Source organism: Mycoplasma pogonae (assembly GCF_054170725.1).
In genome coordinates, this window is the sequence record NZ_JBSWZS010000011.1 from 1 (window position 1) to 50603 (window position 50603).

General features: G+C 26.8%; 42 protein-coding genes. 3 read left to right on the forward strand and 39 right to left on the reverse strand.

What is annotated here, in order from left to right; genetic code table 4:
* Positions 1-505: 505 nt before the first annotated feature.
* Together ACW95P_RS03815 and ACW95P_RS03820 are read right to left on the reverse strand one after the other, a co-directional pair.
* Positions 506-2629: a hypothetical protein gene (locus ACW95P_RS03815; RefSeq protein WP_457961912.1), complete on the reverse strand. Its 2124-nt coding sequence runs from the start codon at positions 2627-2629 to the stop codon at positions 506-508.
* Between the two features lie 1692 nt (positions 2630-4321).
* A complete protein-coding gene (locus tag ACW95P_RS03820; protein ID WP_457961913.1) occupies positions 4322-4444 on the reverse strand; it encodes a hypothetical protein in 123 nt (40 codons plus the stop codon).
* A 548-nt stretch (positions 4445-4992) separates the two neighbouring features.
* Between ACW95P_RS03820 and ACW95P_RS03825 the strand changes: the two genes are divergently transcribed.
* Entirely contained in the window at positions 4993-6198 is a 1206-nt protein-coding gene (locus ACW95P_RS03825; RefSeq protein ID WP_457961914.1) for a restriction endonuclease subunit S, read from the forward strand.
* Here the strand turns inward: ACW95P_RS03825 and ACW95P_RS03830 are convergent.
* The 19 genes from ACW95P_RS03830 to glyA all read right to left on the reverse strand — a co-directional run bounded on the left by ACW95P_RS03830 (position 6184) and on the right by glyA (position 29516).
* Positions 6184-7209 (reverse strand): restriction endonuclease subunit S, encoded by a 1026-nt coding sequence (locus ACW95P_RS03830; RefSeq protein WP_457961915.1) that lies wholly within the window; start codon positions 7207-7209, stop codon positions 6184-6186. The two genes, ACW95P_RS03825 and ACW95P_RS03830, sit on opposite strands and share 15 nt — an antisense overlap.
* On the reverse strand, positions 7209-8774 hold the full coding sequence (locus ACW95P_RS03835) for a type I restriction-modification system subunit M (RefSeq protein ID WP_457961916.1): 1566 nt from the start codon (positions 8772-8774) through the stop codon (positions 7209-7211). The genes ACW95P_RS03830 and ACW95P_RS03835 overlap by 1 nt, the downstream gene beginning before the upstream one ends.
* A complete protein-coding gene (locus ACW95P_RS03840) occupies positions 8764-11928 on the reverse strand; it encodes a type I restriction endonuclease subunit R (protein WP_457961917.1) in 3165 nt (1054 codons plus the stop codon). The genes ACW95P_RS03835 and ACW95P_RS03840 overlap by 11 nt, the downstream gene beginning before the upstream one ends.
* Before the next feature lie 727 nt (positions 11929-12655).
* Positions 12656-13012 (reverse strand): FoF1 ATP synthase subunit delta/epsilon, encoded by a 357-nt coding sequence (locus ACW95P_RS03845; protein ID WP_457961918.1) that lies wholly within the window; start codon positions 13010-13012, stop codon positions 12656-12658.
* A gap of 11 nt (positions 13013-13023) precedes the next feature.
* Positions 13024-14445 (reverse strand): F0F1 ATP synthase subunit beta, encoded by a 1422-nt coding sequence (gene atpD, locus ACW95P_RS03850; RefSeq protein ID WP_457961919.1) that lies wholly within the window; start codon positions 14443-14445, stop codon positions 13024-13026.
* Positions 14446-14447: 2 nt separating this feature from the next.
* Positions 14448-15299, reverse strand: a complete 852-nt coding sequence (gene atpG, locus ACW95P_RS03855) for an ATP synthase F1 subunit gamma (protein WP_457961920.1) — start codon at positions 15297-15299, stop codon at positions 14448-14450.
* A 6-nt stretch (positions 15300-15305) separates the two neighbouring features.
* Positions 15306-16880 (reverse strand): F0F1 ATP synthase subunit alpha, encoded by a 1575-nt coding sequence (gene atpA, locus ACW95P_RS03860; RefSeq protein ID WP_457961921.1) that lies wholly within the window; start codon positions 16878-16880, stop codon positions 15306-15308.
* Position 16881: 1 nt separating this feature from the next.
* A complete protein-coding gene (locus tag ACW95P_RS03865) occupies positions 16882-17424 on the reverse strand; it encodes a F0F1 ATP synthase subunit delta (RefSeq protein WP_457961922.1) in 543 nt (180 codons plus the stop codon).
* Positions 17417-18025 (reverse strand): F0F1 ATP synthase subunit B, encoded by a 609-nt coding sequence (gene atpF, locus ACW95P_RS03870; protein ID WP_457961923.1) that lies wholly within the window; start codon positions 18023-18025, stop codon positions 17417-17419. Before atpF ends, ACW95P_RS03865 begins: the two co-directional genes overlap by 8 nt.
* A gap of 24 nt (positions 18026-18049) precedes the next feature.
* Entirely contained in the window at positions 18050-18367 is a 318-nt protein-coding gene (gene atpE / locus ACW95P_RS03875) for an ATP synthase F0 subunit C (RefSeq protein WP_457961924.1), read from the reverse strand.
* Positions 18368-18443: 76 nt separating this feature from the next.
* Positions 18444-19202: a F0F1 ATP synthase subunit A gene (locus ACW95P_RS03880; protein ID WP_457961925.1), complete on the reverse strand. Its 759-nt coding sequence runs from the start codon at positions 19200-19202 to the stop codon at positions 18444-18446.
* Positions 19196-19615: a hypothetical protein gene (locus ACW95P_RS03885; protein WP_457961926.1), complete on the reverse strand. Its 420-nt coding sequence runs from the start codon at positions 19613-19615 to the stop codon at positions 19196-19198. Before ACW95P_RS03885 ends, ACW95P_RS03880 begins: the two co-directional genes overlap by 7 nt.
* A gap of 257 nt (positions 19616-19872) precedes the next feature.
* Entirely contained in the window at positions 19873-21996 is a 2124-nt protein-coding gene (locus tag ACW95P_RS03890) for an ATP-dependent Clp protease ATP-binding subunit (RefSeq protein WP_457961927.1), read from the reverse strand.
* A gap of 96 nt (positions 21997-22092) precedes the next feature.
* Positions 22093-25383: a DEAD/DEAH box helicase gene (locus tag ACW95P_RS03895; protein ID WP_457961928.1), complete on the reverse strand. Its 3291-nt coding sequence runs from the start codon at positions 25381-25383 to the stop codon at positions 22093-22095.
* 1 nt (position 25384) lies between these two features.
* Positions 25385-25789 (reverse strand): CinA family protein, encoded by a 405-nt coding sequence (locus tag ACW95P_RS03900; RefSeq protein WP_457961929.1) that lies wholly within the window; start codon positions 25787-25789, stop codon positions 25385-25387.
* Position 25790: 1 nt separating this feature from the next.
* The gene (locus ACW95P_RS03905) at positions 25791-26618 is read right to left on the reverse strand and encodes an ABC transporter permease (protein WP_457961930.1); all 828 of its coding nucleotides are present in this window, start codon (positions 26616-26618) and stop codon (positions 25791-25793) included.
* Positions 26618-27388, reverse strand: a complete 771-nt coding sequence (locus ACW95P_RS03910; RefSeq protein WP_457961931.1) for an ABC transporter ATP-binding protein — start codon at positions 27386-27388, stop codon at positions 26618-26620. The genes ACW95P_RS03905 and ACW95P_RS03910 overlap by 1 nt, the downstream gene beginning before the upstream one ends.
* Positions 27389-27391: 3 nt before the next feature.
* Positions 27392-28237, reverse strand: coding sequence for an Hsp33 family molecular chaperone HslO (locus ACW95P_RS03915; protein WP_457961932.1), 846 nt, complete (start codon positions 28235-28237; stop codon positions 27392-27394).
* Between the two features lie 22 nt (positions 28238-28259).
* Positions 28260-29516: a serine hydroxymethyltransferase gene (glyA, locus tag ACW95P_RS03920; RefSeq protein ID WP_457961933.1), complete on the reverse strand. Its 1257-nt coding sequence runs from the start codon at positions 29514-29516 to the stop codon at positions 28260-28262.
* A gap of 397 nt (positions 29517-29913) precedes the next feature.
* Between glyA and ACW95P_RS03925 the strand changes: the two genes are divergently transcribed.
* Positions 29914-31233 (forward strand): DDE-type integrase/transposase/recombinase, encoded by a 1320-nt coding sequence (locus ACW95P_RS03925; protein WP_457961934.1) that lies wholly within the window; start codon positions 29914-29916, stop codon positions 31231-31233.
* 375 nt (positions 31234-31608) lie between these two features.
* Here the strand turns inward: ACW95P_RS03925 and ACW95P_RS03930 are convergent, their stop codons facing one another.
* From ACW95P_RS03930 to ACW95P_RS04010, 17 genes are all read right to left on the reverse strand, one after another.
* Positions 31609-32034 (reverse strand): hypothetical protein, encoded by a 426-nt coding sequence (locus ACW95P_RS03930; protein ID WP_457961935.1) that lies wholly within the window; start codon positions 32032-32034, stop codon positions 31609-31611.
* Entirely contained in the window at positions 32028-32375 is a 348-nt protein-coding gene (locus ACW95P_RS03935) for a hypothetical protein (protein ID WP_457961937.1), read from the reverse strand. Before ACW95P_RS03935 ends, ACW95P_RS03930 begins: the two co-directional genes overlap by 7 nt.
* A gap of 105 nt (positions 32376-32480) precedes the next feature.
* Complete coding sequence (locus ACW95P_RS03940) at positions 32481-33659, reverse strand: hypothetical protein (protein ID WP_457961938.1); 1179 nt, start codon at positions 33657-33659, stop codon at positions 32481-32483.
* A 424-nt stretch (positions 33660-34083) separates the two neighbouring features.
* Positions 34084-34884, reverse strand: a complete 801-nt coding sequence (locus ACW95P_RS03945; protein WP_457961940.1) for a hypothetical protein — start codon at positions 34882-34884, stop codon at positions 34084-34086.
* 401 nt (positions 34885-35285) lie between these two features.
* A complete protein-coding gene (rnr, locus tag ACW95P_RS03950) occupies positions 35286-37481 on the reverse strand; it encodes a ribonuclease R (protein WP_457961942.1) in 2196 nt (731 codons plus the stop codon).
* Positions 37482-37539: 58 nt separating this feature from the next.
* Positions 37540-37773 carry a preprotein translocase subunit SecG gene (gene secG / locus ACW95P_RS03955; protein ID WP_457961943.1) on the reverse strand — a complete coding sequence of 78 codons (234 nt, stop codon included), beginning with the start codon at positions 37771-37773 and terminating at the stop codon, positions 37540-37542.
* 147 nt (positions 37774-37920) lie between these two features.
* Positions 37921-39771: a transketolase gene (locus tag ACW95P_RS03960; protein WP_457961944.1), complete on the reverse strand. Its 1851-nt coding sequence runs from the start codon at positions 39769-39771 to the stop codon at positions 37921-37923.
* Positions 39764-40072 (reverse strand): MMB_0454 family protein, encoded by a 309-nt coding sequence (locus ACW95P_RS03965; protein WP_457961945.1) that lies wholly within the window; start codon positions 40070-40072, stop codon positions 39764-39766. Before ACW95P_RS03965 ends, ACW95P_RS03960 begins: the two co-directional genes overlap by 8 nt.
* A complete protein-coding gene (gene efp / locus ACW95P_RS03970) occupies positions 40072-40629 on the reverse strand; it encodes an elongation factor P (RefSeq protein WP_457961947.1) in 558 nt (185 codons plus the stop codon). The genes ACW95P_RS03965 and efp overlap by 1 nt, the downstream gene beginning before the upstream one ends.
* 249 nt (positions 40630-40878) lie before the next feature.
* Complete coding sequence (locus tag ACW95P_RS03975; protein WP_457961948.1) at positions 40879-41370, reverse strand: MPN499 family protein; 492 nt, start codon at positions 41368-41370, stop codon at positions 40879-40881.
* Positions 41370-42113, reverse strand: coding sequence for an L-ribulose-5-phosphate 4-epimerase (locus tag ACW95P_RS03980; RefSeq protein ID WP_457961949.1), 744 nt, complete (start codon positions 42111-42113; stop codon positions 41370-41372). Before ACW95P_RS03980 ends, ACW95P_RS03975 begins: the two co-directional genes overlap by 1 nt.
* A 1-nt stretch (position 42114) precedes the next feature.
* Entirely contained in the window at positions 42115-42978 is an 864-nt protein-coding gene (locus tag ACW95P_RS03985; RefSeq protein ID WP_457961950.1) for an L-ribulose-5-phosphate 3-epimerase, read from the reverse strand.
* Entirely contained in the window at positions 42956-43612 is a 657-nt protein-coding gene (locus ACW95P_RS03990) for a 3-keto-L-gulonate-6-phosphate decarboxylase UlaD (protein ID WP_457961952.1), read from the reverse strand. The genes ACW95P_RS03985 and ACW95P_RS03990 overlap by 23 nt, the downstream gene beginning before the upstream one ends.
* A gap of 25 nt (positions 43613-43637) precedes the next feature.
* Positions 43638-44117, reverse strand: a complete 480-nt coding sequence (locus ACW95P_RS03995) for a PTS sugar transporter subunit IIA (protein WP_457961953.1) — start codon at positions 44115-44117, stop codon at positions 43638-43640.
* Between the two features lie 3 nt (positions 44118-44120).
* Positions 44121-44402: a PTS sugar transporter subunit IIB gene (locus ACW95P_RS04000; protein ID WP_457961955.1), complete on the reverse strand. Its 282-nt coding sequence runs from the start codon at positions 44400-44402 to the stop codon at positions 44121-44123.
* A 43-nt stretch (positions 44403-44445) separates the two neighbouring features.
* Positions 44446-46284: a PTS ascorbate transporter subunit IIC gene (locus ACW95P_RS04005; RefSeq protein WP_457961957.1), complete on the reverse strand. Its 1839-nt coding sequence runs from the start codon at positions 46282-46284 to the stop codon at positions 44446-44448.
* Between the two features lie 26 nt (positions 46285-46310).
* Positions 46311-47363: a phospho-furanose lactonase gene (locus tag ACW95P_RS04010; RefSeq protein ID WP_457961958.1), complete on the reverse strand. Its 1053-nt coding sequence runs from the start codon at positions 47361-47363 to the stop codon at positions 46311-46313.
* A gap of 1045 nt (positions 47364-48408) precedes the next feature.
* Here ACW95P_RS04010 and ACW95P_RS04015 point away from each other — a divergent pair.
* On the forward strand, positions 48409-48543 hold the full coding sequence (locus ACW95P_RS04015) for an IS3 family transposase (RefSeq protein ID WP_457961959.1): 135 nt from the start codon (positions 48409-48411) through the stop codon (positions 48541-48543).
* Positions 48544-48735: 192 nt separating this feature from the next.
* Here ACW95P_RS04015 and ACW95P_RS04020 read toward each other — a convergent pair.
* A partial coding sequence (locus ACW95P_RS04020) for a hypothetical protein (protein ID WP_457961960.1) occupies positions 48736-50603 on the reverse strand: 1868 nt, incomplete at its 5' end.

The window sequence follows — 50603 nt, forward strand, 5'->3', positions numbered from 1 at the left end:
AATTTGCTTATATCCCAGCACTTAGAAACATAAATGCAAATCATGTTTATTTATTCGTAGTAATTCATCACAAAACTAAAAAATTCTTTCTTGAAATTTAAATGAAATTAACAATACTAAATTTATTTTAGAGCACCACAAAGAAATTAATTATTTTACAAATGGAGGAATCATTCACTTAGATCATGGAGTCCAATATTCTTCATTTGCTTTTTAAGAAATGACTAGAAGTAAAAATGCAAAATTATCAATGTCAAGAATTGATAATTCATTAGAAAATCCACAAGTTGATTTTTTTTTTTTTTTTGTATAAAATCTGAATAATTAAATTTTACTGATATTTCCAAAATTACTTTTAAAGAATTAAAACATATATTAATTGATATAACAATGAAAGAATTCAATCAATTTTAAATTAAAAAACCCCTCAGGGATCCTGAGGGTCTCAAACCATTTAAAAGGTTCATTTTTTTGTCCTAGTTTGTTTGGGTTTATATTTTTTAAATTATTGTCTTGCTTCTTCTTTTACTTCGGGTTGAACTGTAAATTCCCCTTTATTAACTTTTACTGTCACTGTCCGTTTGACATTTTTAAATAAATCTTTTACAGCTTCTTGTGTATATGATTCAACATCTGATAAATCGATTGTTGTAATTGTGTGTGAATAATTAAATATTCTTACTAATGTATCGATATCTTCTTTTGTTGAACGCGATGATTTTTTAGCTAAAACTAGTTTTTCAGGTTGTTTTTCAGGGTCTTTACCATACATTGCTGACCCATGTTCTGAAATTTTATCAGTATTATCAACTTTTAAATCAGAAAGATCAATTTGTAGTATTTTGTTTTCTGTTGAAGCGAATGTCACTAATTTAAATTTTAATGGTTGTTTTTCATCTCTTTGAGGAAAAACAATGTTATTTAAATCTTTTAGTTCTGTTTTTGATAAATCTCAGTTAACGATGTATCCGCCACTACCAAATTCACCTTGGAATTCTCTTCTGTTTTTATCTTTAATATATACTAATTTAAAAATGTTTTCCAATAGTGCTTTATCAGTTGATGCAGCAACAGTGAATTTAGTATATACAACACTTGATCCATAACTAAATGCACCTTGCTTTACTTTAACAAAAACTTGTGGGTCTACAGTTGTTAAAATTTCTGATTTAGGAATTGGATTACCATTTTGGTAAGGGCCAACAACATTTAATTCACCTAATGGCGCTTCGGAAGTAAAGTTAGTATTTTCTAATAAAGCATTTAATGCTTTAGGATCATCTGAACGATAGAATAATGTCAATGACTTAACTTCTTTTGGTAATGCTTTTACAATTGTTGCAGTAGCTTCCAATTTTTCTTTAGTAATATCTCTAATAGCAACAGCAAATTCTTTGTCTTGATCTGTTACTTGTGATTTAGCTACTTCCATAACAGTATTGATATCTAAATCAGTCGGATCTTTAATTTCAACTAAATGACGTGTTTCTGTTTTTTCACCAACTGTTTTTGTGTAAGTTCTTAATACAACTTTGTTTTTATCTTGATCTTTTAATGTTTGAACAGATTGATTTCATTTATCTTCAGCAGCAGCTGAATTTCCATTAAAGTTTAAATTATATAAGTCATCTTGTCCAAGTTGTGAACTTGAAGCCGATGAAATGTAACGACCAGCATTTTTTAATGCTTGATTATAAACATGTGTATTCACAAAAGCAGGTCTTAATGCTCAACTAAAGGCTGAAGTTGGTAACATCCCTTGTTTTAATCAAGAAATTTCTTGATTTGTTAAGTTTTCAACAGTTCTTTCGCCAGCTACTTTTTTCCATTCTTCTCAACGAGCTTTTTCAACTCCTGTTGCTTTTTTAATAGTTGCTTCTAAATCTTTATTCATTGTATCAACGGCCGCTTGTTTATCAGCATCTTGAATGTTTAAAAACTCTTCTCCATTGCTAACTAAACTGTTAACAGCAACATATTTAAAGTCTTCTGAATTAATTTTTACACCTGATTTTAATTTTTTAAATTTAGTGTTAGCTTTAATTAATGCAATCATTGTTTCAGTTGACTCTTGGGCACCTGGGTTGAAGGTGTTATCACTAACATGTCCGTTTCTTTCTACTTTTTGGCGTGTATATGTTCCGTAACCTCCTAAATTTTCATTAATTTTTTTAGATGTATCTTTAGTTGCGTCTAAAGAATTTACTTCTTCAACTTCTAAGTTTGTAGCCATTAAATTTGATGATGTAGATTTTAAGTATTTATCTAAATCTTTATTAGCACTTGATTTTAATTCTTTTAATAAATCACTATCTGTTTTTTTGACAACAACAGCTGTTGTCTTTTCAGTTTTACTTTCTTCTTTTGGAGTAGTTTCAGAACTAGGAGAAACTAACTCAACCACTTCATTTCCAGCCGTTCTTACTTCACCTGGATTAGCTTCAGTAGCTTCAACAGGAGCTGCAGCAAGTAAATTTTCATAACTCAAACTTCTTAATGTTTCACTAGAATAATTTCATGCTGTTTTTTCGGTTGTTTTTCATGGTTGAAAAACAAAAATAGTTGCAGCTGTTGAAACAACTGCGATACCGCCTAATAAACCAATTCATTTTAAAGATTTTTCCTTCATTCTGTTATACCTCTTTTCATTTTTAATACACAAAAATAATATTCTTTATTAAAATAATTAGTACTATTTATTTAAAACTTTTGAAAAAAAACGTTTTAAAAGCCATATTTTTTAAAATTTTTTGCAAAATAGTTTAATTTAATATTTATTTAATTAGTAAGCAAAAAACAAAACTTTAATGTTTATTTTTCAAACAAAATTCCTATTCAGGTTTTGAAACAAAAGCTAATGTAATTTTGTTGATAAAACCGAAAAGTTTATACAGGATTTTTGGATAAATAAATATTTAGATGAACTAAAAAATTATGAAATTAAAAATTTAAGATACTAAAAAAGTAAAAACAATTATAAATCAGACAATATTAATTTTATTGTTGCATTTTTTGGGTTTGGTTTTTTGATTGTATATAGTATAGTTAAAAGTTAATATTATTCCCCACCTTTTTACTCTTTATTTAGTTTAATGAATGGGCGCGAAACAACATAAGAACCACCCACTCTATTGCCAGGGCACAGCGCGCTTGGGCTGATAGGTGGCGTGGTCTCTTCTTAATATATATTAATTTAATATAGGAGATTACTTGATCTACTATTTTTTTTGGAAATTTTGTGAAAAATTTGTTTTTTAATTTTTTTAAATAAATATTAACTTTTAAGTTATTAAGCAATAAACTCAGAAATAGGTCTACTATTTTTGTTTTATTTCATTTTATTTATGAAATGGTTTCAATGTTTATAAACACAATATGCTTGGCATCAAGTAATCAAAACCTAGAGGTCAAGCATGTAATAAGAATAATAACAATTCAATATTTTGAAATGAAATTTCAGATTGGGAAGAAAAATTTGTAGTGTCTCATAAAACAAAAAAAAAAAAAAAACATTCTTTAATAAATATGATAAAAACTACTTTGTAAATGATAAATACTTGTTAATTTACAATATAAATTCATCTAATCAATTAAAAACTGGTGATGAAATAATGTATTTTAAAAATGGCGAAAAAAATGCGGATAATTAAGGTTATTTTAAATGCTTATGTTCAAAAGAAAAAAGATTCTAATGACGCAGATTCTAAATATTTAAATAAAGAAATGCTTATTTTTGAGTTAGATAATTAAGACGCTTTAACAAAAGACAAAAATGGAGTAAAAAAATCCCTAATTTGGATTTTATAAGAATATAGATTTAATTTGCTTGTTTTTGTTTAAAATGAACCTAGAAAAAAATGATCCTTTTAAATAGTGTGAGCCTCTCAGGAATGTTGAGGGGTTTTTCAATTTAAAATTGATTGAATTCTTTCATTGTTATATCAATTAATATATGTTTTAATTCTTTAAAAGTAATTTTGGAAATATCAATAAAATTTAATTATTCAGATTTTATACAAAAAAAAAAAAAAATCAACTTGTGGATTGTCTAATGAATTACCAATTCTTAACATTGATAATTTTTCATTTTTACTTCTAGTAATTTCTTGAAAAACAAATGAAGAATATTGAAATCCATGATCTAAGTGAATGATTCCTCCATTTGTAAAATAATTAATTTCTTTGTGGTGCTCTAAAATAAATTTAATATTGTTAATTTCATTTAAATTTCAAGAAAGAATTTTTTAGTTTTGTGATGAATTACTACGAATAAATAAACATGATTTGCATTTATGTTTCTAAGTGCTGGGATATAAGCAAATTATGTTGTAATAATATTTTTGCTTGCAGTGTCGTGATAATCACGTTCTATAAAATCAAAAAATTTTACATTAGTATTTTTAATTTCTCTAGTTTTTTTTTTTTTTTGATGAAGTTTCCGCATTCCTGATTTAGATATTTGAAAAATTTAATTTCACATTTGTTTAGCGCCTAAAGATTGAGCCACTTCATTTTTATTTTTTTTAGTCTCTTTTTTTCAATTACTTCATTATACCTTTTAAAAAAATAAACTTTTCTAGTCTTCTCATTCATTATAAATTTTTCATAATTTTGCATCAGAAAGCGGCTTTGGTTTTCTAGCTACACAATTATTTTTATTTAATAATTTCCCTATTTTTGATTGTAATATTTTTATATCATTAGAAATTTAAAACTTATAATATTTTTTCGTTTCTTTAGTATTTTTTATGTTGAATTTATTGTAATATCATTTTCAAAAAGTAGGAAGAGAACCATAACTTTTATCATACATTTCAAAAGCTTCTAATCATTCTAATGATTTTTTAAATGTCTTGCCATAATAAAAAGTGAATCTCCATGTTTTGCCCTCCCCAATATTGGGGAGGGTTTAATCTTTTGTGTTTCACTTTTTTTGTCCTAGTTTAGGTTAAGTTTATAAATGTTATTTTGTAAAAATAAAAAAGTTCATAAATGGCTATTTATAAACTTGGGGATATTTGTAAAATTGTTAGTGGAAATGTCAGCAAAATAAAAAAACTTTCAAATTATAGAGATAATAGCGGTAATATTGATTGACTTTTGATAAAAAATATTAAAAATTACGAAATAATTCCTCCTTTTGTAAAATATTCAATAGATCCAGAAAAATATAAACTAACAAAATTAAATAAAAATTCTATAGCATTTTCAATGTATGCATCTATTGGTGAACTTGCTATAAATTATGATTACAATAACTTATACATAAATCAGTCTTTTGTAATGTTAGAACCAAAAGTGAATTTATTAAATTTAAAATATCTTTTTTATTTTTTAATATCTTCTAAAAAAAATATTTTAAAAATGGGCAGCGGAACCACTCAAAAAAATATAAATTTATCAATTGTTAAAAATATTTTAATTGATATACCTTCATTAGAGGAGCAAAATAAAATAATTGAAATTATTAAACCAATAGAAAATTTATTCTTAAAATACAATCAATTAGTTAATATTTCATCATATGAACAAGCTAAAAGAGATATAAATAAAATAATTGAAATTATTAAACCTATAGAAAAAATAAATAAAAAAATACAAAAAATACATCAACTAATTATTAAATTACTCAAATTAATGTATTTTTTGAATATCAAAAATTCAAAAATTTTCATAAGCCAATTTATTGATATGTATTCTAGTAAACTTCATAGCCAATTAAAATATTTTGCAACTAAATCTATTTCAGAAATGAAAATAAATTATGATGATTCATATAATTTTGAAAATATAAATGATTTATCAAGCCAATTTACTAGAGCCAATTTAACACCTTTAAAAAATTCTTTTTTAATTTCTAAATTAGATTCTGAAAATAAAGTGATATATGTTAATGAAAAAATGTCTGATTATGTTTTTTCTACAGGTTTTTTTAATATTTTTCCTAAAAACAAAAATAATACAGATTATCTTTTATCTTTTTTCTTGTCTGAAGATTTTGCTAGGCAAAAATCATTTTTATCTTCAGGTTCAGTAATGAGTGGTTTAAATAATGATTCTATTAAAAAAATTTTAATTTCCAATAATCCCAATATTCAATCTTCTAATTTATCAAATGCATTAGTTAATTTAGATTTATTAAATTATAAAATTAATAAAATTATTAGCTTATTTATAAAGAAATTAGTTATTAATTAAAGTTTTTATTTTTAAATATAATATTTCTTGTGCTACTTTTACTAGCTTTTTTAATTTTATTTCCATTAAAAAACATTGTTCTAAATAATTGTCATATTTAAAATCAAATAATATTAAATAAGGTATAGATCTACTAGCATGCAATATATTTGTTCCAAATGAATTGTTTTTTATTATATTCTGATTTTTTTTATGTTTTAATGAATAATAAATTCGTGAGTTTGAGACTGTATCTGATTGACATTTATAAGCATATCCGTTATGACCATGTATAAAATTAGTCACTATTCCCGGAGTTCCGTCCATAGAAACTAAAACATCTCCATAGTTTACATTTGGTACATTTTCTTCATCAACATAAGTATTTATATTGTTATTTAATGCTGAAATATTTATAAAAGGAACTCTAGTTTCTTTTTTTAGTAAACCATCTTTTTTTAGTTTTTGACCTTTTAACAAACTAATATTATCTATAAATTTTCCTTCTTTAATAGTAAGTACGGAAAGCCTTTTTCCTAAGTTTTCTAATTTAACTAATAGTTTAGTTATTTTATTTACAATGTTTTCTAGAGGTTTAATAATTTCAATTATTTTATTTTGCTCATCCAAGGGAGGAATTTTTATTTCAAAATTATTAACATCTTGTAAATTAAGTAAAGGTATAGTCGAACCTTTTACATATTTTAATTTATTATTTTGCTCATTTTTTTTAAGATAAAAATAAAGGTATTTATTTTTTACTATTTTTTCATTATTAATAATCAGGTAGCTAAGATGTGTTGTTGTAAACTTATTTTTTTGAAAAAAAATAGTACCTGCATTAGCTCCCCTTGTTGTTATTGTTATATATTCACCATCATACTTATATGTATTAATATATCCTATTATTCCATTTTTTGTGGTAGCTGATGAAATTATTGGATATTTTCCAAAATTATTTTTTATGTATTCAGTAGAATATACTTTTCCTGTTTCGATTTTGCAAATATTACCAAGTTTATAAATAGCCATTATCGAACACCTTTTTTATTTTTTTGTAAAAATTTGTCTATTGTTTTTTCTACTTCAGGAATTTCATTAACAATTTCAACAAAAAGAGATTTTATTTCATTGGATAATTCTGTAATTTCCGCATACAATTCTTCCTCATTTATTTTTTCTTCTAAATTTTCAATATATCTTCCCGGCACTAATACAAAATCATTTTCTTCCACTTCTTTTTTGGATACTGTTTTAGCAAATTCTTTTTCATTAACATTTCCAGTTTCAACAAATTGATCATAAACATGTTTTATTTTCTCGATATCTAAATTAGTTAACTCTTTTAAACTTTTTTTAATTAATGTTCCCATTTTAGAGGCGTCAATTAATAAAATATTATCTGTTTTTTTGTTATTGTTGAAAAATCAAATAGTTGCAGGTATCCCTGTTGTATAGAAAAGTTTATCAGGCAAGCTTATGATTGCTTCTAACTTATTATCTTTGATAAGATTTTTCTTAATTTCTTTTTCTTCTTTTTTAGAACTAGATACAGCTCCATTAGCTAAAACAACAGCCGCTTTTCCTTTTTCCCCTAATTTATAAACGATGTGAGAAATTCATCCAAAGTTTGCATTCCCTTTTGGAGGCACACCTCATTTTCATCTTTTATCATTTATTAATTGCTCTTGAGATCATTCTTTTACATTAAATGGCGGATTAGCTAAAATATAATCAAAATCTTTTTTTGTTACATGCAAATCATTTGTGAAAGTATCAGCTGAATAATCCCCTAATTTTACAGCTTCAAAATTTACTCCATTAAGTAGTAAATTTATTTTAGCAATTTTCCAAGTATTGTTTTGATATTCTTGTCCATAAAAATTTACACCAATTGTGGATTTATTATTTTCTTCTAAAAATTGTTTACATTGTAAAAGCATACCACCTGTACCACAGCAAGGATCATAAATATCTGAATTTTCTTTTGGTTCTATAATTCTTACCATTAAATCTACTACAGATTTAGGTGTGTAAAATTCTCCGCCTTTTTGTCCTTGTTTTCTAAAAAATTCACCAAGAAAATATTCATAAGTTCTACCTAAAATATCTTCTCCATATTTACTTGTTTCTACATTAGAAAAAACAGATATAACTTTACCTAATTTGTTTTGGTCTAAATCTTCTCTACTATAGTTTTTTTCAAAAAGTCCGTTTAGTGATCTATTTTCATTTTCTATTAACGTAAAAGCTTCGCTAATTTTTTGTCCTATTGAGCTATCTGTTGCAAAATTTGATACATAATCTCAATTAGCTTTTTCAGGAACAAAGAAATAAGCGCCATATTCACTTAGCAAATCCATATTTTCTTTAATGAATTCTAGGTCTATATTTTCTAAATTTAATTCTTTATCATTTTTTATTTTTTTAACAGCATTGTTAAAGTCATCACTAATTTTTTTAAGACACATTATCCCTATTATTATTAGCATGTATTGCTCTGAAGAAATATTACCTCTTAGTGCATCAGCTGCACTTCATAATTCTTTTTCTAAATCTTGGATTTTTAATAATTTTTCACTATTGTTATTGCTCACTATAAAGTCCTTTTCTACTGTTGATAATTTTATCCAATTCTTTCTTTATATCATCTACACTTTTAACAGCTTCTTTAGGTGGGAAATTATTTCTTAATAAAATTCTTTTTATTTTCCCACCAATCATAGTTCTTTTGGCTTCGAATTCAAATCATCTTTCATTGATATGTTCTTTTATTTCTATAAATATTTCACGAACAATTTTTTCAATCTGTTCATTAGTAAATTTACCGTTTGTAAATTCTTCTGATCTTATTGTTTGAAAAATTAAATTCATTTCTGGAGAAAAACCAGGAATGAATTGCTGTTTTTCTTTGTTATTAACCTCGATTACAAAAGCTTTTATTTCACGAATAAATTCTTCATATGTAATTTGTTGTGTTTGATATTTAATTAAAATTTCTTTTAGTCTTTCTGATAAACGTTTTTTCTCTTTTTCAATAATGTTTGAATTTAATGATATTGCTTTTTGAATTAATTCATTAGCTTGTGAAGCAGCATAATTTTTAAATTTTTCATTTTCTTTAATATCATTAACAACATTCATGAGTTGATCAAAAGTAACTACTTTTTGACTATCATTGTAAACTTCTTTTTTCTCAAAAATAAAAGCATTTTTAGCTGTTTCTTTTAACTCTTTTGATTTAGAGGTAAAATCAAATTTTTCAAAAACATCTCTTGTAATGATTTGAACAACCATTTTTAATAAAAAAACTTTATTTTTATCCCTGGTGTTAACTATATTAACTATTGCGGGATATATTTTGATAATGTTTTTGTACTCTAAAATTAATTCATCTATAAAACTATTTTGTACATCTTGTTCTTTTACATAGTTTAAGCATTCAAACATTTCTAAAGCCGTTTCATATAAATTATCATTATTTATTTGAATGTTTTTAAAATATTTTTGATAAATTTCATTCATCATTTGATCAAAAAGATTTTTAAGATTAGAAATATCAGAATATTGCATTGCATTATCAATATTTTCAATTGTGTCATTTGTGTATTTTTTTAAAGCCTCGGCAATGTTTGGCAAAATTCCAATATAATCAACTATTAATGCAGAATTTTTAATTTTGCTTTCATCTTCAAATCTTCTATTTACCCTAGTGATTGCTTGCATTAAATTTTGATTTTTTAATGGTTTATCAATGTACATTAAATCAAGTGATGGAACATCATATCCAGTAAGTAACATATCTACAACAAAAATAATTTTAACTTCTGAATCTGGTTTTTTAAAATTTTCAATAATTGTTTTTTGCTCTTTTTTATTTATTACTAAATCTTTTAATTTAATGTTTTCATCATTTTTATTTCCTGTAATAATTAATTTAACAACATTTTCTCATTCCGGTTTTTTCTCTAATACCAATTTATAATATTTAAACGCCATTTCTCTGGAAAAACAAACAAACATTGCTTTTCCTTTTAAAATGTCTTTTCTTTCAGAATAATGTTTAATAAAATTATCAATTACAGTGTTGGCTCTCTCGTTAGATTCTAAAAACTTTAAGTTTGATAATGTTTTATTAGATAAAATAGATTGAGCTAATTCAGTAGCTTGCCCATCCAATGAATTTTTAATTTCTTTTTTAGCTTCTTCATATTTTTCATCTAACTCATCCAAAACTTCTTCATTTAATGTTGTTCCTAAATTCACTCCTTGATAATTAATAGGGACTACAAAACCATCTTCTGTTGCTTCATTCATTTGATAAATTGAAACATAATCTCCAAAAATTTTTCTTGTGTCTTTTTCATAATCTAATAATGGAGTTCCTGTTAAACCCAAAAACTTAGCATTAGGAAAAGATTTTTTTAATATTTGTGAATTAGATAATTTTTCATAAAAAATGTCTTTTTTAAAATCATAAATAGTTCTAACATCTTGATTGTGAGAACGATGAGCTTCATCAGCAATAATTAAAATGTCTTTTCTATCTGATAGAAAGTCGTGTTTTAAATCTCTAAATTTTTGAATTGTTGTTACAAAAACCCCATTTTGCTTAATATCTTTCAATTTATAATTTAAATCCTCTATTGATTCAATAAGAAAAATATTTTGATTTAAATAATACTTATCAGATTTATCTAAAACATTTTTAATTTGCTCAGCTAAATCTATCCTATCTACAACAACAACAAAAGACATTTTTTTAAAATAATTAGCTAAATTTTTGATAAGAAAAACAATTAAAAAAGATTTACCAGTGCCTTGAGTATGTCAAATGGTGCCGGCCTTATTATTTACAGAAGAAATATTGGACAAATCATTTTGAACCAATTTCTCAAAAACATTTTTAGTTGCATAAAACTGATGGAAACTCGCTATAATTTTTTCTTTTTTTATGCCATTTGTAAAAATTGTAAAATTTTTTAATAAATCTAAGATAACATTTTTCGAAAAAAGTGAATTAATAGTATTTAAAAACTTTTCCTCAAACATATCTTTAGTTTTTTCTTTTTTATCATTCATGTTTTTCCAAACACTAAAAAATTCAAACCCAGAATTTAAAGCTCCAACTTTTGAAAAGTAAAAATTAGAAATGAAATTAAATACATTATATGTAAATAATGAATTAATATATTTTCAATACCCTTCAATTTGATTATAAGCACCTTTAATAAGATCATCACCTAATTTTTTAGGAGTTTTTAATTCGCAAACAATAACTGGTATTCCGTTAATGAAAACTAAAACATCTGGTATTTGTCTTTTAGAATCAACCCCTGGGTTTAAACTAAAAAAATGAACTTGATTTGTAACAATAAAATCATTGTTTTTTAAATTATCAAAATCTATAACATTAATGTGAATATATTCAATCACTTTTCCTTTTGATACTTCGATTTGAATTCCTTGAGTTAAATATTGAAAGCCTTTGAAATTTTTATCCATTAATTCAGAATTATTATTCACTAAATCAATTATTTTTTTAACCGCTTTAGGAACAAACTCTTCTTTTCCTGGATTAACTTGAATAAGTTTATCAAATAATATTTTTTCCAAAACAAAAATATCAATTCGGTTGTTTCTTAATCTATCTATTTCTTCAGAACTTATAAATTTATAACCTAAATTTTTAAGATTTTCTAAAAAATAATGCTCAAATTCAGCTTCATTCATATTATTAAAATTATGCATTTATAACCTCTTTTTTATGATTTAAAATTGTTCAATAATTTTTTTATTAAACAATTTTACGCTATTTAATTTTACTATATGAATATTAATAACTAAATGAAAAATATAAAAATTAAGCTTTAAATTCCTGAAAAATTACTTAAAAAATAGTTATTATAAACCTGGACAAAAATTAATTTATATATAGCGCGTCTAAAAGTTGAATAAAACAAATATATAGTGTAATTTTTATTTTAAAACTAACAGTAAATCTGACAGTTTTGAAATGATTAATATTTTTTTTCTTCTATTTATAGATGGATTAAAAATATTAATTTTGTAAAAAAAATTTTTTAAAAATATTTTTGAGTTTAAATTTAGTATTTTTAACTATCAATGAATAAAATCAAAATTTTAAAATTTTGTATAGGTGGCTTTTATAATGAATAAAATGAAAAATTAGCAGATTATTTGTAAGTAATAAATTTTTCGATTTATTTTAAAAATTAATCACAAACAACACTGAAATTAAAATGCAAATATATAAAAATTTATAAAAGCTAAGAATGCCATCAAATGACTTTATACTTTTAAAATGTTTTTATAACTAAATCTTGATTTTGATGCATTTTTATATTAATGTCAAAATATATACACTACTTGAAGCAGAAATAAAAATATAAAAAGCAGCTTGTAAAACTGCTTTTAAAAATAGTTTTGTAGCTATAAAAATAAATTTAATATTAAATTATTTTTTGTTACGATTTTTAAGTTTTTTCTTAATTTCAATTTCTGTTTGTGATAGGCGATCACTTTTTAAATTATTAAAATCAGTTTGTTCAGCCGGTTGATCAACAGCATCGGTGATAATTTTAATATTTTTTTTATCAGCATAAACAATCCCAGAATTAATTCATAATTGGCGATGATTAGTTTTATTTGTAAAATTAATTTTAATATATGAAGGCAAAATGGAGCTAACAAAACTTAGACGATTTGGTTGAATTCCAATTTCGCCCGCAACTGTTCTTAAAGTTACGATTTCAACATCTTCTTCAAGATAAACACCAAGTGGTGTAATGATTTTTAGTTTTGTAGTTGACATTTGACACCTTATTAATTATTATTTAAAATTTTCTCAGCTTTAGCAACAGCATCTTCAATTGTTCCAACATATAAAAATGCTTCTTCTGGTAAATGATCATATTGACCATCTAAAATTGCTTTAAAACTTCGAATTGTATCTTTTAAGGTAATGAATTTACCTTCAATTCCAGAAAATTTTTCAGCAACATGAAATGGCTGTGATAAAAAGTTTCGAATTCTTCGCGCACGAGCAACAATTTTTTTATCAGTTTCACTTAATTCATCCATTCCCAAAATTGCGATAATATCTTGTAATTCCTTAAATCGTTGTAATGTTTCTTGAACATCTAGCGCTACTTTATAATGTTCTTCCCCGATTACAAGTGGGTCTAGTAATCGTGATGATGATGCAAGAGGATTCACAGCTGGATAAATTCCTAAAGCTGCAATGTCACGATCTAAAACAGTTTTGGCATCAAGGTGATTAAAAGTAGTAGCTGGCGCTGGGTCGGTTAAATCATCCGCGGGCACATAAACAGCTTGAACTGATGTAATTGAACCTTTATAAGTTGAAGTAATCCGCTCTTGTAATTGTCCCATTTCAGTTGCTAATGTTGGTTGATAACCAACGGCTGAAGGCATTCTTCCTAGTAGCGCTGAAACTTCACTACCAGCTTGTGTAAACCGGAAAATGTTATCAATAAATAACAAGACATCTTGATGCAATTCATCACGAAAATATTCAGCCATTGTTAATGCTGATAAAGCAACACGCATACGCGCTCCAGGGGGTTCATTCATTTGTCCAAAAATTAATGCTGTTTTATCTAAAACTCCAGAAGCTTTCATTTCATAGTACAAATCATTTCCTTCGCGTGAACGCTCACCAACTCCTGCAAAAACTGAAAGTCCACCATGTTGTTTTGCGACGTTGTTAATTAATTCCTGTACTAAAACAGTTTTTCCAACTCCAGCTCCACCGAATAAACCAATTTTCCCTCCCTTAACATATGGTATTAATAAATCAATTACTTTAATTCCGGTTTCTAAAATTTCGCCAGAAGAATTTTGGTCTTCATAAGAAGGTACAGGGGCATGAATTGGATTGCGTTGCACATCAGCAGGAATTGAATCTTTGCCATCAATTGGTTCTCCTAAAACATTAAACATTCTTGATAGCACTGCTTTACCAACAGGAACTGAAATAGGTTTTCCAGTGTCATAAACTTTAGTTCCCCGCACTAATCCATAAGTCATTCCCATAGCAATAGTACGCACAGTATCGTTTCCAATATGCTGCATTACTTCTAAAACAAATTTTTTATCTTTAAAAGTGAATTCTAGGGCATTTAATAATTTTGGCAAATGCCCTTCAGGGAATCGCACATCAATTACAGGTCCTAAAATTTCAGTAATAACTCCATAATTTTGCTCTGCAGTTTTTTTAGTCATGTTTATTTCCTTTCTTCCCCTAGTGAACCCGAAACAATTTCATTAATTTCTTGAGTAATATTTGACTGACGCGATTTATTAAATAATAATTTTAAATAATGGTTAATTTCATCAGCATTATTTGTTGCATTTTTCATTGCATTCATTCGTGACGACATTTCTGAAACTTTAGCTGCGGCAAAATATTTTAAAATCTGCGAATTCAAGAATAGTGGCAAAATGTATTCTAAAACTACCGCTTTATTTGGCTCAAATTCCATATTTTTGTCAATAAAAGTATTTGCTGGTTTTTCTAATAATGGAAAAACTTGTTGCATAACACTTTCTGAACTAATGCTATTAATTTCTTTAGTATAAAAAATTTGAATAGCTGAAAAATTTTGTTCTTCCCAAGTTTTTAAAATTGTTTTTTCGATGTTTTTAACAAGTTTAATATCAACATCATAAGAAACGTGTAAATATGTTTTTAGAATATCAGCCTCAGCAATATCATCCCGTAATAATGACATGCCTTTAGTACCAACAATAATAACTTTATCACCTTGTTGATAATGTTTTTTTACTAATTTAGCTGTATTGTTATTATAAGCTCCACATAAACCTAAATCACTAGTAAAAATAACTAATAATTTAGGATTCTGGGGATAAAAATGAAATGGTAATTCATTTTGATCTAATTGATAATAAATAGTTGTAAAAGTATCTTCGATCGAAGTTACATATTCACTAATTTTTTGTAAAAATTGTTTTGATTTCCGATGTTTTGCTGAAGAAACCAATTCCATAGCTTTAGTAATTTTTCTTGTCGTTTCAACTGTTGTAATTCGACTTTTAATTTTTTGTAATGAGGGCATTGTAGCTTAACTTCTTAATTTCGGAATTGGATGATATTGTGAAGCGTCATAGTTAGGGATAGTTTTAACAAACTCATTAACAAATTCGTGTACCAAATCATAAGTTTGTCTATAAGTTTCTTCGGAAAAAGCTTTTGTATTTGCTAAATCTTTTTCAATCGCCATACCTCTTAGATCGGTATTGAAAAATTTAATTAATTCATTTTTAAAAGTTGTAATGTAATCTTTAGGAATTGGGTTAATCATTTTTTCTTTAATTGCAAACAATACCACTTCTTGATCTTGTTGATTCATTGGTGAATACTGTTTTTGTTTTAGAAGTTGATAAACTTTTTCACCATGATCCAAAATTTGTTTAGTTGTTTCTTCTAAATCTGAACCAAATTGTGCAAAAGCTTGCATTTCATTATATTGTGATAATTCTAATTTTAATGATGAAACAACTTTTTTCATTGCTTTTGTTTGAGCTGCAGAACCAACACGCGATACAGAAAGCCCAATATCAACCGCAGGCCTTTGTCCAGAATTAAATAATGATTCTTTAGTAAAAATTTGACCATCAGTAATAGAAATAACATTTGTTGGAATATAAGCAGAAATATCGCCGGCTTGAGTTTCAATGATTGGCAATGCAGTAATTGAACCACCACCATGCTCATCGCTTAATTTAGCAGCACGCTCTAATAAGTAAGAATGTTGAAAGAAAATATCACCTGGATATGCTTCACGTCCTGGAGGGCGTCTTAATAGCAAAGAAAGTGTTCGATAAGCTACAGCATGTTTTGATAAGTCATCATAAATTACTAAAACATCTTTACCTTGATACATTCATTCTTCAGCAATAGTTACTCCTGTATAAGGAGCAATATATTGCAATGGCGATAGTTCACTAGCTCCAGCAACAACTATTGTAGTGTAATTCATTGCTCCAAATTCTTCTAGCTTATTTACAACTTGAGAAACAGTTGAGTTTTTTTGTCCAATTGCAACATAAACACATAAAACATTTTTACCTTTTTGGTTTAAGATAGTATCAATTGCAATTGCTGTTTTACCTGTTTGTCGATCACCAATAATTAATTCTCTTTGTCCTCTTCCAATTGGAATCATTGAATCAATTACTAAAATTCCTGTTTCTAATGGTTGATTCACTTCTTGACGCGACATAACATCAGGTGCAGGGGTAAAAACTTCGCGTTCTGTAAAGTTAGTGATTGCTGTTTTGCCATCAATTGGATTACCTAAGGCATTAACTACTCGGCCAATTAATTCATCACCAACTTTAATCGAAATAACTTCATTAGTACGATAAACCATTGTTCCTTCTTTAACTGAAGTTTCTGATCCTAAAATAACAACCCCAACAATTTCTTCTTCTAAACTAAAAGCCAATCCTGTAGCTTCAGAGTTTTCAAAGCGCAGCAATTCTCCAAATTGAACTTGATCTAAACCATAAACAACAGCAACTCCGTCACCAACAGAAATAACTTCACCAATTTCAGCATTTTCTGATTTTAGGTCATAATTTTTAATTTGTTTTTTAATAATAGAAGCAATATCTTCAGCTTTTAATGTTGCCATGCTAATTATCTCCTCTTAAAATTTTTTCACCAATTTGTTTTAAACGGGAATTGATGCTGTCTTCATAGACAAAATCATTAATTTTGATTTTAATTCCAGCAATTAATTTTGGATCAATTTTATTTTTTAAAATTACTTTTTGGCCAAATTTTTGTGTCATTTTTTCTTCCAAAGCATTCATAACTTTTAAATCAAGTTGATTAGTTGAATAAACTACGCCATGCAAAATATTTTCACTTTCATAATAAATATTGATAAAAGTTTCTAAAATCGCCTCTAAATGATGACTAAAGTTTTTGTCTACTAAAAGTTTTAGAAAATTTAAAAATAATGAGTCAACACTTTGAGTAAAAACATTGTTTAAAAAAATATGCTTTTCTGCACTATCGATTCGACGATTTTTCAAAAATTTTAGTAAATCATCATTAGTTTGTAAAACTTTTTTCACTAGTATTGCATTATTGTAAAAAGTTGTAATCTTAGCAGTTTCAACACCTAAATCAAACAACGCTTTTGCAAATGAGTTAATTTCTAAACTAATCACTTTGCTTCTCTTTATTAATTAATTTATCAATAATTTGAGCTTCTTCATCTTTATTGATTTTTTCTTCTAAAACTTTTTGAGCCATTTCCATTGCAACATCAACAATTTGTTTTTTGGCATTTTCATTAAATTTTTGTTCTTGTAATTTAATTGCCTTATTCGCATTTTCTAAAATGCGATTAGACTCTTTTTTAGCATTTTCAGCATATTCTAAAGCAATTTTTTCTGATTCCAAGCGCGCATTTTGAATAATGTTATTAGCTTTAATTCGTGTTTCAGTTAATTCAGTATTTTTTTGTTGTTCTAACTCAAGCGCTTGTTGTCGCGCCGCTACTGAACTATCGATATTTTCTTGGATAAAAGCTTTACGCCGCGCAATCATTTCACGCACTGGTTTTTGTACATAATGATAAAGAATGATTGTTAAAATAATTAATGAAATAATTGTTGCTAACATTACATAAACATTAGGAAATAGCCGACTAAACAAATCAGTCATATCTTTTCCTAATTCAGACTGATTTGTTGCAGCTGGTGTTACATTTTGGTTAGTTTGGGTGGTTGTATCGTTTAACAACTGAATAATGTGGTATTTTTCCATGTTTGAATTTCCGATATCTAGATTCTAACCAACAAAAATTAAAATAAGAGCAATAACAAAACCATAAATCGCTGAAGTTTCAGCAATCGCTAGTCCAATAATTAAATTTGTACGAATAACTTTTTCAGCTTCCGGATTACGTCCGATTGCTGATACCGCTTTACCGACAGCAATCCCTTGTCCAACCCCAACAGTTGAAGCAGCGATCATCGCCAATCCAGCTCCAACAGCCATTAATCCTTTTCCGATCGAAATTCCGCCACTAACTTGTGTTGCAGCTTGTGTTGTAGTATTAGTTGTTCCTTCTGTTAGTGTTACTAGTGTAGATAATAAATTAGCCATAATATAAATAAACTCCTCTAAATAGAAATAATGTAAGACATTTAATTAAATTAAAATTTTAAAAAATTTTGTATTGTTAATTTTTAGTTTTCTTAAAAAATAATTTGCGTAATTTGTGATTTTTAATTTTTTCAACCACTTCATGACCTTCACTCTCATTTGCTTCAGCGCCTCAAAAAATTGAAGTCAATAAAAAGAAAATAAAACACTGAATTAAGGTTCCAAAAATATCGAAGTAAAACCGAAGTGGAATAGTTGCAATAGCTCCTAATAAATTAATTTGATTAAAAATTGGAAGTGGAATCATTTGTCAAATCACTCCAGTGAAACTATTAACTAATAAAATTAAAACTGAACCACCAATAATGTTTCCGAAAATCCTGAACGATAGCGACAATAGCAATGCTTGAACCCCAACAATTTCTAGTGGGTTTTTAACAAATTTCATCAATCATTTAATTTTGTTATATAAAAACCCAATAAAGTAAATCCCGATTCAAGTAATTAAAGCCAAGGTTAAAGGAATTGAATAAGAGACAGCTACTGGTTCTAACCCAATTAGTGAAACTAAATTTCCGAAAATTAAAAATGTTAACAAAGTAAATAAATAAGGAGCAAACTTATTTGTTTTTCCATTTCCTGTTTCTTGAACAATTTTATCAACCACTGAAACATATTGCTCAGCAATTAAGGCAACTGTATTTGGAACTTCATGCGCTTTAACTTTAACAACTTTGAAATATACTACAATTGCCAAAATAGAAATTAAAATTGTAATGAAAACTAGTGTAAAAAGTTGTGGTTGAGCCCAATTGCCAATAAATTTTTCTAACATTTTTTTGCCTTCCTCTTTATTAACGTTGCCATCAAAATTGCAATCATTGGTAAAACAATTACAATTAAAAAACTAAAAATACTAATCGGTGCTTGATAAGCTAAGCTTCAATTCGTGCCACTTCAATAATTAACATATAAAAGTAAAACTATTAAACCACCAATCGCAAAGACATTTATATACATTTTAAAAACAAAAAACAAAATCACTAATGATTTTTTATTTTCACTTTTAAAAAGCTTTTTTTGGTTAAAAAAATATAAGGTTGATAATAAAAAAATTATATTTGGAACTAGTCCTCATAATCAACCATATATATATTTTTCACTTTTAATTATAAGTAGTAAACAAATAACTAAACCAAATAAAAAAAGTCCTGATCAGGTTAGCATTATTTTTCTACTTAAAAACATATTTTTTCCTAACTATGACATAAGCTTTTGAATTAATCAAATTAAATTATGTCCTTATTATTTTATTCCTTTTTTGAAAAAACAAAACAAAAAATTTTATTTTTTATAAGCTCTATTTTTGCTTGTAAAAAGTACTAATAGCAGCTTTTAAGCTTTTAAAATAAGTACTAAATTTAATTGATCAAAAACTAAGAAAATAATAAAAACCAAAACAAGTTTTTAATTTCTTGTTTTGGTTTTTAGGATTTTGTAATAATTTAAATTACGCTAATCACAATTTTGGAATCTTGATAATCCATTTTTAATGCTGTAAGATCATTTAAATCATGTGAAATTAAGTAATTTGCTAATTCTGAACCGATATTTTTTTGAACAAAACGTTTAATTGGACGAGCTCCAAATTCTGGTTCATATGATTTTTCAATTACATGATCAATTAATGATTTAGTAACTTCTAGTTTAATATTGTAATTTTGTTTTAATGATTTTGCTAATTTTTTAATTTCAAATTCTGCAATTTCATGCACAACATCTTTACCTAATTTATTAAAGGCTATAATTTCATCAATTCGATTAATAAATTCTGGTCTAAAGTAATTCACTAATAATTTTGTAATGTTTTTATCATCTAATTTGCCATTCAAAATGTCTTCTGAACCAACATTTGAAGTCATAATAATAATGGTATTTTTAAAGTTTACTGAACGACCACGTGAATCTGTCAATGTTCCAGTATCCAAAATTTGTAATAAAATATTTAAAACATCCAGGTGAGCTTTTTCTATTTCATCAAATAATACAATTGAATATGGTTTACGACGAATTTTTTCAGTCAATTGCCCACCTTGTTCATATCCTACATAACCTGGGGGTGAACCAATTAATTTAGCAACTGAATGTTTTTCCATGTATTCTGACATATCTAAACGAATCATTTCTTTGTCGGAGTCAAATAAGTTACTTGCCAATGAACGTGATAATTCAGTTTTACCAACTCCAGTTGGTCCTAAAAATAAGAATGAACCAATTGGGCGATCCGGATCATTAATATTAGCTTTTGAACGTAAAATAACATTTGCAACTAAATGAGCTGCTTTCGCTTGACCTTTAACACGAGCATTTAAATTAGCCTCTAACTCCAATAATTTTTCTTTTTGTGTTTGTACTAATTTTTGTAATGGAATTTTAGTTCATTTCGAGATAACCTTAGCAATATCTTCCGGGGTAATGGTTTCTCTAATAATGGAATTGCTTTGATTTTGTTGCTCAAAAGCAGCAATTTTTTTCTCTAATTCAGGAATTTTTGAATATGCAATTTCTGAAGCTTCTTTGTAACGTCCTTCATTTTGAAACACAACTAATTTATGATTTAAACTACTTAAATCTTGCTTCATTTTCGCAAGTTCATTAATAACATTTTTTTCTTGATCTCATTTAGTTTTAATTTCTTTTGCAGCTGCTTGAAGTTCATTTAATTCAGTTTCAATTTCAACAACTCTAGTTTTACTTTCGGGGTCTTTCAAAGATTTTTTAGCAGCTTTTTCAACTTCTAGTTGAGTAATTTTTTGGTATGCTTTTTCCAAATTTTCCGGCAGATAATTCATTTCAGTTTTGGTTGATGCTGCTGCTTCATCTAATAAGTCAATTGCTTTATCTGGTAAAAAACGATCTGAAATATAACGGTTTGATAATTTTGCAGCCGCTACCAATGCTTCATCATAAATTTTTACTTTATGAAACTCTTCAAAACGTTTTTTAATTCCCCGTAAAATGGTAATTGTATCATCAACTGAAGGTTCTTTAACAAAAATCTTTTGCATTCTCCGTTCTAGAGCGGGGTCGCTTTCGATGTATTTTTTATATTCATCTAAAGTAGTTGAACCAATTAATTTAATTTGCCCCCGTGCCATAGCAGGTTTGATGATGTTGGCAGCGTCCATTGCTCCACCACCATTTTTACCCGCACCAATTAGCATATGAATTTCATCAATAAAAACAATAATTTTGCCATTAGCTTCATCAATTACTTTCATTAATTTTTTTAATCGATCTTCAAACTGCCCTTGGTATGAAGCTCCAGCAATTAATGAAGGTAAATCCACTTCATAAATTTCTTTATCTTTCAAATCTTCAGGCACACTTCCTTCAACAATTTTTTGCGCCAATCCCTCAACAATAGCTGTTTTACCTACTCCGGGTTCTCCAACTAAAACGGGATTATTTTTATTTTTTCTTGAAAGAATATGAATGATTCTTCTAATTTCATCATCACGACCAATAACTGGATCTAATTTGTTATTTTTCGCAAGATCAGTAAGATTTCTTCCATATGTTTTTAAAGGGTTTTTTTCTTCTTGATTTGGTGTATAACTCATTTCCATAAATTGCCTCCTTGTAAATGATTTATTAAATCAACTTAATAATTATATCATAAAAATTAGCACTCGTAATAAAAGAGTGCTAATTTTTTAAAATATTTAGTTTTTGTTTAGTAAATCAGATAATTCTTTAGCAATTTGTTTTTTATATAAATGTCATTTGTTTAATGTAATTCGATAGATAGGATAATTTTTAGCTTTAATAAAATTTCGTTTTTTAATATCCCCAAACATATTTTTAAAATCATCATAATTAAAATAGGCATCTAGATCGATTCCTAAAATGAACTCATTACTTTCAGAATCTAAAAGAGCAATATCCATTTTATAAGAACCAATTGAAAAAGCTTTTTTAATTTTGAATTCTTGTTGAAATTTTTGTAATTTTAATCATTTATAAACTTGGTCACGGAAATTAGTTAGTGAATCTAAGTTTTCATAACTAGCAATCAAAGTGTAATTTTTTCGATCAATACTTTGTAATTCCAAATATTCCAACCATTTTTTGAATACTATTTTATTATCATTATTTTCATCTTTAATTTTTACTTCTGATGAGTGAATCGATTTAACAACAATCATTTTATTTTTAGCTCTAGTAATGGCAACGTTTAAAGCATTTTTACCACTTCCAGAAACAACGTATACCCCCGTTAAATTAGTTGTTTTGTCATAAACAACAGAAGCAATGACTAAATCAGCTTCATCTCCTTGAATATTTTCGATATTTTTAATAGTAAGTTTGCCATTCTCTAAAGCATTCAATAATTCAGGCTCATTATTAAGGATTTTTTGAAAAATCAAATCCTGTTGCTTACCGTTGAATGTCAAAATGATAATTGATTTATAAGTTGCAAAATTTTGTTTAGTAATTGCAATAGTTTTTTCAGCCTCAATTTCATTAACTCCTGAATTTCAAGCTCCATTAGCTTCGATTACTTCTAAAGCTGTTTTATTTTGAATATCTTTATTATCAATCGCCTTTAAATTAGACTGATAAAAAAACTTTGAAGAGAATAGCACTAATTCAGAAGATTGAGAACGGTAATTCATTTCAAGATGATATTTTTCTAACCCCTGTTGACGCGCTCAATCTAATAAAGAAGTAATTTCTGATTCTTCATTATTAAAGTCTTCATCTTCTCAACGTTTTGAAAATCAGTTTGAAGGTTGCATTTGTTGATCATCACCAGCAACAATCAATTTTTTTCCAATCGAAATAAAAGGAATAGCTTTCTCAAAAAACATTTGGGAAGCTTCATCAAAAATAACATAATCATATTTATCGAAATCAAAATCAATAAATGTTGCTAACTGTTCTGGTGTTCCTACAACAACATCAAACATTTCTTTCAAAATGTCGCGAAACAGAGTGATAAATAATTGCGGCTGAGTAAATGAACGTTCTACCCGGCCATTAAAAGCACGGTAGCGTTTATTATTTTCAGGCACTTTAATAAACTCTTCAATTCGTTTTTTAGCAAGAGCTGAATTTAGAGCAACAATTTCTTTTATTTTATTTAAATTAGTGTTATCTAGCGATTTATTTTTAAGCATTTTTTCATGTAATGTCTCAATTTTATAATATTCAATAAAATGCTTTAATAAATCTATATTGCTAATTTGATTAAATAATGCAAATTCTTCAGCTTTAAAATTACTAAACCCATCAACTTGCTTAATTTTTTGCAAAATTTCATAATAAGTTTTAAATTCTGCATCATATAAATTAATTTTAAAAACTAATAAATTAATAGTGTTACTAATTTTGCGCATGCTTTGCGCCATTGTTCTTTTGTCAGTTGAGTAATTTTCTCAATATTTACTAAAAGTTTCAAAATCTGAAAATTTATTAAAGGCATCATAACAAATTAAAAAATCGCTTTGAAACTTTTCAAAATTAAAAGTTGTCCCTAGTTTTAAATTATAAATTTTTAAAATTTGGGTAAAAGCTATAAAAGAATCATAATCAGTTTCCTGATAAATTTTTGCTTTTATTTTGGAAAATTCAATTTCAATATTTTCAACAAAATGATTTCCAAAAACTTTTTTTTGCTGAATTTGTGAATTTTTCTTAATGTAATCTAATTTATTTTTTAAAATTTGGTAAAAAAATTCTTTTTCTTTTTTATCTGATTTTTGTTGACTTGTAAATTGCAACATTAAATCAGATAAACTATCCATTCGTTTTAATACAGCATCAAGTGCAACTTTTTTTTGGGAAATAAATAGGGCTTTTTTATTATTGGCTAAAATGTTAGTCAAAATGTTAGCGATAGTTTGGGATTTACCAGTTCCTGGTGGACCAATAATAATTGCTGAATGATCAAGAGCGCCTAAAATTGCTTTTTCTTGAGAAATATCAGTCGGAGTTACCCGCACAATGTCTTCATGGTTCAAGATTTTATCAAGTGCAATATTGCTATAATCTTTTAAAACATCAACGTTAACTAAATTGTCAATTTTTTTATTTTCAATTAAATTAATTACAGCTTCACGCAAGTTTCCGCCAAGTGGAGCACATAAATTTAATACAAGCCCCGGCATAATCGTTAATGGAGTTTTAGTTTTTTGCAAATCTTTTTTAGTATTAATTTTTTCAAAATTTGCTAAAAAATTAACATTAGTTTTACTATTGACAAATAAATTATGAGTTTTTTCTAAAAATTCTTCACTAGCTTCTTGTAATGTAACTTTTTCAACTTGAGAATTCTTTTTAGGTAAGTCAATATTTAGCAACTCATTTAGAATAAAACTTACTTTATCATTAACAATAACTGAGCTACTCCGCGAAACTAAAAAGACATCATTGTTTTCGATTATAATTTCTACCTCTTTTAGTAATAGAGGTGCATAAATTGTTTCTTTACCATCACTATATAAAATAAAAAATGTTGAAACAAATAATGGCCAAATATTAGTTTCTTGATAAATATTAGTAATTTTAATAACATTAGACTTTCAACGTTTCAAAAACATTGTTTTATCTGTTTCGATTTTTTGAATTAATTGGGATTTACCAACTTTAAAATCGGTTTTTAATTTTTTTAGCAAAATTTGATATACAGCAATGTGATTTTGGGTTAAAAAATCTTCCAAGGCCGAAAAATCATGAATTTCTTGAATTTGCTCAATTAAATCAAAAGAATTTTTTTCTTTAATTTTAATTTTAAATTCATCTCTACTAAAAACTTTTTGTAGTTCTGCTTTGGATAGTAAACTACTTAAATCTAAATTGATGCCACCAATTTTAGTAAAGACAGCATTATCGGCTTTATTATTAATAACTAATAAATTATTTAATAATGTTTTATATTTATTGCTGTTTAAAACATTTAATTCATTAATATGGGTATTTTTTTTAAAGTTTAAATCTTCAAATATTGCCATTTTAACCCCTTTGAATTTCTTTGAAATGCCTAATTGCAAAACTAATTGCTTGCTGAATAATTTCAATGCGTGAGCCTGCTAAATTTAATTCAAAAACTTGCTCATTAATTGCAATGTATACCAAGCCAACTGGTTTATTATCTAAAACATTTGGACCGGCATTACCAGTGAAAGCAAAACAATAATCAACATTAAAAAAAATTTTTCCTTGTGTAGCCATAGCCTTAGCAGCATCAGCATTGACAACGCCATTTACAGTATCAACACCTAGTTTTTCTTTAATTTCGTTGTTGTAAGTAACTAATGCTCCTTTAAAATATTGCGAAGCTCCAGGTGTTTTGATTACTTCATAAGCAAAGGCTCCACCTGTGAATGATTCAACGCTGGCAAATGTTACTTGCTTCAAATTATTCACCTCATTTAAATTTTTTTGTTGCAATAAATAGAAAAAAGCAAATAATTCCGATTGCAATTAATGGAAACCCATATAGTTGCCATCCCATTAATTCATAAGCTTCAGCATAACCAGCATTAAAAACTTTATAAATTGGTTCAGTTACATATTTAGTTGGTAATAAATATGTAATATATTTTAATTCTGGTGCATATTCAAAATTAGGCTCACCATTTCCATATCCTCCTGATAAAAAAGAAATTGGTAAGTAAATTAAGTTAATAATTGAGCTAGCTCCAACAGTGCTTTTAACTAAAGAAATAATCAGCAACCCCATTGACATTGCTAAGAAAAACAACAAAATTAATAATGGTAGAACTTCCAATAAATTCATGTTTAATGCAATTTTTCAACTTAAATAGTCTTTGCCACCCAAAATAATAATTGCTAAAAGTGGCACTCAAAGCATATGAAATAAAGTTCAAGCTAATTGATAAATTAAACTCGAAACCATAAAGTGTGAAGCTTTAACATTAGTTGAGCCAATTCGTTTAATTAGTGAAGTTTTTTTAAATTCAATAATTGTTAGTGGAAATGAAATCAACCCATTACCAATAACATTGGAAATCAAAATTCCAACAACAATTTGTTTTCCTAAACTAAAAATCGATTCTTCAATTGCTACTTCAGGTAAATTTTGGTTTTTTAAAATTGTTAGTGTATTTGAATAAGTTACATTTCCCATTAATAGTAAAATCAAAATCGGGAAAACAATAGTGAAGAAAGGACCAAAAAACCCTCTTCAGTAATAACTGTTAATTAATTTAACAACAGCAAACATTATTCATCCTTTCTTTTAAATAATTTTTTAATTTTTTGCATTAAATTCGGTTTTTCTTCTACATCATTACTAGAATAAATATCATCAAAAATACTATCAACATAATGCTGGATAGTTCCTTCTTTTTTGACAATATTTTCAATTGTATCATTAACAATAATTTTTCCTTTTTCAAGAAAAATAATTTTGTTACACATTTGTAAAGCTTCACTCACATTATGAGTGACTAAAATTAGTGAACATTCAGGGTTTTGATCTAAATACTCAACAATATATTTTCGAATTTCACGCCGAATTTTAATATCTAAACCGGTTGAAAGTTCATCTAAAATTAAAAAATTTGGTTCATGGACTAAAGCTAATAAAATATTAATCCGTTGTTTTTGACCACCTGATAAAGAAGAAATATTTTTATCTAATAATTTTTCTAATCGAAATAATTTAATTTTTTGTTGAATTTCTGGGTCATTAATTGACCCATAATTAAATGCTTGTAAATAAAATTTAATTAAATTTCGTGCTGTAATTCCTAATGGATAAACACTATCTTGTAATTGAATTCCAATTTTTAAATTAGGATCATGATATACCTTACCGCCAGTAGGTTTTTTAATTTTGGCAATAATTTCAACTGTTGTAGTTTTTCCAGAACCATTGCCACCCAAATATGCAATTCGATCACCCTTATAAATTTTTAAGTTAAAATTTTCTAAAACAGTTTTTTTGCCGTATTGTTTTACAACATTTTCTAATGAAATAATCGGTTCCATATACTACCTTTCTTTTGATTCTTGTTCTAAATCCTGAGCGTTAAAATTATATTTTGTTTTACAAAAATCACAAACTACTTCAATTAGATTTTCAGTAGCTAAAATTTCAGTAATTTCTTCTTTCGATAATAATAAAGCTGCTTGTAATGTTTTTTCAAATGAACAGCTACAATGTCATTGTAATGGTTTAGTTTCCAACTCCAAACCACCAATTGCAGTGATATAAGCATCAATGTCCATTGTTTTTAAATCATATTGTTTAAGGCAATCTTGAACTCAATTGATATCTGCTTCTGTTGCATTTGGTAAAAGTTGAAAAATAGCGGAATAAGCTCGCGCAATTTTTTGCGGAGTTGCAAAAACAACGCCAGTTCTTACTGCTGTTTTAATTTGTTCTGAAACATCGAAATAATACACTAAATCAGTAATAATATCACCATTAGCTAGTTGGACTTCGCTTCCAAAGTTTTCACCATTAATTTGATGAATAATTTTTAAATAACCCGAATCACCAATTCCTAAAATTAGCGGAATGTCATTAAAATTAGTTTGATCATACTCAGTTTCAATGTTATCATTACCAATCATCGCGCGTACATCGCCATTTGATTTTGATTCCACCACTAACATTTTCATAGCACCGCTAGTTTTCATTAGGGAAGTAGTTTTTAAATCTTTAATTTTTCGTTTCATAAATGCAAGTGGTCCAAAAGCCGCCACTGCATTAGCTAAAATTAGTGCTGGTAAGGGATAAAGAGTTTGAATATCAATAATTTTTTGAGCAACTTCAGTTGTATCAGAAATCAAAATTTGTACCTGATCTCTTAAAATAATTTTAGTAAAAGCCATTGAAGTTTCTCCTTACTTTTTGTTAATTTTCTCAGTAACTTTTTTTAATTGGGAAAGCTTTTGTAAGTGCTTTAACCTGTTTTTTGGCAGCTTGATGTAATTTTAAATCTTCAGGATGTTTTAAAACGCTATTGATAATTTTAGCAAGTTCAACAAATTCTTTTTTTCCAAATCCTCTTGAAGTCATAGCTGCTGTTCCCAAACGCACTCCAGAAGCTACCATAGGACTTAAAGTATCATTGGGAATGCTATTTTTATTAGTTGTAATATTAATGCTTGATAAAATTTCGGCAGCTTTTTTACCACTTAAGTTATAACCTTTTAAAACATCAATGATAAATAAATGGTTTACAGTTCCACCAGAAATAACTGGAACGTGTAATTTTAAAAATTGCTTAGCAAAGGCTTTAGCATTTGCCACAACATTTTTAGCATATTTTTTGAAAAATGGTTGCTGGGCTTCTAAAAATGCTACAGCTTTCCCGGCAATGGCATGAAATAGTGGTCCACCTTGTTGCCCCGGAAAAACACCTGAATCAATTTTTTTAGCAAGTTTTTCATCATCAGTTAAAATAAAAGCTCCCCGTGAACCTCTTAATGTTTTGTGAGTTGTGCTTGTAATAATATCAGCATAGCCAACTGGTGACATATGCTGTCCAGCTACAATTAAACCTGCAATATGAGCAATATCAGCTAATAAATAAGCGCCAACGGCATCAGCGATTTTTCTAAATTCTACAAAATTTACTTCTTGAGAATAAGCTGAATAACCACAAATAATTAATTTAGGTTTAACTTTTTGCGCAATTTTTAATACTTGCTCATAATCGATGAAACCTTGCTCATTAACATCGTAGCTATAAGCTTCATAAATAATTCCGGAAAAACTAATTTTGTAACCATGAGTTAAATGACCACCAGAATTTAGTGACATTCCTAAAATTTTGTCACCTGGTTTTAAAACAGCAGCAAAAGCTGCAGCATTAGCTATTGAACCTGAATAAGGTTGCACATTAGCAAATTTAACTTTAAAAAGTTTTTTCAATCGCTCAATTGCAGTATTTTCAACTATGTCAACATTTTCGCATCCATCGTAATAACGTTTTTCGGGATAACCTTCACCATATTTATTAGTTAAAACACTTCCATTAGTTTTTAAAACATCTTCAGAAACATAATTTTCTGAAGCGATTAATTCAATATGATCTTGCTGACGTTTTAATTCATTATTAATTGCATCAGCAATAATTTTGTCATGTAGTTTCATTTTTTTATACATTATGTCTCCTTAAATTTTGTTTATTTAATTCTATTATATTAGTTAAGTATTTTTTTAAAAAAAATATTCAAGAATTTTGTGTATTTTCAAACAAGAGTTCATATAATTTTGTTAATGAAAAAGGAAAAGTTTGCATAGGAGTTTTTAAATGAATAAATATTTAGATACATTAACAAACTATGAAATTAAAAATTTAAAAATATTTAAGATTTTATAATCAAACCCGCTAAGTTTAACGTGGGTTTCTAAAAAAGAAAATTTATCTTACAAAACCGTTTTAAATAAAAAACGAGTTTTTGAAAAAGTTGACAATATTTACACAGCTATCCAGCATAAAAATAAAAATAATCAAAATGCACGCAAACACTCTAAATGAATTTTTTTTGAAATTTTAAGATTGTATTTAGAAAGTTGCGAAATTCAAACACTCGAAGATGCTAAAAATACAGTTAATGCTGCAAAACCTTTCAAAATTTTTTATGATTTGGAATTAAAACAAATGCAAAATTTAGGTTTTGCATTACCTTCTTATTCAACATGCTACAAAGAATTGCGTAAACTAGGTTTTGCTACACAACACAGCACTAAAAAAGAACGCAAAAACGCGAGCGCTATTCGTAAAGAATTAGAAAAACAAAAATTAAACTTAGAATCCGATCTTGTACAAAAAATTGAAAAAATGGATAAAAGTCAACAAGAATACAGCAAGCAAAAAGTTATTTTAGAGAAAAAATATAATTTAAAATTTGGAGAAGTTGTTGAAATTGACGCATGCGAGCATAATTTTAAATTAAAAAACTACAAAGAAAAATTAACAATATTTCACGCTATTGATGTTAGAACTGGAAAGTTATTAGCTTTTTGAGTTGAGAAAAAAGAAACAAATATTGGTTATCAAAAGCTTTTAGAAATTTTGTTCAAAAAATATGGAAAACCCGCAGAGATAAGAGCTGATCGGAGAAGAACTTTTTGAAGCGGCTCTAATTCTAAAACTAGTTTTCAAGAGTTTTTAGAATCGCATGGTATTTTACTTTCGCTATCAAGTTCCCCTACTTTTAAACCTCATGTTGAGCGTTCATTTCGTACTGTGCAAAAACTTTTCCCTTCATTATTGCCACAAATTGGTGTTGTAGATCTTAAAACATTCGAAGATAGAATTGATCAAATTATTGATTTTTACAATACAAAATATCAAAAATCTGAAACTGGTATTGAAAGTGTTTTTCAAAAATTAAATGACAATGATTGAGAAATTAATTTAAATTTAAATCGAACATTAAATTTGGGTGTTGCAAGATTTAATAATCAAACTTTAATTCCGGTTGATGCTAATAATCAAAGAGTTTATTTTACCCTAAAACAAAACTCCCAATTTGTGCAAGCAAGTGATGGTAACCAATATTTTATTATTGATGGAATTAAATACAAATCACGCCCCATTAGAAGCGAAGAACTTAGCGAAATAGAAGGTTATGCAATTCGTAATAAATTACCAATTGAAGTAACGATAGTTAAAAAATTAATGGGCTTATATGGAATTCAAAGTTCATTTTACAAATTTATTACAAAAATCGCTCAAAAATTAAAATCTAATTTAGAAAAAACTGGAAATTACAATTTAGCTAATTTTATAAATCTCTTTATTGAAGAAATCAATAACTTAAGGCAAGAATCAGCACTGGATTTTGAAATTATCTATTCGCATCAGCAGTTATAAAGCTTTTGAACATTAATACTTATGCAATTTAACAACGTATTTTTACGTTGCATTTTTTTATACAAATTATTAAATATTTGAATTTTAAGTAATAGTTTTAAGCTTTTAAATTTAACAAACTCTTATAAATACTTACTTTAAGCACGCTTTTATAACTTTGAGTGATAAACTAAAACAAAAAACCACTCTTGATGACCCCTAGGTCGAAAAAGAATGGTTTTTTGAAAAATAAATAACAAATAATGAACAACAAAAATGTGAAAAGTTTATATAGAAGTTTAAACATTATGTTATTTATTACTTAATATCAATTATTAATATTTTTTAAAAAAAGTGCAAGTTTCGTTTGAAAACTAACAACTAATTTATATTTTATTAATAAACTGAACCTCGATAATTTGAAAAATATTTATTGTTTTCTTTTTTAAAATCATTAATATCTATATCAGTTCTGAATGAAGTTACATTTTTTTTCAAAGATTCTATAAATTTAGAAATTACTATTCTAAGTTTTTCTTCTTGTTTTTCTCCATTAAGAAGTTCTACATCATCTTGTATTTTCTTTAGTTCATCTATATAAAAATCTAATTTTTGTATTTCTTCTTGTGTTTTTGATTCATTAAAATTTTTGGCAATAATTAGTGAACTTAATGTAGTGCCTATAAAAAATAAACTAGATGCAAGCGGAGCAAAAATAATACTGGTTAATGCTGAAATTTTTCCTATATTATTTATGTGGGAATTGAACAATGAATTCTTTGAAATAATTAGCTCTTTATTATATTTAAGTTCTTCTAACATTTTTTTAATTTAATTCTTTGCTCCGGTTCAAAAAGTGCTCTTTTTTTTCTTCTAGATTTAGAACTTAACAAATTACCAACTTCTTTTTTAAATTGATTGTATGTTTTATTATTTTTTTTAAATTCATTAAAAAAAATAATTTTTATTTTTTCATTTTTAAATAAAGGTAAATTAAGAGCCTCATTTATTTCTGAATAGGAAAAAGAAGCTATAAAATCTATTGTTTTTAAAAAATCGATTTTATCTTTTTCTGTATACATTTCATTTGGTGTTACTTGTGATGGGCTAGGAACCGCTAATGTAGAAACAGCTCCAACTCCTAATAATAATTCTTTAATCATAATAAATTCTCCTTAAAATAAAATAAAAATAATAATATCAATTTATTTTAGTTAAAAAAATAATATTGTCTTTGAATTTAATAATCAATTAATTTTATAATTAAGCTATATTAAAACATTTAAAAAATTAATCATAAGAAAAATGTTTTCCAAAATAATTTTATTTTCTTTTTCAGAAATCGGTATTGCAATTTCGTTACTTTTTAATAATGCATTTTCTACAAAAGGAATTTTATTTTTTTTAAAAATATTTTTTAATTTAGAGTCATTAGCTATTGTTAAATTTTCTAAATTTCAATTAGCATCTCTTTTTAATTTTAAAACTATCCTAAAATCTATGTTTAATTTATTTTTCATTTTTACAAAAAACACTTTTTTCAAAAAATAAAAAATAGAATTTGCATTTTCATAATTAATTACATTACCAATTCTTTGATTTGTAAATTTTATATTTTTGTTTTCAATAAATAAATCAATCATTATTTTACCTTTTGTATCTAATATATCTAAGGTCTGATTGAATTTCTTTTTTTCTAAATAATGCATTAACAAATTTTTGTTACTTATAAAAATATCTGAAGATTCCATTTTTTTGTAAACTACATTATTGAAAAAATGTATATAGATATATTCTAAAAACAAAATTACATGTTCTCTTAATTTGAATTTTTTCAAAATATTAATTAGTAAGTTAAAATTTTTTAAAAACAAATTCATATTATAATCAAAGTAAAAAAACCATGTTATATTATCTAAATGTATAGACTTATATAAAATTTTTTTACATTTAAAGATAAATTTTTTAGAAAATAACTTTAGTGATATCTTATCAATGTCATTAATGACATTGATCAATTTATTAACATTTACTTCTTTTGAAATTATTGTATCAAAAAAAATAATCTTAGAAAGTTGAGATATTTTTGTAAGTAAAGCATACTCCTTTGTAATTATATAAACATTATTCTTTATAATTTTATACATTTCACTAGAGATATTTTTTGTTAAAAGACATTCAAAAATAATTTTTTTCCCCGCTCAATTAACTTCATACTTTTTAAATATATCATTATCAATAATTTTTTTTGTAACATCAAAATTTTTCATTAAAATAGATCATTTTTTATCAGATAATTCAATATTTTTTTCGTCAGAACTAAATAATATATCTATATCAGCTGGTTCTCTTGAAATTAGATTATATTTTTTTAATGCAAAACTTCCTTGAATAATAATTTTAAAATTTAGATTTAGAGAAAATAAATAACTTAAAATATCTTTCATTTTTCCTTATCTAAATAATTTAAATATTTATTAATTTTGTATTTATTTAAATCAAAATTTATGTGTATCACCTTTTCAAGTTCATTTTTGTTGTTAATTTCATTTTTGTTTTTTAAAATAACATTGTACAATTTCGTTAATTTTATAACTCTTATATTAAATATCAAAAATAAAAAAATTATCAACAAATATATGAATATTACCATTAATAAAATAATAATAAATAATAAATTAGATTTTGGCTGTTTTAAAAACAAAAAATAAACTCAACTTAATGTTGCTACAAAAATTAAAAAAATAAAAATTATTAAATTAAAAATAACATCTCTGAAAATAAATCATCTTAATTTATTTAAATAAAAAAAAGTGATATTGTTATTTTTTGCAAAATTTAATAAATGTTGTTTTTTAAAATTCATTTGAGTTAGTATGAAGATTTTTTGTAATGGAAGTACGAAGCTATTTCTTGCAAATCAACATTCAATTTGTATGTTAAATGATTATTTTTTAATGAGTATAAATTTTGTATAAAATTAATTATTTCATACCTTGTGTTTTCCTCTAGCGAAAAATCTCAGTCACTTTTATTAACAATCAAAATTAATTCTTCTAATTTTTTTGTTTTTTCTCTTATTTCAGCAATTCTAATGTGTGAATTAGTTCCTATTCCAATTGCAGTTGCTGTAGGAACAGATGAAATAGCAGCTATTCCGATTCCTAAACCTATTAATCATCCTATAGGCCCTGCTGCTGCCAAAACTCCACTAATAGCCATTCCAGCTCCTGTTAAAATACCCGCAGCACCTACGCTTCCATAAGCGATAGCTGCAATTCTTTCGGTTTCTAAATCTTCTTTAATATAATTTAATTCATTTAATAATTTTTCTAATTCTATTCTTTGTTGAGCTCCAAAAAGAGCTCTTTTTTTTCTTCTAGATTTAGAATTTAATAAATGACTTACATCAGCATAAAATTTTTTGTAAATTGGGTTGCTTTTTTTAAATTCTTCAAAAAAAATAACTTTATGCTTTTCATTTTTAAACAATGGTAAATTAAATACCTTATTTATTTCTTGAAAAGGGTATGAAGATATTAAATTAAAAATTTTTATACTATCTAATTTAAATTTTTCAGTATATAATTCATTATAATTTGCACTAACTTTTGAGTTATTAGGAACTAATAAACTTGAAGTCGTTTCTAAACCTAATAATAAAACTTTCATCATATAAATAATTCTCCTTAAAAGTAATAGCTATATAGCTGTTTATTTATTTGTTAGTTAAAATATTTTAAAAATAAAATTATTTTTTGAACAACTAACAATAAAATTATATTCCAAAAATATTTTTTGAAATAAAAAAATACACCCAACTTTTAATGAGCTAAAAAAAACTATTATTTAATAAATTTCTGAAATTAATTATATGAAATGTATTTATTTAAATACAACTCTAAACACTTCAAGCGAATTATATTATATTTTTATAAATTTTCAAGCAAAATGAAATAATAAAATATTATGAACAAAAAAAATGAAAGTATTATTTTTAAAAAATTTGTTGAAAAAGATGTCATAACTACAAAAAATAAATATGAGGAAATCAAATTTAAATTTTGATATAGTTAATTATATCTTTGATTCTGAGCGCGCATTTTGCGATTTTTGGCTTTCTGCTCTAGGAAAAGTTTTTCATTTTCTTTGTATCACTCATAATCGCTAGCAATTACAGCATCAATTTTACCTTGCGTTTTATTAGTTTGCAAAATTATAACTGCAACTTCATCACCAATTTGGTATTTGTCCTTGCCATTAGTAATGCTAAAACCATCAGCTGCTACTTCTCAATTTTTCCCTGGTAAATTTTGTTTTCGAACTAAAACATCTACCTTATCTTCAAATTCAACAAAAAAGCCAAATTTTAAAATAGATACAATTTGCCCAGTTAATTTCATGCCAATTTTGGATTCATAAAATTCCGCTTTTTTAATATCAGCGACACGTCGTTCTAATTCAAGTGCTTTTTGTTCACTAGCACTATTTAGTTTAGCAAGTCCAGGAATAATTTGTTGGAAATGATTAATTAAATCTGTTTTTTCATTAAATAATAAATTTCTAATAATCCGATGTGCTAGTAAATCAGGATACCTTCGAATTGGCGAAGTGAAGTGCGAATAATGTTCAGAAGCTAAACCGAAGTGACCAATATTAGTTTCTGAATAAATTGCTTTTTGCATTGTTCTAAGTAATAAAATTTTGACAAAGTTGTCAAAGTTAGCAGCCTTAACAGCTTCAATAGCTTTTGAAAAGTCTTTTGGATCACCTGTAGTCGGGATTTGAACATTAATTTTTAATATTTTTAAAATGTTTTGTAACATTTCAATTTTTTCTAATGTTGGTTTATCATGAATTCTATAAATAAAGGGAAATTGATTACTTGCCATCGTTTCTGAAACTGCTTCATTAGCTCGGACCATAAAATCTTCAATTAGCATTTCACTTTCACCACGTTCAGTTGGTTTGATGGCTATAGTTTTACCATGGTCATCTAAAATTATTTTTGATTCTTCGATTTCAAAATCCACATAACCCTGTTGATTTTTATAATTTCTAATAATATTGGCTAATTTTTGGGCACGTTTTAGTGATGCCTCAAGTTTGGGGTCATCAAATTTGAATTGATTGTTAAAAAAATCATTAACTTGTTTATATGTTAAGCGTTTGTAAGAATTAATTACTGAAGGGTAAATCTTAATTGAAATATTGTTTCCATTCTGATCAATTTCAGCTTCCATTGTTAATGTTAGCCGATCAACATGCGGGTTTAATGAGCAAATTCCGTTTGACAAAGATTCTGGTAACATCGGAATTACTCGATCAGCTAAGTAAATCGAAGTTCCTCGAGCCGCAGCTTCATTATCCAAAGCTGTTCCTTCTTTGACATAATGCGTTACATCAGCGATATGTACACCTAAAACATAATTGCCATTTGGCAACTCTTCAACACTAATAGCATCGTCAAAATCTTTAGTATCATCACCATCAATTGTGTAAATAATTTTATCTCTTAAATCAATTCTACCTCGAAGATCTTCTGGTAAAACTTTATTAGGAATTTTTGCAGCTTCTGCAATTGTTTCAGCACCAAATTCAGCAGGCACATCAGCAATTTCGATTTCAGTTTGAATATCAATAAAAGCACTATTATACTGACCTAAAATTTTCAGTAATTTAATTGAAATAAAATTTAAGCCAAATTTTATAATTTCCACTTTAACAACATCATTTTCAGTTAAATTATTTTGATCAACAAAACGATAACGAGCACGATAAATTTCATTGATAGGCTCAAAATCTAAAAAGCTGCCATTTTTAATAATTTTTCCAACTAGATATTTAATATTACGCTCTAAAATTTGGGTAACAAAGCCAAATTGTTTAGTAATGCCATCTTCAGTATTTTCATAAATTTTCCCAGCCACTAAATCACCATTGAATGCTGAATTTAAATAATTTTTAGGGATAAATACACTATTTTGCTCTTCAAAATTTTTTCCATCAGCATTTTGCGCCACAAATCCAAAACCTTTGGGGTTAACTTCTAAAATTCCTTTAAACTCTCCCACAAATAATGGAGCTGCATACATATCCTTATTGACAATTAATAATTCACCATTTTTAACCATTTCTTTTAAAAATAATGAAAAATCACGGTTGTTTTGTGCGAGGATTTTCAAGCCTTTTACAAGCGTTAAATAATTGGTAGTACGATTTTTTTGTTGTTTAATAAAATTAATAATTGCTTCTTTGTTAAAATTCATAGACTTTCTTTTTATTCATTATGATAGTTAGGCTGTTTAATTTATTTTTAAACTTAAATTAATAAAACATACGAATGACAATTGCAAATACTAGTAAAAAAATACCAGCAAAAAACATGACAATTTTTAAAGCTTTTTTATATCCTTTTTCTTTTGAAACTTTAAATAAATCCAAATCACCAGAACCAACTAAAGCTCCGGAAAAACCATTAGAATCAGGTGACATCAAAAATGACACAACAATAATTACAATAGCTAAAATCATTAAAATTGCAGTTAAGGCAGCAACCATTATTTCTCCTTATATAAAAAATTAGTTGAGATAAAAATAAATTATTTATCAATTATATTAAATAATTGGCATTTTTAATCAATCAACTCTAAAAAAATAAAAAACAAGCTTTATAAAAAACTTGTTTATAAAAAATTTAGAAAATAATTATTTAATAATTTTGCTAATTTTATCACGTAGATTTGTAAAACCAAATCCTAAACGTTCATAAACTAACTGTCCAGGACCTGATAATCCAAAAGTGTCAAATCCAAAATTGTACTTAGCGTATTTACCTCAGCCAAAAGTAGTTGCTGCTTCTAATGAAATTGCATACTGCGGATCCCAAAAAATTGCTTGATCTTGTTTTCAATTTGAAACTGAAACTAAATTGCAATTTAATTCAGTTGCTAATTGATGTGCAAGCGCTAATTCCGAACCGGTTGCTAATAATGTAAATTTATTGTCTGGTTTATGAATCAAATAATAAGCTCCTTCAGCAAATTTTGTTTGTGAAGTTTCCGGTAATGTTATGATATTTTGACGCGTTAGAACAATAGCGTGTGGTGTATGAGTAGAATTCAGTGCCACTTCATAGGCTCCTAAAACTTCTTTTTCATCAGCTGGGCGTAGGACACCGAAGTTTGGAATTGAACGCAACATCGCCAATTGTTCGATTGGTTCATGGGTTGGTCCATCTTCACCAACAAATACTGAATCATGTGTAAAAACATAGACAACTGGTAAATTCATTAATGAAGCTAAACGCATTGCTGGTTTTAAATAATCAGCAAAAACAAAAAATGTTGATACAAATGGTTTAAAGTTTGAATGCAATGCTAAACCATTAGCGATTGCACCCATAGCAAATTCACGTACTCCAAATAAAATGTTTCGCCCTGCTGGATTAGTTGCTGAAAAATCGCCATCACCACCACCAGCTTTAGTAGAAGAAACTAAATCAGCTGAACCACCAATTCAATTTGGTAACTCTTTATTTAAATGAGCAATCACCGCCCCTGATGATGAACGGGTTGCATCATTAGCTTTTAAATCAAGTGTTAACGTAATTTTATTGTTATTACTTAAAAATGCTTCTAATTCCGGTGAAGCTTTTCAAGTTTCAAAAGCAGTTTTTCCTCTTGTAAAAATTGTTGCTTGATAATAATCAACAACTTCAACAGGAACTTCAAAATCATCATAAGTTCAATTTAAGTTTTGTTTTAAAACTGTAAAATCAGCTCCAAGTGGGGCTCCGTGAACTGCTGATGTTCCTGCTTTTGGAGCATTATGTCCAATAATTGTTTTTACCTCAATAAAACTAGGTTTTAAACTTTGTTTTGCTTTAGCAATTGCTACATCTAATTTTTCAACTGTCGCTTCAGTTACTAGTTGGTAATCAAATCCCATAGCTTCAACTTTTTGTTTCCAATTTTCAGTTGATACAGCTGCTACGGCAGTGTCTAATTGAATATCATTGGAATCATATAAAACAATATATTTATTTAATTGAAAATGTCCTGCAAGTGATAAGGCTTCATTTGCAACCCCTTCTTGTAAATCGCCATCACCACATAAAACATATGTATAGTGATTAATTTCTGGAAACTTAGCATTTAAATGTTTTTCAGCAATTGCCAAACCTACAGCTGTAGCAATCCCCTGTCCTAAAGGTCCAGTTGTTGCTTCAACCCCTTTAGTGTGACCATATTCTGGATGACCTGGGGTTAGTGAATCTAACTGACGAAAATTTTCTAGATCTGCTTGTGTAATTAAATTTAATAAACGCAATTCAGCATATAACAGTGCAGAACCATGTCCAGCTGATAAAACAAACCGATCACGATTTACCCATGTTGGATTAATAGGATCAAACATTAAGTGCTTTGTAAATAAAGTATGCAAAATTGGTGCTGCACCTAACACAATCCCTGGGTGTCCTGAGTTAGCTTTATTAACTGCAGCTACACCATTGATACTTAATGTATCAATAGCTAATTGATTAATTGTTTTAATCATCTTTTCTCCCTTGGTAATTTAATTGAATATTTTTGGGGTCTATTCCAATAATATTTTTCACTTCTTGTTGAATAATTGCTTTAATCGTCTCAGCAACTGCAGCTAAGGTATAATTTTTTTTAATTGCAAAATCAACATAAATTTTGATATTGGTGCGTTTTTCTACTAAAATAATTTCAACTGGTTTTAGCAAAATTATTTCAGAATGTTTTTCCAAAGCATTATTAATTACTTTTGTAAAAACATCACGATGAATGTTATAAGTATTATTTAAATTGTAATTAACAATTACATATTCCATTAAGCACGTCCAACATATTTTCCAGTTTCAGTTGAAACAATAATCACTTCACCTTCTTTAATAAATAATGGTGCATCCATTTCAAATCCAGTTTCTAAAACAATTTTTTTCTGAGGATTTGAAGTTGAATTACCTTTAACAGCTTCAGGTGCTGAAACAACTTTTAGTTCAATATTAACTGGTAATTCTACATCTAAGACTTCTTCCCCGAATTTACGTACTGATAATTTTTGACCTTCAACTAAAAAGTTTTTTTCTCACTCAACTTTATCAGCATCAATCGTAATTTGCTCATAGGTGTTTTCATCCATTAACACAATCCCTGTTCCATCATCATATAAATAATTCATATTAGTTTTTTCGATGTGAGCTTTTTCAACTTTGTCACCGCCAGTGTAAGATTTAATAGTTGTTGCTCCAGTACGTAAGTTTTTTACTTTTGCTTTAACTGTTGCTTGTCCACGCCCTTGTTTTGAATGTTGTGATTCCAAAATAATATATAATTGCCCATCTTCTTGGTAGGTAATTCCTGGTTTAAATTCATTAACATTTAACATAGATTATTTCTCCTGAATTTTGATTTTTGATTGAATAATTTTAAATTAATTGCATAATTTAGTAATTTAAATTTAAATTATATCTTATACATAGTTTTTTTAAAACTATGATACTTGCAAAATAATTTTAAAACAAAGTTTTTGAAAGTAATTAAAAAAACAACAATTTCTTCAATTATTAAACAAAAGAAATTACACATTTTTGTTTAAAAGAAAAATTGTTGTTAATTGGCAAACTAATTTTGGGTTTTAACTAATCTTTAAGGGATTTTTAATAATATTAAAACCAGTTAATTTTCTTCACTTTAAATAGATTTTGTCTTGTTGTAAAATTGGAACAAACTTAGCGTGTAATTTTTGAAAATAATCACTATGATAAAAAGGAATGAAGCCATCTCAAATTGCATATAACATTTTTTTATCAATACGGATAATAATATTTGGCAATATTTCAAAATCAAAATGCTTTAATTGAGCAACATGCTCAACAATTTTTTTATCCAAAGTAAAATTTAATTTTTTAAGTTTTTGAGCAAGATTAAAATTAAAAAATTTTTCATCTTTGTTTAAATTAATCGCAAAATCTTTATTTATTAAATCATTTTTTTTCAATAACTCTTCTAAGCTAGCGCCATATTTAAAAGCTGATTTATGTTTTTTATAATGAAAAACATTAATAATGGAAGGGACTAGCCAATAACCATTGTCAAGATGATTAATTTTTACAATTTTAATAAGCATTATTTCTTTTGTCCGTAGTAAGCATTTTTGCCATGCTTACGTTGATAGTGTTTTAATTGCAAATCATTATTTGCTGCAATAATTTCAGGATTGATAATTTTAGTGTAAAGTGCCATTTTAGCAACTTCTTCTAATGTTAAGGCTAAATCAACTGCATCTCGGGCATTTTTTGTTGATCACACAAATGGCCCATGTTCTTTGACTAATGTAGCTTGCATAGCAGCAAAATCTATCTTATTTTTTGCAAAATAATCAATAATCACTAAGCCTGTATTATGCTCATAAGCTCCATTTATTTCCGCCGTTGTTAAAGCTGGTGTGCAAGGAATTGTGCTGAAGAAATTATCGGCATGAGTTGTACCGTAACAATTAATTCCTTTACCTGCTTGAGCAAAAGCTACAGCAAAAGGTGAATGCGTATGAACAATTGCCTTAATGCGCTTATCAGCTTTGTATAAAAGTGTATGGGTTGGTGTATCAGAAGAAGGATTTAAGTGTGAATTAATCACATTATTTTCAAGATCAACAACAACCATGTCATCTGGAGTCATTGTTGCATAACTAACTCCCGAAGGTTTGATAACCATGTAATCACGCTTTGCAGAAATTTTAGAAACATTGCCTCATGTATGAATTGCTAATTTGTAATTGTATAATTGCATATTAGCTTCATAAACTTCTTGTTTTAAGTTTTTTAATTCAATTGGATCAATTAAAATTTTTGTCTCAAGATTATTTTTCATCTTAAAATTCTTTTTTAGTTTTTTGGGCATAGAAGAAATTTTTAGCTTTAACTAATTCAGCTACATTTTCTCCTATTGTTTCTGCTGCATCATTTTTGGATCACATTTCAATTAAAATTGGACCTTGAAATTTATTTTGTTCTAATGTTTTTAATAATGTTACAAAATCAACTGTTCCTGCACCAAATGGGACTTCTTTAAATTTATCTTTTAATGTATCTTTAAAATGAAAAGCAATTAAGTGTTCCTTATATTGTTTTAGTTCGGCAACTGGATTAGGTGAAAATTGTGATAAATTACCTAAATCTGGATAAACCTTCAAATAAGGAGAATTAATCATTTTTACAAACTTCATTGCTTTTTCAATTGTGCCCACAAATGGTGTATCCATAGTTTCAAAAGCTAACATAACATTATATTTTTCTGCTAATTCCACAGCTTTTTTGATGCCTTCAATAAAAAAGTTGTATGTTATTGCATCGCTTTGCTCGTAATATACATCATAAGCAGCTAATTGAATAATTCGAATTCCTAATTTTTTAGCTAGTACAATTGCTTTTTCCATAATTTGGGCAGCAATTGCTCTAGTTTGAGCATTTTTAGACCCGAATGGAAAGCGACGATGCCCACTTAAACACATTGAATTAAAATAAAAATCATGTTTAATTAGTAATGTTTTTAAATGATCAATTTCTTCTTCGCTTCAATCCAGTCGTGCTAGGCGAAAATCTGATTCATCAATTGATAACTCAATAAAGTCAAATCCAGCTTGTTTGGCAATTTTAATTTTATCTTCAAAATCAAATTTATTATTGATTGCTTTTTCGTAAATGCCTAAAAAATTATCAGTATTTGTTGATTTCATCTTTTAATTCTTTCGCAGCTAAGGCCGGGTTTTCAGAATCGCGAATTGATCTTCCAGCAATAAAAATATAAACTGGTAAACCTTTAAAAAATTTAATATCTTTTTTTTCAACTCCTCCAGTTACTGAAACTTTAAATCCAAGATCAGCAAATTGACGAACTGTTTCCAAATCTTTTTCACACCATTCCACCCCAGCAGCTTGAGCATCTCTTGCCCGATGTAAAACCACTTGATTAACACCGGCTTTTTTTCATTTAAAAGCTTGATCAAAACAAAAATTTGATGTTAATTCAACCTGAATTTCATTTTCGGAATTAAATTTTTTTCCTTCTTGATTTAAAACTTCCATAGTTTCTGGTTCGCTAGCACAAATTGCCGTTACATATTTTGCACCTTCCCCAAAAAACATGTTTCCAAAAACTTTCCCAGCATCAGCAACTTTAACATCAGCAATAATAATTTTATCTGGAAAAGCTTTTTTCAATTCTGCTACGGCATGTTTACCAACAGAATTGATCAAAATAGTTCCCGCTTCTACTACGTCTACATAGTCTTTGACTTTATTAACGTTTTCTATAGCTTCCTCAACTGTGAGTGTGTCGCAAGCGATCTGCAACATAGGTTTATGATTCATACTTATTTTTTTCCTTTTTTTATAATTAGGCTATATATTTATTCAAATCAACTGATTGAATTAGTTCAAAAATTTCTTCAACACTTTGAGCATTCATAATTTTTTCAACCATTTGCGGATCTTCAAATAAAGCTACAATTTGCGGTAAAGCAATTGAGGTATGAATTTCAGCATTTTTAGCAGCAAAAGCTATCAAAACTTTGACAGGGCGATCATCATTTTCGAAATAAACAGGTTCTTCAAGTGTAACTAATGAAAAACTGTTTTCAATTATTCCGGATGCTGAAGAAGCATGAGGCATAGCTAAATAATCAGCAATAATGTAATAAGGTCCATTTTCTTGAGTGCTTTTGATAATTGCATCATAATATTGAGGTTCAATTAAGTTATTTTCAATCAATGGTAAAGTTGATAAATATACAGCTTCTTTTCAATCTTGAGCTTTTTGCCCGATTCGTACTGTGTGATATTTTTTTAAAATATTATATAAATTTAGTTCTTGCATAACTTACACAACTTTACTTAGTGCTTCTTTAATTTCTTTATCATCCATTAAATTTTTTACACTAGTAATTTTTGCTTTTTGATCTTTTCGAAATTCACTCTCTAAGTGAGTTGAACAAATAATAATATCAGCTGTGCTTGTGAATCCTTTGGCTTGCCCCATGCTCATCGCTTCAACTGTTGCATCTAGCCCCAATTCTTTGGCGGCTTTTTCAGTTTTTAATTTGATGATCATGCTAGTTCCCATTCCGTTACCGCAAGCTGCAATAATTTTTAATTTTGCCATGTTAGACCTCTTTTTTTTATTTAGATTCTAAGTTTAAAAAGCATTAAGCTCTTTTTGTTAATTTTGTTATTTTGTGCACAAATTTTTGTGCAACATTTGGTTTAGATTGCAATCCTGAATCAGTAATTAATCCCAATCCCAACATTGCAAATATTGCTATAAATACAAAAGCTCAAGCCGCTCCTGGTGTTCCAACTGAAAACATTGTTAAGATTCCGAAGAATAAGTTTCAGTCAGCCATTCCGATAAATCCACTTTGAATTGGACTTTGCCCATTAAAGTTTGTTAATACACTAGCATCCATTGAGTTTTTCAATAGTCCAAGTGCGATGGAAATAATCATAATTTCTAAAAAACCAACAATTAGCGGCACGATTAATGCTGCTCTAAAACCTCCACTAGCATTTGCATAAACCCCTAGCGATCCAGAGTTAAAGAACAAGGTAATGAATAACGGAATTGTAATTACAAATGGGCTATTTGCTATTCTTGATAATGCAATTGTTAGTCCTACAGCAATAAATTGCCCAATTGTTCCTGCTAAAAATCCGTAAGTTACTGAGTTAGCTGAGAATCCATATACAGCAGCAACATCAATTGCAATTACAGCATTTTTAATTATTTTTTCACTAATTCCTTGAAATGCTTGTTGCAATTCTGTAACAAACATTCTTACCCCAGTCATAAGTGCAATTAATCCTGCAGTAACTTTTAATGATCCAAAGAAAATATTAAAGCCAATATTAGCTCCACCTAAAACATTTCACTGTTTAAAGTCAAGAGCACGTACAAGCCCTAATTCCGCCATTTTAGCTCTATCTATAATAGGAAGTCCGTTTTTACCTATAACAGATAAACCATTTTCATCTAATTTTTTTGGGAGATCAATATATAAAAATTCTTTACCATCATGAACAGTAACATTATTTTGTCCATTAATAATAATTAAAAATAAAATCAAGAATAATGCAAATAGCAAGATAGTTTGAGTAAAAATATTATCTTCAAAAATCTTTGCTCATTTTGGTAAAATTTTATTTTCTGCAGAATCTTCTTTTTTTCCGAAGAAACGACCAATTTTATAAGTTAAAGCAATCGCCAGCATTTGTTGATGTCCAACTGCAAAATTAGCATCATTTGTAACCACATTAGTTGGGCGAATTGTTGTAGTAGATCCGACACCTCAGTAAATTCCAATAAATAATGAACTAATGATAATAATTGCAGCCTGTGACCCAGCGGGAACACCTTCACCAACTAGTGGCACATTTCTAAATAATAAAACATACAAAATTGTAACTGTAATTGCTGATTGCTGAAACATAACATGTCCAGTAATCATTAATGAGTGTACATTAGTTCATTTTTTGAAAGCAACTAATAAAATATTTACAGCAAATCCAATAATAAAGACATATGTAATTCAAGAAATATAATTATTATTTACAACAATATTTTTTAAAAACGATTCAGCTGATGCTCACCCAAAATACGGGTCAAGTGGTGTAATGGCTGTACCTTTACTTACTAGTCCTAAACCATCAAATAATGGTTTGGCCATCCCCACAATAATTCCAGCCCCGATTCCTAGTAATAAAATTCCGATTGCTGTTTTCATTGAACCAATAATCGATTCCCGAATTCCTCTACCTAGAAGTAAATAACCAATTAAGGTTACAAATCCTAGTAAAATTGGTGGGTGCTTTAAGAAGTTATCTAGATAGACAACATTAATTAAAAACCTAAACGCTTTACTTCCATCATCGTGAAAATGAAATACTCTAACTAGTAAAGTAATTGAAATAATCACAAGATTAACGCCTAGGAATCCACCGATGTAAATCCATTTACGTAATGAATTTCGTTTTTCTAATAACGACATCGTAACTCCTCTTTAATTTTTATTTTTTACACTTTTAATGCTTGTTTTAATTCTAAAACTCTTGGATTAACTTTTGAAAGATCGAATTCACGCTTTTCATCAAAAGTTAAAATTTCTCTTGGGTTATTAACTAAAATATCTTCAATTGCTGCTTCAGAAACACCAACTTGTTTTAAAAGTGGAATAAAACGATCAAATAAATATCCCAAACCGAAAGTTTGTTTGTTTTTTTCTAAGCCATAATGTTTTTGGTAAAGAATTCTTCCGGCATCAAGTGATAATGTAATATGTTTTTGATATCCTTTATCTACTAAAAACTTAATGTTTTCAGCTAATGTTGAATCCGGATAATACTTAACACGATCAGGTCCATCAAAACATAAGCTTACTCCCAATTCCTTAATAATTTTTTCATAGTAATATTTATCAGGATTTTTGTTTAAGTGTGATAATTGAATTTTTCGAGGATTCACTCCAAAATCAATTAAGTGCTGAGCAGCTTCATAAGCCATAGTTCCCAACTGAGTATGAACTAATACAGGAGCTCCGGTTAGAATTGAAGTACGTGCTACTGATTCCAATGATTTTAATTCTAAACGATCAATTGCTGCATAACCTGTACCAGCTTTAATAATTCCAGCTTTAGCCTCCCCTCTTTTTACAACTGGACCACTATAATTATAAACGTCCATTCCTTCTTCGATTTCAGCAACTAACATTTTAACAATATCATCAATTGGTGCTAATGCTAATCAAGAGGCTCCTTTATCATAAAAAGCCGCTTTATGAAATCCAGTTGCCATAATAATGTTAACTCTATTTCCAAAATGATGAGCAATATCTAACATTTGTGTAACATCTCTACCAACATTGGGCGGATCCATTGTAACAATTGTTTTACCTCCTTTTGCTAAATACTCTTCTACCTCTAAAATAGCTGCTTTTTGTGACATCATTATAAAATCGGGATGTTCGTGCGCTTCTGGACCATAATTTTTAATTAAATGATCATGACAATCAGTAACACCTAGCGTTTCCGGTGCAACATCTCCCAAAACAGTTCTTACAAATTTTTTCATTTTTTCTAAAATTCCTTTCTTAATTAAACATATTAATTAGTTTAATTATATACATTTATATGAAGAAATTTTTACAATTATTAAACATCTTTGAATTTTTTGTTTTAAATATTCAAAATTGATTATTAAATATTTAATAAAGTTCTAACTTTTTTATTACTTTAAATAAAAATAATTTTTTTTAAACACTTATTACCCTCTTTTAAACATGTGATTTAAAAAAATTCATTTTTTAAAAATTTTTTTTAGCTATAAAAAAGTTTTGTATTTAATTTTAAAAAATAATTTTAATGCATAAGCCTGGACAAAAAAATGAACCATAAAAGATTAAAACCACCCGAATATTGGAGCGATTGAGACTTGGAGGTTTTATTATAACATTTAAAACCATTAGAATGATTAGAAGCTTTTGAAATGTATAACAAAAGTTACAGTTCTCTTTCTACTTTTTGAAAATGATAGTGCAATAAATTTAATAAAAAATCAATAGCCAAACAAAACATAATTTTAAGAAAAAATATTTTAATTTTAAAATATCTAATGATATAGAAATTTTAAAATTAAAAACAAAAAAATTTTCTAATAAAATAAAGGTGTATTTAAAAAACCTAAGCTTCTTTCAGATATACAGTTATTAGAAATTTATAATGTATTAGAAGACTGATAAAATTTTAGTTTTTCAAATATCTAAATAAGGAATCTGGAAATTTTATTAAAAATAAAAAAAAAATAATCTTAAAAAATTAAATATCGAGAAATTATTATTAAAGCTTTTATGCAAATAAAGGATTATATGGTAGAGAAAAATTATTTCAATATATAAAATTAATGTATAAAACGAAATAAATTCTCGTACTTTAGGCAGAAAAATGCAAAAATTAGGCTTATTTTGTAAAGTTAAACAAAAAAAGAAAGTAAGAAAAGTTAAAAAGAATAATGTTAAAATTTATGATTTAGTACAATATTCTTCTATGGATTTGCTAAAATGTCTCAAAGTAAAAAATCAAATTATCAATGTCAAGAATTGGTAATTCTTTAGACAATAATGAAATTATTTTTTTGTATAAAATCAGAATCGCTAAACTTTATTGATATTTTCAAAATTACTTTTGAAGAATTAAAACAAGAAATTGAAACATATACAAATTGATATAATAATGAGCGATTAAATAAATTTTAAATTGAAAAAACCCTTCAAAAATATTGAGAATTTCACAATATTTAAAAAGGTTTTTTTGTCCAGGTTTATTTTCTAATTACATTTTTTAATAGGAGAAACGATAAATTTATTTGAAAATTAATAAAAATACCTGTTATTTTTTAAAAATGAATTAGTTATAACCAAATAAATATCTTTATAAATAATCTTAAATTAACCCGATGCTGGTAAGCACATTGGAATAACTTCAAAATTTTCAGGGTTATCTTTTGCAGCTTGAATTATTTTATGACACAAAGTTGCAGGATTAATATTTTCAGCAGGATCATATTTGCCATAATTCGCTCCAATAATATCTTTTTCATAATCATTAAACATATAAAAATAATGAATATCATTTGTTTTCCTTGAGCGGCTACGTCGAGTAAGTGCTAAAATACCAACAACATTTCCATCATTATCTATTAATAATGAACCGCTATTACCTTTCATAAGTGTTGAAAATTCATCATTGTTATTAATAATCAACCTTAGTCAAGTATCGGGGTCATTTCAATCACTAGTATACATTCGGTGAATTATTTGTTCATTATACCCAATTCATGAACCATAACCATTAACAAAAAAAGGTGTAAAAATTTGGTTATTTGAAATGCTTAAATTTGCATATTTATCGGTAAATTTTAACGGTGGCAATGTAGGTCATTTTTCTACATCTTCTAAAACTGATTCTCAATATTCATAATTAATGTTTGAGTCCATTTTATTTCTAATTTCAATTTTTAATTTTTTTAAATCTAAAATACTAACTTGAACATCACGTGGGGCATCATTAAAATCACCTAATTTATTTTTTTCTTTTTTATAATTAAATCTTCAAAAATATCTTAAAAAAATATTATCCTTAGCTTGAATTACACCATCTGAGAAATTTACAAAAGAAGCATCATATTCTTTTTTATTTTTATAAAATTTTTGACCAATTTTTTGAAAAGGAGAAAATAAACTCATTTTAAGGCCAACATGAGCATTGGAAATAACATAATATCTTTCATCGTTAAAATCTGAAGGTTTTACTTTAGATAACATTGTTCATGTCCCTGCCATTCCAAATGTCCTAATTCTCATTTCCTCAGCTAGCGGAAAAGTATTATAGCTATAAATTTGACTTATTGTAGAACTATAAGTATTTTGGTATTTTTTATCTAAAAAATCATGATAACCTTTGAATTCTTTTGTTCTCAAATCATTAGAATTAACATTAATTTTAAATGGGTCATTCGGATCAAATAGATATGATTGATCTCAAAAGTAATTACTTGTCATTAGGCCTGAATTATTTGAATAAAATTTTTCAAAATTAAAATTTCGGTACTTCGATGGTAATTTAAATTTTTCCAATGTTTGATTTTGATCGTTATTACTTTCAAAACTAAAATTTAAAAAAGAAGTAAAATATGAAAAAAACATTTTATTGTTTTTAAGAGCATCTAAAATATTATCTGTAAAATTTTTTGTAGCATCAGTTTTTTTAATCAATTTAAAATTTAATTCATTATTTATTGAATCATATTTAATGGCAATTAAAACATCATCCACTTCATCAATATTTATTTCTCCATTTTTTTTGATTAATTCTAATGATATTTTAATCCCTGCAGATTCTTTTTCATTTAAATTTTTTTCGGCCAGTTTAAAATGTCAATTTATATCTGTATTTTTGTTCATTAAAGAAGCTTTGTTTAATCCAATTTGTGAATTATCTCTTTTAAAATCTAAAAATAATCATAAATATGGATTAGAATGTGAAGCATCTAAATTTAAAATTTTGTCAATACTATCAAGATTAAAATTTCAACTAAACTCTTGATTATTTTGATTAAAATTTCAAATTTTTTGATTAATAAGCATGTGCATTCTATAAAATTTTTCAAAATGATTTTCTGCAATTTTTTTAACCTTAAAATTTTCATTCTCAAATCCTAAATTAGAATTAATATAATCATTATATGTTTGATATACCGCCGCTTCTTCTTTGGCATTAACAGAACTTTTTGTTGATTCATTTATTTCAATATTTT